General features: G+C 64.9%; 57 protein-coding genes (2 of these 57 cut by a window edge). 12 read left to right on the top strand and 45 right to left on the bottom strand.

Annotated elements, in window-relative coordinates; translation table 11 throughout:
- From AC5WEY_RS22955 to AC5WEY_RS22925, 7 genes are all read right to left on the bottom strand, one after another.
- On the bottom strand, positions 1-545 hold the 5' portion of the coding sequence (locus AC5WEY_RS22955) for a hypothetical protein (protein ID WP_495647678.1). Its footprint begins 79 nt before the window's first position; only the first 545 of its 624 coding nucleotides appear in the window; its start codon is at positions 543-545; its stop codon lies beyond the left edge, outside the window.
- A complete protein-coding gene (hemB, locus tag AC5WEY_RS22950) occupies positions 542-1,516 on the bottom strand; it encodes a porphobilinogen synthase (protein ID WP_495647677.1) in 975 nt (324 codons plus the stop codon). The genes AC5WEY_RS22955 and hemB overlap by 4 nt, the downstream gene beginning before the upstream one ends.
- A 75-nt stretch (positions 1,517-1,591) precedes the next feature.
- A complete protein-coding gene (locus AC5WEY_RS22945) occupies positions 1,592-3,154 on the bottom strand; it encodes a bifunctional uroporphyrinogen-III C-methyltransferase/uroporphyrinogen-III synthase (RefSeq protein WP_032401867.1) in 1,563 nt (520 codons plus the stop codon).
- A gap of 159 nt (positions 3,155-3,313) precedes the next feature.
- Complete coding sequence (gene hemC, locus AC5WEY_RS22940; protein ID WP_495647715.1) at positions 3,314-4,282, bottom strand: hydroxymethylbilane synthase; 969 nt, start codon at positions 4,280-4,282, stop codon at positions 3,314-3,316.
- A 5-nt stretch (positions 4,283-4,287) separates the two neighbouring features.
- On the bottom strand, positions 4,288-5,700 hold the full coding sequence (locus tag AC5WEY_RS22935) for a glutamyl-tRNA reductase (RefSeq protein ID WP_495647676.1): 1,413 nt from the start codon (positions 5,698-5,700) through the stop codon (positions 4,288-4,290).
- Complete coding sequence (locus AC5WEY_RS22930) at positions 5,697-6,527, bottom strand: redox-sensing transcriptional repressor Rex (protein ID WP_495647675.1); 831 nt, start codon at positions 6,525-6,527, stop codon at positions 5,697-5,699. The genes AC5WEY_RS22935 and AC5WEY_RS22930 overlap by 4 nt, the downstream gene beginning before the upstream one ends.
- Positions 6,528-6,682: 155 nt before the next feature.
- Positions 6,683-6,964: a glutaredoxin family protein gene (locus AC5WEY_RS22925; RefSeq protein WP_495647674.1), complete on the bottom strand. Its 282-nt coding sequence runs from the start codon at positions 6,962-6,964 to the stop codon at positions 6,683-6,685.
- 244 nt (positions 6,965-7,208) lie between these two features.
- On the opposite strand from AC5WEY_RS22925, the gene AC5WEY_RS22920 reads away from it, so the two are divergent.
- A complete protein-coding gene (locus AC5WEY_RS22920) occupies positions 7,209-8,144 on the top strand; it encodes an HAD family hydrolase (protein WP_235581499.1) in 936 nt (311 codons plus the stop codon).
- A 9-nt stretch (positions 8,145-8,153) separates the two neighbouring features.
- Here the strand turns inward: AC5WEY_RS22920 and AC5WEY_RS22915 are convergent, their stop codons facing one another.
- The 10 genes from AC5WEY_RS22915 to AC5WEY_RS22870 all read right to left on the bottom strand — a co-directional run bounded on the left by AC5WEY_RS22915 (position 8,154) and on the right by AC5WEY_RS22870 (position 16,332).
- Entirely contained in the window at positions 8,154-8,642 is a 489-nt protein-coding gene (locus AC5WEY_RS22915) for a GNAT family N-acetyltransferase (protein WP_057475483.1), read from the bottom strand.
- A gap of 22 nt (positions 8,643-8,664) precedes the next feature.
- Positions 8,665-9,705 carry a lysophospholipid acyltransferase family protein gene (locus AC5WEY_RS22910; protein ID WP_495647673.1) on the bottom strand — a complete coding sequence of 347 codons (1,041 nt, stop codon included), beginning with the start codon at positions 9,703-9,705 and terminating at the stop codon, positions 8,665-8,667.
- Entirely contained in the window at positions 9,698-10,864 is a 1,167-nt protein-coding gene (locus tag AC5WEY_RS22905; protein ID WP_495647672.1) for an NAD-dependent epimerase/dehydratase family protein, read from the bottom strand. The genes AC5WEY_RS22910 and AC5WEY_RS22905 overlap by 8 nt, the downstream gene beginning before the upstream one ends.
- Positions 10,865-11,008: 144 nt before the next feature.
- Positions 11,009-11,110, bottom strand: a complete 102-nt coding sequence (locus AC5WEY_RS22900) for a 30S ribosomal protein bS22 (protein ID WP_003402602.1) — start codon at positions 11,108-11,110, stop codon at positions 11,009-11,011.
- Positions 11,111-11,316: 206 nt separating this feature from the next.
- Positions 11,317-11,553, bottom strand: a complete 237-nt coding sequence (locus AC5WEY_RS22895) for a helix-turn-helix domain-containing protein (RefSeq protein WP_008713658.1) — start codon at positions 11,551-11,553, stop codon at positions 11,317-11,319.
- 127 nt (positions 11,554-11,680) lie between these two features.
- A complete protein-coding gene (gene proC / locus AC5WEY_RS22890) occupies positions 11,681-12,496 on the bottom strand; it encodes a pyrroline-5-carboxylate reductase (protein WP_057475153.1) in 816 nt (271 codons plus the stop codon).
- Between the two features lie 18 nt (positions 12,497-12,514).
- The gene (locus AC5WEY_RS22885) at positions 12,515-13,372 is read right to left on the bottom strand and encodes a thioesterase family protein (protein ID WP_495647671.1); all 858 of its coding nucleotides are present in this window, start codon (positions 13,370-13,372) and stop codon (positions 12,515-12,517) included.
- Between the two features lie 22 nt (positions 13,373-13,394).
- Entirely contained in the window at positions 13,395-14,237 is an 843-nt protein-coding gene (locus AC5WEY_RS22880; protein ID WP_495647670.1) for a sugar phosphate isomerase/epimerase family protein, read from the bottom strand.
- Between the two features lie 11 nt (positions 14,238-14,248).
- Positions 14,249-15,382, bottom strand: a complete 1,134-nt coding sequence (locus AC5WEY_RS22875) for an Rv0497 family membrane protein (protein ID WP_495647669.1) — start codon at positions 15,380-15,382, stop codon at positions 14,249-14,251.
- Positions 15,379-16,332, bottom strand: a complete 954-nt coding sequence (locus tag AC5WEY_RS22870; protein WP_057475149.1) for a Ppx/GppA family phosphatase — start codon at positions 16,330-16,332, stop codon at positions 15,379-15,381. The genes AC5WEY_RS22875 and AC5WEY_RS22870 overlap by 4 nt, the downstream gene beginning before the upstream one ends.
- A 78-nt stretch (positions 16,333-16,410) precedes the next feature.
- Here AC5WEY_RS22870 and AC5WEY_RS22865 point away from each other — a divergent pair, with 78 nt between their 5' ends.
- Positions 16,411-17,163 (top strand): DUF3109 family protein, encoded by a 753-nt coding sequence (locus AC5WEY_RS22865; RefSeq protein ID WP_495647714.1) that lies wholly within the window; start codon positions 16,411-16,413, stop codon positions 17,161-17,163.
- A 41-nt stretch (positions 17,164-17,204) separates the two neighbouring features.
- Here AC5WEY_RS22865 and AC5WEY_RS22860 read toward each other — a convergent pair whose 3' ends face one another.
- The 12 genes from AC5WEY_RS22860 to AC5WEY_RS22805 form a co-directional block, all read right to left on the bottom strand.
- On the bottom strand, positions 17,205-18,368 hold the full coding sequence (locus AC5WEY_RS22860) for an IS30 family transposase (protein ID WP_495647668.1): 1,164 nt from the start codon (positions 18,366-18,368) through the stop codon (positions 17,205-17,207).
- 90 nt (positions 18,369-18,458) lie between these two features.
- The gene (locus tag AC5WEY_RS22855; protein WP_057475148.1) at positions 18,459-19,148 is read right to left on the bottom strand and encodes a winged helix-turn-helix domain-containing protein; all 690 of its coding nucleotides are present in this window, start codon (positions 19,146-19,148) and stop codon (positions 18,459-18,461) included.
- Positions 19,145-20,317 (bottom strand): sensor histidine kinase, encoded by a 1,173-nt coding sequence (locus tag AC5WEY_RS22850; RefSeq protein ID WP_495647667.1) that lies wholly within the window; start codon positions 20,315-20,317, stop codon positions 19,145-19,147. The genes AC5WEY_RS22855 and AC5WEY_RS22850 overlap by 4 nt, the downstream gene beginning before the upstream one ends.
- Positions 20,318-20,454: 137 nt before the next feature.
- Positions 20,455-21,210 carry a phosphoglyceromutase gene (locus tag AC5WEY_RS22845; protein ID WP_032380367.1) on the bottom strand — a complete coding sequence of 252 codons (756 nt, stop codon included), beginning with the start codon at positions 21,208-21,210 and terminating at the stop codon, positions 20,455-20,457.
- On the bottom strand, positions 21,207-22,349 hold the full coding sequence (locus AC5WEY_RS22840; protein WP_495647713.1) for a low temperature requirement protein A: 1,143 nt from the start codon (positions 22,347-22,349) through the stop codon (positions 21,207-21,209). Before AC5WEY_RS22840 ends, AC5WEY_RS22845 begins: the two co-directional genes overlap by 4 nt.
- A gap of 155 nt (positions 22,350-22,504) precedes the next feature.
- Entirely contained in the window at positions 22,505-22,906 is a 402-nt protein-coding gene (locus AC5WEY_RS22835) for a hypothetical protein (RefSeq protein ID WP_495647666.1), read from the bottom strand.
- Positions 22,907-22,925: 19 nt separating this feature from the next.
- On the bottom strand, positions 22,926-23,459 hold the full coding sequence (locus AC5WEY_RS22830; RefSeq protein ID WP_495647665.1) for a DUF3558 domain-containing protein: 534 nt from the start codon (positions 23,457-23,459) through the stop codon (positions 22,926-22,928).
- A 167-nt stretch (positions 23,460-23,626) separates the two neighbouring features.
- Complete coding sequence (locus AC5WEY_RS22825; protein ID WP_442970895.1) at positions 23,627-24,826, bottom strand: lipase family protein; 1,200 nt, start codon at positions 24,824-24,826, stop codon at positions 23,627-23,629.
- Between the two features lie 35 nt (positions 24,827-24,861).
- Positions 24,862-26,628 carry a CocE/NonD family hydrolase gene (locus AC5WEY_RS22820; RefSeq protein ID WP_495647664.1) on the bottom strand — a complete coding sequence of 589 codons (1,767 nt, stop codon included), beginning with the start codon at positions 26,626-26,628 and terminating at the stop codon, positions 24,862-24,864.
- Entirely contained in the window at positions 26,625-27,833 is a 1,209-nt protein-coding gene (locus tag AC5WEY_RS22815) for a lipase family protein (protein WP_495647663.1), read from the bottom strand. The genes AC5WEY_RS22820 and AC5WEY_RS22815 overlap by 4 nt, the downstream gene beginning before the upstream one ends.
- Before the next feature lie 104 nt (positions 27,834-27,937).
- Positions 27,938-29,389 (bottom strand): MFS transporter, encoded by a 1,452-nt coding sequence (locus AC5WEY_RS22810; protein ID WP_495647662.1) that lies wholly within the window; start codon positions 29,387-29,389, stop codon positions 27,938-27,940.
- Positions 29,386-30,834, bottom strand: coding sequence for a condensation domain-containing protein (locus AC5WEY_RS22805; protein WP_495647661.1), 1,449 nt, complete (start codon positions 30,832-30,834; stop codon positions 29,386-29,388). Before AC5WEY_RS22805 ends, AC5WEY_RS22810 begins: the two co-directional genes overlap by 4 nt.
- Positions 30,835-31,095: 261 nt before the next feature.
- Here AC5WEY_RS22805 and AC5WEY_RS22800 point away from each other — a divergent pair, with 261 nt between their 5' ends.
- Together AC5WEY_RS22800 and AC5WEY_RS22795 are read left to right on the top strand one after the other, a co-directional pair.
- Entirely contained in the window at positions 31,096-32,118 is a 1,023-nt protein-coding gene (locus AC5WEY_RS22800) for an alpha/beta hydrolase (RefSeq protein ID WP_057475139.1), read from the top strand.
- Positions 32,119-32,151: 33 nt separating this feature from the next.
- Entirely contained in the window at positions 32,152-33,117 is a 966-nt protein-coding gene (locus tag AC5WEY_RS22795; RefSeq protein WP_495647660.1) for a glucosyl-3-phosphoglycerate synthase, read from the top strand.
- Positions 33,118-33,210: 93 nt separating this feature from the next.
- On the opposite strand, the gene AC5WEY_RS22790 is transcribed toward AC5WEY_RS22795, so the two are convergent.
- From AC5WEY_RS22790 to AC5WEY_RS22745, 10 genes are all read right to left on the bottom strand, one after another.
- Positions 33,211-34,800, bottom strand: a complete 1,590-nt coding sequence (locus AC5WEY_RS22790; protein ID WP_495647659.1) for an AMP-binding protein — start codon at positions 34,798-34,800, stop codon at positions 33,211-33,213.
- Positions 34,801-34,899: 99 nt separating this feature from the next.
- On the bottom strand, positions 34,900-36,168 hold the full coding sequence (locus tag AC5WEY_RS22785; protein WP_057475137.1) for an ABC transporter permease: 1,269 nt from the start codon (positions 36,166-36,168) through the stop codon (positions 34,900-34,902).
- Positions 36,165-37,394, bottom strand: a complete 1,230-nt coding sequence (locus AC5WEY_RS22780) for an ABC transporter permease (RefSeq protein WP_235581475.1) — start codon at positions 37,392-37,394, stop codon at positions 36,165-36,167. The genes AC5WEY_RS22785 and AC5WEY_RS22780 overlap by 4 nt, the downstream gene beginning before the upstream one ends.
- Positions 37,378-38,880 (bottom strand): ABC transporter ATP-binding protein, encoded by a 1,503-nt coding sequence (locus AC5WEY_RS22775; RefSeq protein ID WP_495647658.1) that lies wholly within the window; start codon positions 38,878-38,880, stop codon positions 37,378-37,380. The genes AC5WEY_RS22780 and AC5WEY_RS22775 overlap by 17 nt, the downstream gene beginning before the upstream one ends.
- 22 nt (positions 38,881-38,902) lie before the next feature.
- Positions 38,903-39,994, bottom strand: coding sequence for a BMP family lipoprotein (locus AC5WEY_RS22770; RefSeq protein ID WP_495647657.1), 1,092 nt, complete (start codon positions 39,992-39,994; stop codon positions 38,903-38,905).
- Positions 39,995-40,069: 75 nt separating this feature from the next.
- Entirely contained in the window at positions 40,070-41,515 is a 1,446-nt protein-coding gene (locus AC5WEY_RS22765) for a nucleobase:cation symporter-2 family protein (protein ID WP_495647656.1), read from the bottom strand.
- Positions 41,516-41,573: 58 nt separating this feature from the next.
- Positions 41,574-42,071: a type III secretion system chaperone family protein gene (locus tag AC5WEY_RS22760; protein ID WP_057475132.1), complete on the bottom strand. Its 498-nt coding sequence runs from the start codon at positions 42,069-42,071 to the stop codon at positions 41,574-41,576.
- Positions 42,068-43,396 (bottom strand): D-inositol-3-phosphate glycosyltransferase, encoded by a 1,329-nt coding sequence (gene mshA, locus AC5WEY_RS22755; RefSeq protein ID WP_495647655.1) that lies wholly within the window; start codon positions 43,394-43,396, stop codon positions 42,068-42,070. Before mshA ends, AC5WEY_RS22760 begins: the two co-directional genes overlap by 4 nt.
- Positions 43,397-43,434: 38 nt before the next feature.
- Entirely contained in the window at positions 43,435-44,316 is an 882-nt protein-coding gene (locus AC5WEY_RS22750) for an alpha/beta fold hydrolase (protein ID WP_495647654.1), read from the bottom strand.
- Positions 44,317-44,327: 11 nt separating this feature from the next.
- The gene (locus AC5WEY_RS22745) at positions 44,328-45,611 is read right to left on the bottom strand and encodes an ROK family protein (RefSeq protein ID WP_495647653.1); all 1,284 of its coding nucleotides are present in this window, start codon (positions 45,609-45,611) and stop codon (positions 44,328-44,330) included.
- A 334-nt stretch (positions 45,612-45,945) separates the two neighbouring features.
- On the opposite strand from AC5WEY_RS22745, the gene AC5WEY_RS22740 reads away from it, so the two are divergent.
- A complete protein-coding gene (locus AC5WEY_RS22740) occupies positions 45,946-46,701 on the top strand; it encodes an SDR family NAD(P)-dependent oxidoreductase (protein WP_495647652.1) in 756 nt (251 codons plus the stop codon).
- Positions 46,702-46,801: 100 nt separating this feature from the next.
- Here the strand turns inward: AC5WEY_RS22740 and AC5WEY_RS22735 are convergent, their stop codons facing one another.
- From AC5WEY_RS22735 to AC5WEY_RS22725, 3 genes are all read right to left on the bottom strand, one after another.
- A complete protein-coding gene (locus AC5WEY_RS22735) occupies positions 46,802-47,998 on the bottom strand; it encodes a L,D-transpeptidase (protein ID WP_495647651.1) in 1,197 nt (398 codons plus the stop codon).
- A 52-nt stretch (positions 47,999-48,050) separates the two neighbouring features.
- Positions 48,051-49,601: a Rieske 2Fe-2S domain-containing protein gene (locus AC5WEY_RS22730; RefSeq protein WP_495647650.1), complete on the bottom strand. Its 1,551-nt coding sequence runs from the start codon at positions 49,599-49,601 to the stop codon at positions 48,051-48,053.
- Positions 49,602-49,663: 62 nt separating this feature from the next.
- A complete protein-coding gene (locus AC5WEY_RS22725; protein ID WP_495647649.1) occupies positions 49,664-50,680 on the bottom strand; it encodes a UDP-N-acetylmuramate dehydrogenase in 1,017 nt (338 codons plus the stop codon).
- Between the two features lie 58 nt (positions 50,681-50,738).
- On the opposite strand from AC5WEY_RS22725, the gene AC5WEY_RS22720 reads away from it, so the two are divergent.
- The 4 genes from AC5WEY_RS22720 to AC5WEY_RS22705 all read left to right on the top strand — a co-directional run bounded on the left by AC5WEY_RS22720 (position 50,739) and on the right by AC5WEY_RS22705 (position 53,504).
- Positions 50,739-51,248 carry a DUF2505 domain-containing protein gene (locus tag AC5WEY_RS22720; RefSeq protein WP_495647648.1) on the top strand — a complete coding sequence of 170 codons (510 nt, stop codon included), beginning with the start codon at positions 50,739-50,741 and terminating at the stop codon, positions 51,246-51,248.
- Positions 51,249-51,259: 11 nt separating this feature from the next.
- Positions 51,260-51,763 carry a DUF2505 domain-containing protein gene (locus AC5WEY_RS22715; RefSeq protein ID WP_057475124.1) on the top strand — a complete coding sequence of 168 codons (504 nt, stop codon included), beginning with the start codon at positions 51,260-51,262 and terminating at the stop codon, positions 51,761-51,763.
- A gap of 79 nt (positions 51,764-51,842) precedes the next feature.
- Entirely contained in the window at positions 51,843-52,538 is a 696-nt protein-coding gene (locus tag AC5WEY_RS22710) for a class I SAM-dependent methyltransferase (protein ID WP_495647647.1), read from the top strand.
- 24 nt (positions 52,539-52,562) lie between these two features.
- A complete protein-coding gene (locus AC5WEY_RS22705; protein WP_495647646.1) occupies positions 52,563-53,504 on the top strand; it encodes a GNAT family N-acetyltransferase in 942 nt (313 codons plus the stop codon).
- Between the two features lie 3 nt (positions 53,505-53,507).
- On the opposite strand, the gene AC5WEY_RS22700 is transcribed toward AC5WEY_RS22705, so the two are convergent.
- Complete coding sequence (locus AC5WEY_RS22700; RefSeq protein ID WP_057475122.1) at positions 53,508-54,095, bottom strand: type IV toxin-antitoxin system AbiEi family antitoxin domain-containing protein; 588 nt, start codon at positions 54,093-54,095, stop codon at positions 53,508-53,510.
- Between the two features lie 110 nt (positions 54,096-54,205).
- Here AC5WEY_RS22700 and AC5WEY_RS22695 point away from each other — a divergent pair, with 110 nt between their 5' ends.
- Positions 54,206-54,952 (top strand): LmeA family phospholipid-binding protein, encoded by a 747-nt coding sequence (locus AC5WEY_RS22695; RefSeq protein WP_057475121.1) that lies wholly within the window; start codon positions 54,206-54,208, stop codon positions 54,950-54,952.
- Positions 54,953-54,974: 22 nt separating this feature from the next.
- On the opposite strand, the gene deoC is transcribed toward AC5WEY_RS22695, so the two are convergent.
- Positions 54,975-55,625, bottom strand: a complete 651-nt coding sequence (gene deoC, locus AC5WEY_RS22690; RefSeq protein ID WP_495647645.1) for a deoxyribose-phosphate aldolase — start codon at positions 55,623-55,625, stop codon at positions 54,975-54,977.
- Between the two features lie 59 nt (positions 55,626-55,684).
- Between deoC and AC5WEY_RS22685 the strand changes: the two genes are divergently transcribed.
- Both AC5WEY_RS22685 and purU read left to right on the top strand, forming a co-directional pair.
- Positions 55,685-56,527 (top strand): class I SAM-dependent methyltransferase, encoded by an 843-nt coding sequence (locus tag AC5WEY_RS22685; RefSeq protein ID WP_495647644.1) that lies wholly within the window; start codon positions 55,685-55,687, stop codon positions 56,525-56,527.
- A 13-nt stretch (positions 56,528-56,540) separates the two neighbouring features.
- Positions 56,541-57,425: a formyltetrahydrofolate deformylase gene (gene purU, locus AC5WEY_RS22680; RefSeq protein WP_057475118.1), complete on the top strand. Its 885-nt coding sequence runs from the start codon at positions 56,541-56,543 to the stop codon at positions 57,423-57,425.
- On the opposite strand, the gene AC5WEY_RS22675 is transcribed toward purU, so the two are convergent.
- On the bottom strand, positions 57,422-57,671 hold the 3' end of the coding sequence (locus tag AC5WEY_RS22675; protein WP_495647643.1) for an alpha/beta fold hydrolase. Its footprint extends 776 nt past the window's final position; 250 of the gene's 1,026 nt are visible here — the last part of the coding sequence; its start codon lies off the right edge, out of view; it ends in the stop codon at positions 57,422-57,424. The two genes, purU and AC5WEY_RS22675, sit on opposite strands and share 4 nt — an antisense overlap.

Below are 57,671 nucleotides of genomic sequence, written 5' to 3'. Positions count from 1 at the left end.
CCCTGGCCGATACTGAGTACGCCCATCACGATGTTCATCGCGCCCGACGTCGATGCCATGGCGAACAGATCGAGGATCGTGGTGAACACGATGAACGATCCGATGACGGTCAGCAGCATCCGGGCCCACATCTTGCCCGCACGCATCCGCTTCACCCAGAACAGGAACAACGCCCCGAACCCGATCACGACGAACATGGTGACGACCAGCATCACCGTCACCATCGACTGCGTGGATTCGACGGTCATGTCCGCTGCCGCGTCCTGCGCCGCGAGTTCGTCGAGAAGAGACTGCGCAAATTCCTCACGCGCCCCGAACAAAGTCCAAACCGAATACAGCCCCGAGAGAGCACCGATCAGCGCCACTCCCCACCACAGATGGCGAGCCGTCTCCACGTCGACCGGTGCCGGTCGCGCGATCGGCTCCAGCTCCGGGCCGGATTGCGGGAACCCGTGCTCGAGCTCCCAGCGCTGCCAATCCGGTTGCGAGGGTGGGTTGTTGGGCGTGTTGCTGTCGGGGTTGTTTCCCGGTGGAAAATCGTTCACAGCCAGCCCGCCACTTCGGTTGCCCAGTAGGTCAGTACCACGTCGGCACCCGCACGTCGTATTCCGACGAGCGATTCCAACACCGCCGCGTCGCGATCGATCCATCCGTTCTGCGCGGCGGCGGTGATCATCGAATATTCCCCGGAGATCTGATACGCCGCAACCGGAACCGGCGACATCTCGGCCACATCGCGAAGTATGTCGAGATACGACATGGCCGGCTTGACCATCACCATGTCGGCACCCTCGGCGAGATCGAGTTCCACCTCGTGAGTGGCCTCACGGCGGTTCCGCGCGTCCTGCTGATACGTGCGGCGGTCGCCCTGCAACGACGAGCCCACGGCTTCGCGGAACGGGCCGTAGAAGGCCGAGGCGTACTTCGCGGAGTACGCCAGCTGCCCCACGTCCACGTGGCCCGCCGCGTCCAGTCCGGCGCGGATCGCCCCGACCTGACCGTCCATCATTCCGCTGGGTCCGAGCAGGTGAGCACCCGCGTCCGCCTGCGCGACGGCCATGTCGACGTAGCGCAGCAGGGTGGCGTCGTTGTCGATCGAACCGTTCTCCCCCAGCACCCCGCAATGACCGTGTGACGTGAACTCGTCCAGACACGTGTCGGCCATGATGACCGTCGAATCCCCGAGGTCGGTCTTCAACCGAGCCAGTCCACGGTTCAGGATTCCGTCCGGATCGGTTGCCCCCGAGCCAATTTCGTCCTTGTCCTCGGATTTCGGCACACCGAACAGCATGACGCCGCCGACGCCTGCCGTCACGGCCTCCTCGGCTGCAACGCTCAGCGAGTCCAGCGTGTGCTGGAACACCCCGGGCATCGAGCTGATCTCCCGCGGCTCGGAGATGCCGTCGGCCACGAACATCGGCAGTATCAGATGCCGCGGCTCCAAGGACGTTTCGGCTACGAGCCGGCGCAGCGCCGGAGTACGGCGCAGGCGGCGGGGGCGGTCGGTGGGGAACACGGCGGAACCTGCCTCACTTCGTTCGTCGTGCGCGTTGTGCGTAGCCGGAGGTACGCACAACACGCACGAGGCGCGTCAGCGCCTACGTGACTTCTTGCGCGGCGGAGGCAGTGCACCCTCGGCGCGCAGGCGAGCCGCGTGCTCGGCGAGCGCCTCGACCAGCGGTCCGACCTGAGCCGACTCGGGCTGCACGTCCACGCGCAGACCGAATTCGACAGCCGTCTCGGCGGTCTTGGGACCGATGCACGCAACGAGTGTGCGGGCGTGCGGCTTTCCAGCGATGCCGACCAGGTTCCGGACGGTGGAGCTCGACGTGAAGCACACTGCGTCGAATCCGCCGGTCTTGATCATCTCGCGGGTCTCGGCGGGCGGCGGCGCTGCCCGAACGGTGCGGTACGCGGTGACGTCGTCGATCTCCCAGCCGCGTTCGCGCAAGCCTTCGGCGAGCGTTTCGGTCGCGATGTCGGCACGCGGCAACAGAACTCGATTGACCGGGTCGAACACCTCGTCGTACGGCGGGAAGTCCTCGAGCAGTCCGAGCGAGCTCTGCTCCCCCGACGGCACGAGTTCGGGATTGATGCCGAACGAGCGCACCTTCGCCGCGGTTGCCTCACCGACGCACGCGATCTTGACGCCGGAGAACGCGCGGGCGTCCAGGCCGAACTCCTCGAACTTCTCCCACACTGCCCGAACGGCATTGGTGGAGGTGAAGACGACCCACTGGTAGCGGCCGTCGACGAGGCCCTTGACGGAACGCTCCATCTGGGCCGGGCTGCGCGGGGGCTCGACGGCGATGGTCGGCACTTCGATGGGGATGGCCCCGTGCGTGACGAGGCGATCACTCATCTCACCGGCCTGGTCCTTGGTACGCGGCACCAGCACGGTCCAGCCGTACAGTGCGCGAGACTCCCACCAGGACATCTTGTTTCGGCCCGAGACGACCTTGCCGACGGTGACTACGAGGGACCCGACGAGCTCGGATCCGGCGTCGTTCAGAGTCGCCAGCGTTGCCTCGACGGTGCGCTGCTGACGGGTGGTGCCACGAACGGTGATGGCTGCAGGCGTTTGCGGTGCGAGACCGTGTTCGACGAGGGCACTGGCGGTTTCGGCCAGGTGACCCGACGTCGCGTGCAGCACCAGCGGACCGGGCGCAGCAGCGAGCGCTGCCCAGTCGACCTCGCCGCGGACGTCGGCCTCGGTGTGGCCCGAGCCCAGTGCCATGCCGGCGTAGCTGGGCACTGCGGATCCCGCGGGCAGGCCCGGGAGCACCTCGAAGGGCACGTGCGTCCGGGCGACGGCACTGACCTCAGCGATCACCGAATCGGTGGTGAGCGGATCGCCGGAGACGAGGCGAACCACGTCGTGGCCGTTCTTGGCCTCGGCGAGAAGCGTTTTGGCGACCTCGGCGGGCTCGCCGAGCGCCGGACGAACCTCGACACCGTTCTCGCCTGTTTCCGCGTCCCGTGGGACATCGGCACCGACGAGCGCGGTGACGCCCTTGTCGACGTCGGGATCGGTGAATGCGAGCTCGGCCGCTCCGAGCACTTCACGTGCCCGGACCGTGAGCAGAGCCGGGTCACCGGGCCCGGATCCCACGAACAGGATCCGTCCGTTGGTGTTCTTGCGGACTGGGCTCATCGGTTGTTCTCCAGTGCTGTCTTGTGTGGGTACTGCAGTTCTATCGGGGTTGCCGTGCCCCGTTTCGGAATGAGTCGAGCGGTGGCGATCGACTCTCTCCGTACGACCGGACGGGTCGCCGTGCGTTTGGCGCGTCCGCGGACGGGTGCGGTTATGGCCCTAGACATGAGATCCACCCTGTAACTGAGAACCGGCCTGCGCTGGTTCGGTGACTGAAACGAGTTCGCGGGCACCGAGATCGAGCAGTTCACGGGCCAATTCCCGGCCCAGCTCCTCGGCGCGGTCGGGTGATCCGACGATCGACGCGCGGATGGTGTCGCTGCCGTCGATCGCGGCTACGCAGCCACGCAACGACAGTTCGTCGAAGATGCGGCCGTCCTCGTCGATGGATTCGACGACCTCGGCGATCGCGCCGACCGGAGCGGTGCAGCCGGCTTCCAGTTCGGCCAGCAGTCCACGTTCGGCTGCCACCGCGGCACGCGCATGGGCGTCGTCGAGGGTGGCGATGGCCGCCGCGAGATCGGTGTCGCCCGTACGGCATTCGACAGCCAGGGCACCTTGAGCAGGTGCCGGTAGCAACTGCACCGGATCGAGTGCTTCGGTGACGACGTCGAGTCGGCCGATGCGGGCCAGTCCGGCGCGGGCGACGATGACGGCGTCGAGCTCGCCCGACGCCACCTTCCCGATCCTGGTGTCGAGGTTGCCTCGCAGCGGACGGACGTCCAATCCCTGTCCGAGAGCGCGCAATTGAGCAATCCGACGGGGTGCGGAGGTACCGACCTTCGCGTCCGCGGGCAGCTCACCCAGCACCAGCCCGTCGCGGGCCACCAGGGCATCCCGGGGATCCTCGCGGGCCGGGATGGCCGCGATGACGAACCGATCGTCGGCTGCCGTCGGCAGATCCTTGTACGAGTGCACGGCGATGTCCACGGTGCCGTCGGCGAGTGCCTCGCGCAGCGCTGCGGTGAAGACACCGACGCCGATGGTCTGTACGGGTGCGGCAGACAGGTCGCCTGCAGTCTTGACGATCACCAGTTCGGCCTCGACCCCTGCTGCGGCGAGAGCCACGCGCACGGTATCGGCCTGAGTGGTCGCCAAAAGGCTTCCGCGCGTGCCGATCTTGACGATGTTGCTCACTCCGACCGCTCCTGACCGGCGGACCCGCCGGGGTGAGAATCCGAGCGCAGATCGGTACGGCTGGCGGTGAAGTCGTCGACCAGCTCCAGCGCGCCGATCTCCATCGGCGTCGCCACCGCATCGACCGAACCGGGGCTGAGCTCGAACAGTTCCCGCAATGCAGCGGCGTAGGAGTCCCCGCCCGGGGTGCTGGCGAGCTGCTTGACGCGCACGGTCGGCGAGTGCAGCAACTTGTCGACTACCCGGCGCACGGTACGGGCCACCTCGTCGCGCTGCGGTGAATCGAGCCCGGGCAGCCGCGACTCGAGGCGAAGCAACTCCCCCTCGACCACTTCGGCAGCGCGCTGACGCAGTGCGGTGACAGTGGGGGTGACCTCGGCAAGTCGTTGTCCCGCAAGGTAACCCGAGAGTTCACTGGAGACGATCTCGCGTGCCGCCGACGCGTCGTTCGCCGCAGCACCCGCAGCGGGGTCACGCTGCAGCGACTCCATGTCGAAGACGGTGATGCCCGGCAGCTGGGCCACCGCGGCGTCGACGTCGCGAGGCAGTCCGAGATCGCAGATCACCAGGGGATGCTCGGCGTCGCGGCCGACGAGCGCGAGGTGAGCATCGGCAATGGAGACCACGGCCCCCACCGCACCGGTACAGGTGATGAGGATGTCGGCCGCGGCCACCGCGTCGGGCAGATTTTCGAGGGCGACCGACGTTGCCGTGATTCCGTTCGAGACGGCGTTCTCGGCCAGGTGGTCGGCCCGCTCGCGGGTGCGGTTGACGACGGTGAGGCCGCCGATTCCGGCGCGGCCGAGGTGCGCGACGGCCAGGCCGCCCATGGCTCCGGCTCCGAGCACGACGGCCTTGCGACCGGCGAGGGAACCGCCGAACATCGCGGCGGCGCGATCGAGCGCCACCGAGACCACCGAAGCTCCGGCGGCGTCGATCCCGGTTTCGCTGTGTACTCGCTTGCCGACGCGCAGCGCCTGCTGAGCCAGTTCGTGCAGCACTCGGCCGGAGGCCTGCTGCCCGTCCGAGGCCGCGTATGCCGACCGGATCTGGCCGAGGATCTGCTGCTCGCCGATGACCATCGAGTCCAGGCCGCTGGCCACTGCGAACAGATGCTCGACGGCAGCCTCGCTGTAGCGCACGTAGGCGTGCTTGGTCAGGTCCGCGACCTCGAGTCCGGAGTGCTCACCGAGTACTTCGCCGACGGCGGTCAACGCGCCGTGGAAGGCGTCGACGACGGCATAGATCTCGACCCGATTGCACGTGGACACCACCATGACCTCGGAGATGCTTCCGCTGGCCATCAGTTTGTCGGTCAGTTTCGGGCGATCGGTGTCCGTGATGGCGACACGCTCGAGGACTGCGACGGGAGCGCTACGGTGCGATATCCCGACGAGAAGGACACTCACGGTGCAATCACCGATCCGTTTCTTGTCGAACTGTTGACTGGGCTTGGATTACCGGCGATGCGCGGGCCGTGACTGCGGCCCAGACGTGCCGTGGACGTGAGTGGAGGCGGTGAGACCGGCTGTGGCCGAGGCGCAGTCACGACGGTCGGCACGGTCACGCCGCCCGGTTCAGACATGTTGCGGGAGCTGTTGAAGGAGAGGACCTGCATCTCCACGGCCAGATCCACGCGCCGCACCTCGACGTGTTCGGGAACGTCGAGCACCATCGGCGAGAAGCTCAGAATGCACTCGACGCCGCCGGCAACGAGTTTTTCGGCGACGACGTGCACGGCGTCGTCGGGGGTGGCGATGACGCCGATCGTGGCTTCGAGTTCACGGCAGGCCTTGTCGAGTTCGTCGACGTGCCGGACGATCAGTCCGTCGACGTCGGTGCCCACGCGCGCCGAGTCGCGGTCGAAGAGACCGACCATGGTGAAGCCGCGACGTGCGAATCCGCCGTATCCGGCCAGCGCCTGTCCCAGATTGCCGACTCCCACCAGTACGACGCGGTGGCCGCGATCGAGTCCGAGTGCACTCTCGATCTTGGCGCGCAAGCGCGCAACGTCGTAGCCGACACCGCGAACGCCGTTGGGGCCGAGAAAGGAAAGATCTTTGCGAAGCTTGGCCGATCCGACGCCTGCTGCGGTAGCCAATTCTTCACTGGAGACGATGAGAACGCCCTCGTCTGCGAGGATCGAGAGGACCCGCAGGTAGGTCGCGAGACGGGTGACCGTAGCCTGAGGGATGACCCGCTCTACGCCGCTGGGCGACGGGCGCTCTTCGGTCACGTCTGGGGCTCCTCGTCCGAACGGCGTCGATGCCGGTCTTCACGCTGATCCTGCGTTCGTGTCTATTTCACGAATGCTGTTCACACCACGGTAACCGCTTGTGAACGAATGAACAAAGTTGCGCAGACCGGCCCTCACCTGCACACGGAGACGAATCACACGTTCTTAGGGTGCCCTGCCCGGGCCAGATCGGCCCGCAATCGGGGCACGTCCACCTCCCAGTAGCTGTGCTCGATGCCGTCGAGCAGTACCACCGGCACTCGGTCCCCGTACTCCGCACGCAGGTCAGGCGATTCCGTTGCCGCCTCGTCGACGTCGACGACCGTCACGGCCACGTCGAACTCGCCGCACACCTCGGTCAACACCTCCAGTGCGTGGGCGCACGAATGGCAGCCTGCACGGGTGAGAAGAGCCACGCCGGGGGGAGTCGTCTGCATCCGTCCACTGTGACACGTCCGCAATGGAGACGAACGTCACAGGCCGCCACTCCGCCGGACCACGCTCTCACCCGGCTTCGCTTGTCCCCCGCCGGTCCTGTCGGACCCGCGACTAGGCTGCATGGGTAACCGAGTGGGAAGCTTCGGTAACCGACTGGGCTGCATCGAGTACTCGAGTAGGAAGAGGACCGAAGTGAGTGACGGGGGAACCGACCTGCCGATCGAGGCCACGCCCGACATCGACATGGTCGACACCGAGAATCCGCGCGAGGACAAGCAGCTCAAGCGGCGCATTCGCAGGATTCGCAACCCCTTCGGTCCGTCCGATGCCGAAGTCCGTGCCAATGTGGCCGGCCAGGCCAGTGCCGACGCCGCCCTCGCGCTGCAGATCGAGTCCGAGGGTGCGATTCCGCGGGACCTCACCGCTGCGGCCTTCTTCGACGTGGACAACACCATGGTCCAGGGCGCGTCTATCATCCACTTCGCTCGCGGGCTGGCCGCTCGCAAGTACTTCACCAGCGGCGACCTGGCTCAATTCGCTTGGCAGCAAGTCAAATTCAGGGTCAGCGGCAAGGAGAACAGCGAGGACGTGGCGAGCGGCCGAGAAAAGGCGCTCTCGTTCATCAAGGGCCGTCCCACCTCCGAACTGACCACGCTCGGCGAAGAGATCTACGACGAGGTCATCGCCGACAAGATCTGGGCCGGTACTCGTGCTCTCGCGCAGATGCACCTCGACGCCGGCCAGCAGGTGTGGCTGGTCACGGCCACTCCCCTGGAGCTGGCTCAGATCATCGCCAAGCGGCTCGGCCTCACCGGGGCACTGGGAACCGTCGCCGAGAGCACGGACGGGGTGTTCACCGGCCGCCTCGTCGGAGACATCCTCCACGGCATCGGCAAGGCACACGCAGTGCGCTCGCTCGCGGTCCGTGAAGGCCTCAACCTCAAGCGGTGCACCGCGTACTCGGACAGCCACAACGACGTTCCGATGCTCTCGCTCGTCGGCACCGCCGTGGCGATCAATCCCGATCCGGACCTGCGCGAGCTGGCCAAGAACCGGGGCTGGGAAATTCGCGACTACCGCACCGGACGCAAGGCCGCCAAGATCGGCGTTCCGACGGCGTTGGCCCTGGGCGCAGTGGGCGGCGGACTCGCTGCCGTGGTCGGCCGTCGCAAGGCTTGACCCATCCGGTCAGAGCGTCAGCTGCATCAGGGTCAGGTCGAGCCATCGGCCGAACTTGACGCCTACTTCCGGCATCTGCCCGACGGTGGCGAAGCCGAATTTCTCGTGCAGCGCGATCGATGTGGTGTTCTCGGACTCGATGAACCCCACCAGCACGTGCACGTCGCTTGCCCTGGCCCGCTCGATCAATTCGCTCAGCAGCGCACTGGCCAGGCCCCGCCGATAGAAGTCCCGGTGGATGTACACCGAGTGCTCCACCGAGTGCCGGTAACCGCTCTTGACCCGCCACTGCCCGTACGACGCGTATCCGGCCACCCGGCCGTCGACCTCGGCGGTGAGGACGGGGTATCCCGCGGCGATGCGGCCGTCGAACCACGCCGTGCGATCGGCGAGGTCCACCTGTTCCTCGTCCCAGATGGCAGTCGTGTTGGCGACAGCATCGTTGTGGATGTCGAGAATCTCGGGCAGATCGTCGGTGGTGGTGTCGCGAATGTGCACTGGCACAGGATAACCCGTGCGTTCACCCCAGGAAGACGTTGCGCCTCTTGGCCAGCAGTCGATACAGCGTGTGCTGGATGGTTTCGCGGACTTGGTCGGTCAGCTCGAAGAGAACCATCGGATCCTCGAACGCGGTCGCGTCGTACGAGTCGGTACGAATCGGCTTGCCGAACTCGATGTACCACTTGGACGGCAACGGAATAAGTCCCAGCGGACCGAAGTGCGGGAAGAACGGCGTGACCGGAAAGTACGGCATACCCATCAGTCGAGCCAGTGGCGCGATGTCGCCGATCTTCGGGTAGATCTCCTCCGAGCCGACGATGGAGCACGGGATGATCGGTGCCCCCGTTCGCAGAGCCGCCGAGACGAACCCGCCACGGCCGAATCGCTGCAGTTTGTAGCGCTCACTGAACGGCTTGCCGATGCCCTTGAAGCCCTCGGGGAACACCGCTGCCAGTTCGCCTGTACGCAGCAGTCGCTCGGCATCGGGGTTGCACGCCAACGTGTGCCCGGCCTTGCGGGCGATGGTACCGACGCCGGGCATCTCGAAAGCCATGTCGGCGGCCAACATTCGCAGCGGACGATGCGCCGGATGGTGATCCCGCACCGCGACCGACGCCATCAACGCGTCGACGGGCACTACACCTGCGTGATTGGCGACGACGAGCGCGCCGCCGTCCGACGGGATGTTCTCGAGGCCCTTGACTTCGACGCGGAACCACTTCTCGAACAGCGGCCGCAGCAGTGGAAGCCAGATGGCGTCGGCGAAGTGTGGGTCGTAACCGAACTCGTCGACGCTGTAGTCGCCGGCCAGACGCCTGCGCACGAACTCGGCAACGGACGAGATCTGGTCCACCACAGCGGTCTTGGTGTCGTCGATCATCGAGAGCAACGGAGTCGGGATCGCCGTCGCCGGAACGGGCGCGACTGCGGGGGCGGGGTCGAGCAACGGCGTCGGCTCACGCGGCTCGGTGTAGGCGGAGGGGTGCCGTTCGCGCGAACCCTGAGACGCACGGACCGAGCGGCCACCGTGCAGCGGAATCACTTTGGCCACTTCACTCACCCGTCCCTCCCGAGCTGTGCACTGTGTGCGGCGTAGGCATTGTGTCCGAAGTAAGCACTGTGTTCGAGCTCCGCAGCGATGCCAGCGCGCGCGCCGTGGATGCACCGGTATCGACGGCCGAGAGCAGTCGATTCTCGATGCCGTCCACCCACTCGGTTCTGATGACCGGGCGCAGTGCAGCGCCGCGGACGAAGTCGTCGAATGCTTGAACCGTTGTCCACCGCGGCTCGAAGCCCAGGACCGAACGCATCCGAGTGGTGTCGAGGCCACAGCCGAAGTGGAAGTAGTCGAGTTGTTCGGTGGTGAATTCGCGCATCATGCCGCCCATGAGAGCGCGGCCGACACTCTTGAACAGTGGAAACGGAACCGGCACCTGCACGCGTCCGGCCCGGCGGATCGCCTGCGAGAGCATGATCGTGCCATCGGCCCCGATGTTGAACGTGCCCGCCGGACCACCGATGGTGGCGCGCTCGAGCGCGGCGAGGGCGTCTTCTTCGTGCAGCAACTGCATACGTGCATCGCGTCCGATGATGCTCGGGATCAGCGGCGAGGTCAGGTACCGCGAGATGGTGCCGTTCAATCGTGGGCCGATCAGCGGTGCCATCCGGAGGATCGACACGGCGATGTCCGGTCGTCGACGGCCCAGTCCGCGAACGTAGCCCTCGATGTCGATGGTGTCCCGCGCGTACGCACCGCTCGGTGGGCGTCGGGCGCTCATCTCCTCGGTGAACTTCACCGGATCCTTCGCGCTGCAGCCGTACACCGAGGACGACGACCGCAGTACCACCTTCTCCACCGTCGGGGATTTCTGGCACACCGCGAACAGCTGCATCGCGCCGATCACGTTGAGGTCTTTCATCGTGGCGCGGCCGCCGGATTTCGGGGGCTTGGCCACGGTGGAAGCATGTACGACGGTATCCACCCCGGCATTTCGAATCACTTTGCCGATCAACGGGTTTCGGATATCTGCACGAACGAACTCGGCACGCCCCATGCGTCGGAGCAGATCCTTGCTCGGCGACAGCGCATCGACGGCGATCACCCGCTCGATCTGGGGGTTCTGGGCCAGTCTGGTGACGAGGTATCCACCGAGAAAACGACTGGCTCCGGTCACCAGAACTACTCGGGGCGCGGCAACACCACGATCGCTCGGACTCACTGCGCACCCCCAACATCGGCTCCGGCCCAAAGCCTACTGGATCGATGGGCAGACGCGAGGGTAAGAAGCGAAGCCCACGTTCGAACGCCAGGAGGCCCGCCACCGATGGTGACGGGCCTCCTGGTGAAAGCTATGCCGGCAGAATTACTTGCCGAGTTTCCTGCGCTGCACGCGGGTACGACGAAGCAGCTTGCGGTGCTTCTTCTTCGACATGCGCTTGCGACGCTTCTTGATCACTGAACCCATGCGGGTGTCCTCACGTTCTTCTCTAGCGTTTTCGCGCACGCCGTTTGCGTACGCCTACCTGACAACCAAGCCCAACAGAGCTGCGGTTACCGAGCTGGCGCTGGGGCCACGTACTCGCCCACGGCTGCACACCGGCTGGCTGGCACGACGAGCGCCAATCCTACCGGTCCGAACCGGCACTTACGAAACCGGCCCCGCGTGCACTACTAGCCTGCGTCGAAGTACGAGGTCTCGAGATAGTCGTGCACCGCCTTGGCGTGCACACGAAAAGACCGACCCACTCGTACAGCGGGCAATTCTCCGCCGTGTACCAGCCGGTACACGGTCATTTTCGAAACCCTCATCAACGTCGCCACTTCAGCGACAGTGAGGAACTGCGTTCCGGCCAGAGCCGGTTGACCGTCCGGGGACGAACCCTTGGACGGCTTGTTTATAGACGCCATCAATCCACATACCTCCGGCACGTCTCATGCGGCAGGCTTCCCCTCCTGCCGAACAGACACGCACGTGCTGCCCCCGAGCCTATAGGGACAGATGGGGTTACTGCGACGGGAGTGGGGAAAAGATTTTTCAATCCGCTGTGATGCCCATCTCAATCGATCGGGCGTTGGCAGCACCGAGAGCATCGAAAAACGCTGCTCGGAGGCCATTTCGTTCCAATTCTCGCACTGCTGCGGCCGTCGTACCGCCCGGCGAGGTCACGGCGTATCTGAGTTCGTTCGCGCTCTCGTCGGACCGATCCAGCATCGCCCCGGCCCCCACCATCGTCTGAATCACGAGCGCCGACGCCACGTCGCGCGGCAATCCCAGGCCCACTCCCGCGTCGATCATGGACTCGGCGACCAGGAAGAAATAGGCCGGACCCGATCCGGATACGGCCGTCACGGCGTCGAGCTGATGTTCCTTGACCACGACGACCTTGCCGACGGCCGAGAGGATGGACCGGACCAGTTCGAGGTGCTCGGCGCGGGCGTACTTGCCCGGCGCCAACACGCTGACGCCCTCCCCCACGAGCATCGGGGTGTTGGGCATGACTCGGACGACAGGAAAGCCTGCGGGGAGCTTGGGCTCGAATTTGGTGGTGGGGACGCCTGCGGCCAGCGAGACGATCAGTTGTTCGCGATCGCCGTCGAGCTCGATCTTCGTGATTTCGGTCAGCGCGGTATCGACGTCGGCCGGCTTGACCGCCAGCACGATCACGTCGGCACCCTCGGACGCATCGGCGACGGTGGTGGTCAGTACGCCGAATTCCTTCGCGATTTCCTTGGCGCGGGACTCGGATTTCTCGGCGACCACCAGATCGCGCACTGCGTGGCCGGACTCGAGGAGTCCCGCAATCAACGCCTCGCCGATCCGTCCGCCGCCGATCACTGCAATTCTCGTCATGCGGCCAAGCCTGCCATGTCAGTTCGAGCGCGGCACCATCGCCAACTGTCGGCTCTGCACCACGACTGCACCGGTCGAGTCGAGGATCACGTGGTCCTCCTCGAACCAGGTACTGCCGATGACGGTGCTGGTCGCAGCCACGCGCAGCCACCCCGGTGCGGGACGGCGCCGCAGGTAGGTCGTCAACTGCACGGTCGGAGCCCAACCGAACATTCCGCGGTTCATGGTCACCGGAGCGGAGATGTCCCCGGCCATCAGTGCGAACAGCACGGCCGTGTCGACGTCGGCCTCGTCGCCCGCGAAGGGACGCACCCACAACCTGATCTCCGCCTCGCCCTGCTGACCGGTCAGGAAGGACGCCGACGACGCGTCGATGCGCATCTCACAGCCCTTCGCGACATGCACGATGGACGCCATCGGGTGACCGCCCGCCACCGCGAGGGTCTCTGCGGGAGGCTCCACGGCCATCTGCGCCAGCGACGTCGGCGTCTCGTGGTGCGGGTTCTCGGAATCCGGTCGACCGAGAGTGACCACCGCTCGCACGGCAACGCGTCCGGCCTGGGTGAGCTCGACGTCGACGTGCGAGACCTGGCGACCCCGTTTGCGCACGATCGTCGTGAGCGCGACCTCGCCGGGATCGGGAGCGGCAAGGTAGCTGACGCTCACCGCCAGCGGCTGGATCTCGGCCTGCTCCGGGTCGGTCAGGACGATCTGCTGACGCGCTGCCGCGGCGCACACCGCGAGCATGGCCCCACCGTGCACCTTCGGGCCGATGGTCCAGGTGGAGTCGATCGCACCGGCGAACGACGCAGTGTCGGCAGCGACGTCGAGCGCGGTCAGGGTGGTGGCGGCCTTGAAAGGGCTGGCAGAACTCATTCCCGACAACTTACCGGCGGCCTCAGGACAGGTGTGCGCGGGCGAACTGCAGTGCTTGTCCGAGCATCGAGGAACGCTCGGGGACCGTCCGCGCGTTCTGCGTGTTGATCTCGATCACTGCCTGACCGTCGAAGCCGCGGCGCACGAGTTCGGTGCACACCTCCGCGCACGGCTGACTGCCGTGCCCGGGAATCAGATGCTCGTCGACGGACGCGCCTCGGCCGTCGGCCAGATGCAGGTGCGCGAGGCCTTCGCCCATCCGATCGAGCATCTCGAGGGCGTCGGAGCCTGCGGTGGCCGTGTGCGACAGGTCGAGGGTGTAGTGACCGTGGCCGACATCCGTCGGGTCGTACGACGGGGAGAACGCCGACAGGGCTGCTCCCGGGCCACCCCGTCGTTCCAGTCGCTGCGCAGATTTCTCCTTGCGTCCGAAGAATCTGTCGGCACGCATCGGAAACATGTTCTCGACGGCGACCACCACGTGCGAGTTCGCCTCCAGTTCCGCTACCTGATCGGCGAAGCCCTCGCTGTACTTACGTTGCCAGCGGAACGGCGGATGCACGACGACGGTAGCCGAACCCAGTTTCTCGGCCACCTCGACCGATCGCGCCAATTTGGCGATCGGATCCGAGCCCCACACCCGCTGCGAGATCAACAGGCAGGGCGCGTGAATGGCCTGCACCGGGATCGAATACTCCCGCGAGAGTGCGGCCACCGCGTCGACGTCCTGGCTGACCGACTCGGCCCACACCATCAGCTCCACGCCGTCGTAGCCGAGTTCGGCTGCGTAACGAAACGCCGCCTCGGTGTTCTGCGGGTACACCGATGCCGTGGACAGTCCTACGTGTATTCGCTGCGGTGCCATTCGGTGTCAGCTCAGCCGGTACTGAGCTGGAAGGCGAGCGGACCGAGCGTCACGAACACACCCACGGCGATCGCAATCACGATCGATATCAGGTCGTCGGTGCGTCGCAGAATTCTCACCACAGCGACGAGACCGACGATCACCAACACCGACAGCACCAGGGCGACCCATGGCAGCACGTCCCACAGTTGCTCGAAGCCCTTGAACAGCAGTGCGCCGACAACAACGGCCACTACGGCCTGGCCGATGAGCACGAGCCACTGTCGAACGGCACCGCCCTTGCCCTTGGCGGCCGAAGTACGGCGGCCGGATCGGGTCCCCGGGCTCGCGTCGGCCTCCGGTTCCGCAGCAGTGTCGTCCTCTTTGTCGCGCCCTGTACTCGTCTTGACGAGATCGACGGCCTCGGTGGCAGCGGATGTCGCAGGTGCGTCGGTGGACACGACCTTGTCGGTCGCGTCGGATTCCGTATCGTCGGTGCGCGCAATACGCGGAGACACCACCGTCTTGGCGACGTCCTCGGCGTCGAGGACCGCTGCTCGCGGGGTGACGTCGGTATCGGTCTCGGCCACCTCGACCTGGCGCGGCGCTGCGAAGCCAGTGGGCTTGCGGTTCCGTCCCTGTTCGGCTGCGGTCGATCCATACGGCTGCCGGTTCGGCGTGGTGGATGCAGCCGGGCGTTGACCCCGCTCGGTGTCGTCGTGCGACCGGTTCAGCAGGTCACCGGCGACCGTGGTGGAGCCGGACAGCAGTTCGGGCTCGGGCTGCTGCTTCTCGCGTTTGCCGGCCGGTTGAAACGCGGTCGGGCGAGCGCTCTGCGGCCTGGCCGGCTGGGGCCGCGAGGACGGTGATGCGGGCGCGTCCGGTGTCACACGGTCGTCGGGGGTCACACGGTCGTCGTCCGTCACACGGTCGTCGACGGCCTCGACGCGAGCGGCCGGGGGCGGCGCGTCTACAACCGGGGCAATACGGCTGCCCGGCTCGTCACGGACGACCGGGATTTCACCGGTGAGCTCGGCGACGGAAATGCCGCCCTTGACTCCTCGACGACGGCGTCCGCCCGAACTCAGATTCGTCTGCTGGCCGTTTCGGGCCAACAGTTCGGCAACCGAGATCTGCCCGGTGTCTTCTGGATTGTTCTCGCTCATCTCGAACTCCCCACCAGATCGCCGTCGGTTTCGGTGTCCAGCTTCCTCAAAATCAAACCTTCCCTCAGCGCCCACGGGCAGATCTCGAGTGACTCCACCGACAATGCCCGCATGCTCGCCTCCGCTACCAATGCCCCGGCCACCAGTTGTGGCGACCTGTCGGCGCTGACGCCTTCCAATTCTGCACGGTCGGCGGCCGTCATCCGCGATATGAAGGCTATGAGTTGCCTCAAGCCGCTCGCGGTGAGCGTCCGCGTCACCCTCGGACCGGCCGCGGAGGGCGCGGCACCGGTCAAGCGAGCCAACGAACGGAATGTCTTCGACGTTCCCACGGCCCGGTCGGCGTCGCCGGCTGCGAGCAGCTCCTTCGCTGGGGTCGCCAATTCCGCGTCCAGCCAGTCACGGAGAACCGCGATACGACGCTTGCCCGGTGGATCCTCGTCGAGCCAATCGCGGGTGAGGCGACCGGCACCGAGCTGCAGAGAGAACGCGACGTCCGGATTCTCGTCGCTTCCGCTGGCCAGTTCGAGCGATCCGCCGCCGATGTCGAGTCCGAGGATGCGGCCGGCGCTCCAGCCGTACCAGCGTCGAACCGCGAGAAATGTCAGCCGCGCTTCGTCGACGCCGGAGAGGGTCTGCAAGGTCACGCCGGTTTCGGCGAGTACTCGCGCCAGTACGTCGTCCGAGTTGTAGGCATCGCGCACTGCGGAGGTGGCGAATGCCATCAGTTCACTGCAACCCGACCGTTCGGCGATGGCGGCGAACTCACGAACCTCGTTCACGAGGCGATCCGCGCCCACAGGGGTGATATTTCCGTGCGCATCGGTGTTCTCGGAGAGGCGCAGCGTCGCCTTGCTCGAACTCATCGGGGTGGGGTGAGCGCCGCGGTGGGCGTCCACGACAAGCAGATGCACCGTGTTGCTACCGACGTCGAGCACCCCTAATCGCACAGGTCCACGGTACTGGGTCTAGCGTCGTCGTTTGTGACAGCAGGTCGTGAGCAGCCACCGTTCGCTGCAGAGGTCGAGATGGATTTCCCGCGAGAGTGGGTCGAATTCCCCGATCCAGATAATTCGGAACACCTCATCGCCGCCGACCTGACGTGGCTCCTGTCCAACTGGACCTGCGTCTTCGGCACTCCGGCATGCCAGGGAACCGTCGAGGGCAGGCCGGACGACGGATGCTGCTCGCACGGGGCATTCCTGTCCGACGAGGACGACAAGCGCAAACTCGACGAGTCGGTGAAGTTGCTCACCCCGCAGGACTGGCAGCTCATGGACAAGGGTCTGGGCAAGAAGGGATACGTCGAATACGACGATCTCGACGACGAGCAGTCACTGCGAACGCGCCGGTACAAGGGTGCCTGCATCTTCCAGAACCGTCCCGGATTCGAGGGCGGTATCGGGTGCGCGCTGCACACGATGGCGCTGCGCAAGGGCATCGAACCGCTGGAGGTCAAGCCGGACGTCTGCTGGCAGCTGCCGATCCGGCGCACTCAGGACTGGGTGACGCGGCCGGACGGCTCGGAGATTCTCAAGACCACGATCGGCGAGTACGACCGACGCGGCTGGGGCGAAGGCGGCCTCGATCTGCACTGGTACTGCTCCGGCTCCCCCGACGCTCACGTCGGCGCGAAGCAGGTGTTCGAGTCCTACAAGCCGGAATTGACCGAGCTGCTCGGCAAAGCGGCCTACGACGAATTGGCGTCACTGTGCAAGCGTCGCCGTGGCCTGGGTCTGATCGCGATCCATCCGGCCACGCGTGAGGCGCAGCGCCGGTAGAGAGCGGCTTCGCCGCACGTGAGCGGAAATTCGTGACGGGTTCACGTGGTCGTCGCAACGAGCAGTCGTTTGTTGTACTCCTCCAGGGGAGTATCCCACCCCAGGGTTTTTCTGGGGCGGTTGTTCAGTAAAGCGGCGACCTCGTCGAGCCGTTCGGGACCGTGCACCGACAGATCGGTGCCCTTCTTGAAGTACTGACGGAGCAGACCGTTGGTGTTCTCGTTGGTGCCCCGCTGCCACGGGGAGTGCGGATCACAGAAATAGATCTGCACCCCTGTGGCGATGGTGATCTCGGCATGCTTGGCCATCTCCCGGCCCTGATCCCAGGTGATCGAACGCATCAGTGCCGCAGGCAGTTCCGCGATCTTCGCCGTCATCGCCTCGGCCACCGACGCCGCGGAATGATCGGTGGGCAGATGCAGCAACATCACCAACCTCGACGTCCGCTCGACCAACGTCCCGATCGCCGACCCGCCCTTGGTACCGATGATCAGATCACCCTCCCAATGGCCGGGAACGTTGCGGTCGGCGACCTCGGCGGGCCGCTCGGAAATGTTGACCATCCCCGGGATGCGTGATCGCCGTTCGGTGGTACGGCGATGCGCGAGACGCACCGGCCGACCCGTCCGAAGGTGCCTGGTCAGCTCCTTGGTCAGGCCACCTTTGCTCTGAACGTACAAGCTTTGGTAGATCGTTTCGTGCGACACATGCATCTCCGGCGAGTGAGGAAATTCCTTCCTCAGTGTCGCCGAGATCTGTTCGGGCGAGTAGTCCAACTCGAGCAGCGCCTGCACCCGATCCCGCAGTAACGGTGTGAGCTCGAGCTTGCCCTTCTTCGGGCGTTTGGCTGCCTTTCGGGCATCACGTTCGGCCTGATGCGGCTTGTATCGACCTCGAGAATAAGTGTGCCGCTTGAGTTCTCGACTGATCGTCGACACCGCTCGGCTAAGGCATGTCGCGATCGCGGTCATCGTCCACCCGTCCCGGACACCGTCGGCGATGAACTCCCGTTCCTCCAGTGAGAGGAAACGGCCCGTCGGTGGTGGCGTCGAGCGTGGTCGCACACCACCGCGTTCGTACACCCAATTCCAGCCGCTGCCCTCGCTGATCCCGACCGCGAGGGCAGCGTCCTTGACCGTCACGCCACTGCTACGCAGTGACCAGAACGTCATCCGAACCTGATGAGAGAAACCCGGGTGAACCATCGCAAACATCCCTAATGATCAGGCACGTTGCAACCACCGCTCGAATCCGCCCGTAGCCCACTACGAAGTTCCGTTCACATGCCGCAGGCTCTACCCCTCGAGCTTGTAGCCCAGCCCGCGCACGGTGACGAGGTGTTCCGGCTTGGCCGGGTCGGCCTCGATCTTCGAGCGCAGACGCTTGACGTGCACGTCCAGTGTCTTGGTGTCGCCCACGTAGTCGGCTCCCCACACCCGGTCGATCAACTGTCCGCGGGTGAGCACTCGACCGGAGTTACGCAGTAGGTACTCGAGCAGATCGAATTCCTTGAGCGGCAACGTGATCTGCTCGGATCCCACCATCACCACGTGGCGTTCGACGTCCATCCGCACCGGCCCGGCTTCGAGCACCCCGGTGTCGACTCCGCCGTCGACCTCGGCGTCACTGCCGCGGCGGAGAACGGCGCGAATACGCGCGATGAGCTCGCGTGCCGAGTACGGCTTGGTGACATAGTCGTCCGCTCCCAGTTCGAGCCCGACCACCTTGTCGATCTCGCTGTCGCGCGCGGTCACCATGATGACGGGAACGCCTGAGCGCGAACGCAATTGCTTGCACACATCGGTGCCGCTCATCCCGGGGAGCATGAGATCGAGCAGCACGATGTCCGCTCCGGCGCGGTCGAATTCGGCCAGGGCCGACGGTCCGTCGCCGACGACTGTGGCGTCGAACCCTTCTTTGCGGAGCAGGAAGGCCAGTGGATCGGCCAACGACTCTTCGTCTTCCACGATCAGAACGTTGGTCACTGATTCTCTCTTTCTGTAACCGCAGCGTCGTCTTCTTCTTCGAAGTACGCGGGGATCTGGAGGGTGAAGGTGGATCCGGTGCCCAGCTTGCTCCACAACGAGATGCTGCCGTTGTGGTTGGCTGCGACGTGTTTGGCGATGGCCAGGCCGAGGCCCGTGCCGCCGGTGGCCCGCGACCGAGCTTTGTCGACGCGGAAGAATCTCTCGAAGACGCGTTCCTGGTCCGCTTTGGCGATACCGATTCCGCGGTCGGTGACGGCGAACGCGACGTTCGAACCGCGCAGTGCCCGACTGACCGAGACTGGTGAGCCGTTGGAGGAGTAGGCGATCGCGTTCTGGATGAGGTTGGCGAGCGCGGTCACCAGTAGCGCTTGGTCGCCGAGCACTTCGAGTCCGCTCGGGTGATCGGTGGTGACGGAGATACCGGCGTTCTCGGCGGCGAGTTTGGAGCGGTCCATCGCCTCGTTGACGACGGTGTCGACGTCGACGACCTCGAGGTCGGGCAGCTTCTCGGCACCTTGCAATCGCGACAGCGCGATCAGCTCGGTCACCATGTTGCCCAAACGTTTGGATTCGGCGACTACCTTGCCACCGAAGTGCCTGACGGAATCCGGATCGTCGGCGGATTCGAGCAGCGCCTCGGCGAGCAGGCTCATCGCACCGACGGGTGTCTTCAGTTCGTGGCTGACGTTGGCCACGAAGTCGCGACGCGTGGCTTCCATCCGCACCTGCTCGGAATCGTCGTCGGCGAAGAGCACCACAAAACGTCGGTCTTCCTTGCTGAGCAGGCGCGCGACGCAACGGACGGCGATCTTGTCGCGTCCCGGTCGCGGGGCTTTGGAGCTGAGGTCGACTTCGACGGCATTGCCGTCGGACAGCACTTTCGTCGCGGCAGCCCAGGCGCGTTCGTCGATGGAACGGTTACGCACCAAACCGAGCTCCTCGGCCCGCGGATTCGACAGCACGACGTCGTGAAACTGATCGACGACGGCGATGCCGCTCTCCGACGCGAGCACGATCAGATCCAGTACCTGCGACATCGTCAAGCCGGACGTGGCGCGGCGACGCTCCGAGTGCCGAGTGTTGAGGTACGGAATAAGAACACCGCCGACGAGGTATCCCACGAAGGCCGCGGCAATTGCCAGTAGTACGGCCGATGCGACACTCACACCGGAATCGTACGTTCGATGGACAGCTCACATACGCAGGGTGCAGGCATTTCCCTGGTCGTCATAGTCCTCGTCGGCAGTGTTCTTCGTTCGTTCACCTGCAGTTTCGACAAACTGCCGGTTTGTGCGCGGTGGAGTTACTTACCACCCTGGTTTGCCACGGCAGCAGCACCTGCGGCCGCTGCTTCCGGATCGAGGTAGGTGCCGCCCGGGTTGGTGGGCTTCAACTTCCCGTCGACCTCGGTGAGGTCGTACTGCAGTGGGATTCCGGTGGGAATGTTCAGTTCGGCGATGTCCGCGTCGGAGATCTCGTCGAGGTACTTCACGAGCGCGCGCAGCGAGTTGCCGTGCGCGGCGACGAGCACGGTCTTGCCTGCCTTCAGGTCGGCGACGATCGTCTCCTCGAAGTACGGGATCAGCCGCTCGACGACGTCGGCGAGGCATTCGGTCAGCGGAACGCTGTCCAGATCGGCGTATCGGGGATCTGCATCCTGGCTGAACTCGCTGCCGACCTCGATGGCGGGCGGCGGGGTGTCGTAGCTACGACGCCACAGCATGAACTGCTCGTTGCCGTACTTGTCCTTGGTCTCGGCCTTGTTCAAGCCCTGCAGCGCGCCGTAGTGCCGTTCGTTCAGACGCCAGTCGCGTACGACGGGAATCCAGTGGCGGTCGGCCGCGTCGAGCGCGAGGTTCGCGGTGCTGATCGCGCGACGCAGCAGCGAGGTGTACAGCAGGTCGGGCAGTACACCCGCCTCGGCGAGGAGCTGGCCGGCGCGCTTGCCCTCGGCCTCCCCCTTCTCGGTCAGTCGCACGTCGACCCAGCCGGTGAACTGGTTGGACGCGTTCCATTCGCTCTCGCCGTGACGGAGCAGAATCAGGGTTCCGATACTCATGTGGTCAGTTTCTCATGTTCTGACTCCGCCGGCCTGCGTGCGACGAGCACGCCGACGACCACGATCATGACGACGGCGGTGAGAGTGATCGGAATGGGAATGACGGGGTCGAACAGCACGAGTAGTGCGCCTGCCGGAACTGCGATGTTGACGACGCGGTCCGCGTGGGCTCGGATGGCGATCAGCCAGACTCCGAGGACGAATATCGCGATCGGAACCGTGACGGTGAACGAGGCGGCGACGTCGCCCAGCTTGCTGTGTTCGGTGAGCACATCGATCTCCACCTCGATGCCGGCCGAGAACGCGCCTGCGGCCGCGAAGATGAAGTAGTGCGCGTAGCCGTAGATCAGCGAGTTGCCGAACTTTCCGATAGCCCGGTGATGCGGCGGCCAGAAGTAGATCCACCACAGGCTCGCGGTGACGACGAGGGTGAGGACGGAAATCGAGATCAACGGTGCCAGGGCCGTCTCGTCGTGTAGCGCTTCGATGATGGCGTTGGCCGATGCGAGCAGACTTTCGCCGAGCAGAATCAGCGTGAATAGCCCGTAGCGCTCGGTGATGTGGTGCGGATGCCATGGCGTCGAGCGACTGCGTTCGGCGATCAATGGAACCGACATCTCCGCAGCTGCCAAGACAAAGAACAACACGACGGCCACCGTGCCGTCGAACAGCAGCAGCCAGAGAATCCACAGAACCTGTACTCCCGCAATGCCTATCGCGTACGACAGTGCAGTCTTCCTGTATTCACTCGACCGAGACGCTCGAACCCACTGCGTCACCATGGCCACGCGCATCACGACGTAGCCGAGCACCACGATCGCAAAGTTCTTGTCCACGAACGCCGATTCGACTCCGGCGGCGAGCACCAGGACACCAGCCATCTGTACGACGGTCAACGTCCGATACAGCCAGTCGTCGGTATCGAAGGACGTGGCGAACCACGTGAAGTTCATCCACGCCCACCAGATGGCGAAGAACACGAGCGCGTAGCTGAGCAGACCGTCGGCAACGTGGTTCTCGGTGAGCGCGTGATGGAGCTCCACCGCAGCGATACTCACGGCCACGACGAACACGAGGTCGAAGAACAATTCGAGCGGACTAGCAGCACGATGTGGTTCGTTCGGATCACGCGGCCGCATCGGCACCAGACGCCCAGTGGAGAGATTCACGAACGCAGACTAAGTCATGCAGCGCATTTAGTTGCGGGACCTCACACCCTTTTTGCCGACCGCGCGCCGGGATTCAGGGCGTAGCGGGGGTGCGCGGTCGAGAAAAGGGGTGTGAGGTTGCGGGCCTACTCCCCCGGAGCTGATCCGATACCGCCGATCCGAGCTCCGACACTCTGGTCGACCGCCTCGGTCTCGACAAAATAGCGACGAAAAACCGAACGCATCAATTCGATGACCTCGATGTGCTGACGGATGACAACAGCGGCCGAGCCTTGTTCGCCATCGGCCAGTCGCTTGAACTTCGCACCCAACATCTGGGCTGACGGAAGAGTGCCGAATGCATCGACGTCGACCAGAAATTTCGTTTTCCCCAGCATTCCTGCCAAGTGGTCGATGTATTCGGCGCAGACCTGGTCGCACCGAGCAGCAACGTCCGCAGGAATTTCCATCAACCCTTCTTCGGCGCGCTCCGAAAGGTCTCGCCAATACTGCATCGACTCGAACAGATCGCCGTCTCCAGAAGCCATCGAACCGCAGCCTTTCTGTCTATCGTGCCCGCGCGGGCAGGTTGGTCTGCAACGATTTCGTGACCCGACCGACTTCCGAACACGGATCCCCCATCGGCTCGCGCCCAGCCCTCCCGTCGAGAATGAAGTACACGATTCCCCCGGCAACTTCATACGCGGAGCCGCAGCTGACTTCGTCGTAATTCGCGGTACGTCTGAATTGCACGAAACCGTCTTCGTCAGCGGCAGTGAAGCTGTCGAACTGGTCGTTCGCTTCGACATACCTGAGGTCATGAGTCGAGGAGAACACTCCCAGGAAGTACCACGAACCAGGGTCGGGATCTGTCCAGATGCACGTCTTCCAGTCGTTGGACAGCGGGGCGTCTCCGAACAGATTCGTGCTCTTGCTCCCCACATCCAATCCCGCCGCCTCGACGGCACTGTCCGGGATGGTGCACGGATCCCAGGGCTCAGCCGCGATCGGCGCAGCAATCGCCGACGTCGGCGGCTCAGCCGCCCGCGCATCCGTCGTCGATTCACCACATCCGGCGACCAGCACCATCACGCCGGCCACACCCGTCACCCAGCACCGCGTTGCACTCACACCTGGTTGGACGCGGCGTACATCGCCTCGGTTCCACATAGACCTCACACCCCTACTACCGACTGCGCGCCCCCGCTCACTTCGGAGCGAGGGCGCGCAGTCGACAAAAAGGGTGTGAGGTCACCACCGACAGGTGATCAACCGCAATTCGACGGTGCCGGCTCACCTCGGAATCGTGCGTCGACGTAGGCGTAGGCCTCGGGCAATCCGACCAGCGATCCACTGAAGTGCTCCGCCAACGGGTAAGCCCGGAACTGAACGGTGGCACCCGCTGCGCAGTAGCGATCGACCGTCTCCTTCACCGGCGCGAACGGGGTGATGAAGTCGTTGATGCCGTGCCAGATGTACACCGGCGCCGTGGGGACGCCTTCGTAGTCGACGAGACTGTTCTTCTTCAACACCGCCTGCGCAGAGGGCAGCGATGCGATGTCGACTTTGGACAGATCTCTCGCGCTCTTGAACGCTCCGCCGATGATGATGGGGCGCCGGCATTCGTTGCTGACACGATCTCGTAGTGCCAGTCCCGCCGCATTCAAGTTCTCCGAGACGGGGAACTCGGTCGGGTATTCGCGCTCGAGTCCCAGCGATGCCGCGAGTGCCATACCGAAAGCGGGGTGCGGAATCGCACTGTAGCCCAGGTTCTTTGCGATCAATCCCAGGTCGGCGGGCGTTCCACCGTGCACGCTGGCCACGATGTTCAGCTCGGGGGCGTAAGTGGGTGCCATGGCACCGGCCCATGATGTTGCCAGCGCACCGCCGGAGTAGCCCAGCAGTGCGACCGGGCTGTCCTTCAGCGGCAGCTGCTCGAAGTTCTGCACAGCGCGTACACCGTCGAGAGTCAACCGACCTTCGTACTCGGCAGCGCCGTAGGCTCCGGTCGGTCCGAGGTAATCGGGCACCGCAACCGCCCATCCGCGCGCGACCATGCCGACGTACAGGCTCGGAGACTCACCGATCTCGTACGTGAAAAGACCGTGCGACGGTGCGCATTTGACGCCCAGAGCATTGATGACAGCCTGATACGACACGAGCGGCGTTCCCGCACCTCTACCTCGCGGCATCAGCACGGTGGTCACCGCAGCAACGGGAGCACCGGCGGAGTTGGTCGACCGGTACTTGAGCTGCCAGATGTCGGTGTTGGGGTACATCCAGGCGTCGGCGCGACGGCTGGCGAGGATGTCACCCGGTGCGTGATCGGCAATGTCGGCCGGTGCCGCATAGAAGACGTCCGGATCGGGGGCAGTCGGCGCAGGAGCAGCCGAAGCTGTTGCACCCGTTGCGAACAGGGACGCGCAGAGCGCCACCAGAATAGAAGCCAGGGCAAAAAGTTTTCGGATCACGGCGAGCCTTTCGGAGTAAGCAGATCGAAGTGTCACGGCACTGAGTTCATGGGCACTGTGGGCAAGGAGAACTGGTTGATCGGATCCGTCGAGGAGAAGGTGACGTCCGCCGGGCCGGGTCCACCGGCGAAGGACGGATCGGACGCGGTGATGTCGACGCCGATGCGATGGCCGCGGTCGAATCGATGGACGATGCTGGGGAGCGAGATCGTCACCGGTTCTGCGGATCCGGTGAGGACGGCGGGTGCAACGAGCCCGTGAATGGGACTCCGTGCACCGTTGGGTGCGACGTCCAGCACGGTGACGAAGACCGTCGCAGGCCCGGACGTCGTGGGGCTGATGGACAGCTCGGGAGCGCCAACGACGTCGACCGGTTCGGCCAGTGGCGCGGTTGTCCAGGTCGCTGCGGAACCTGGTAGCGAGACCCGAGGAACGGGAACCTCTGCGGCGATGTTCGGTAGCCCCACTGTGGTGTGCATCGGCGAACCCGCATCCCGAATCGTCTGCGCCCAAGCATTGTTCGAGGCAACACCCTCGGACAACGTGCCGTCTGCCACTGTGAATGTGCGTCTGGTGCCGACAGGAAATGTGTCCGATTCCTCGTAGGCCGGCGACGCGACACCGCTGTAGGGCACCCAGTCCCGGAAGTAGGTGAATGCCGGCCCCGGGTCGACGTCACGATCCTTGAGGTGTCGGTCGAGCCAATTGCCCACCAGTGCCGCTTCGTGCTGATTGAACGGGTCGGGGGCCTTGATGTCGAATTCTCCCGGATAACCTTTCCGATCGTTGTGCCCCCACGAATGCCAGACCATCGACGTCTCCACTCCGCGCGCCCGCAGAGTCTCGAACGTTGCGGCTGCTTCGTCGAGGCTGAACAGTGAATCCTTCTGGCCCTGCGTGAGCAGAACCGGAACGTCCACTCGATCGAGATAGTCCACGGGTGAGACGTGACGCATCGCCGCCAGCGTTCCCGGGTCCGGTTCGCGATTGGCAGCGAAGGCGGATGCGGCGTCGCACACCCACTGGGCGTAGTTCGGGCACCCCTGTGCCCGCGCCGGATCGGCTGCGTACCCGCCCGGGCCGGTGAGGATGGCACCGGCCGCCAGGAAAGCCGAACCGAACACGCTCTTGACCGGGCCGACCGACCTACGCCCGGCTCCGTCCGGGGCGAGCGAACGAGCCAGGTCGTTCCACGTGATCATCGATGCGACGGTATCGAGTCGAGAATCCACCGACGCTGCCGCCAATCCCGTTGCACCGGCGTAGGAACCACCGAGATAGCCGACGCGGGGGTCCTGCGGAGCATCGAGGCGAACCACATCCAGAACAGGGGCTTCGACGGAGAGCGCGGCATCGGTGAACACGCCTTCGCTGTCACCGGCAAGGTACCCGATGAGGTCCGACGCCGCCATGCCGTCGTAATCGGGATCGGCGAAAAATATCTTGCACGTCGAGCCGCCGAAACCCAAGGCCGAGTAGGACAGAACTACGTAACCGTGGGTCGCGAATCTCGCCGCGGCACCCGCTTGGTCGTCCTTGGATCCGCCGAACCCGTTGCTGGTCAGGATGGCCGGGGCCCGGTTGTTCGGTCCCAGAGCGGTCGGGACGTAGATGTCGCCCACCACGGTGCAGTGTTGATCCCGATCCGGACCCACCGCGACGTCGAAATATCGAGTCTGCACCGAGAAGTCGCCGAACGATTGCGGAGCCAACACCGGAAGGTCCGCAGCATGAGCAGGCGCGGCGGCCACGACCAGAGCGGTCGCGGTGACACCGACAACCGTCGAGAACAACTTCATCGGACGCAGTTCGTCGGCGGTGCGACACCCCGAAACCTGTTGTCCAGGAATGTAAGCGCGGCAGGAAGACCCTCGAACGCCGCCTGAATGTGCTGCGGGGCATGTACGACGTCGAACTGCAGCGTCGCGCCACTCGCGCAGTATCGCGCGGCGGTGTCACGCAGGGCCCCGATCGGAATCAAGGGATCGTTGTCGCTTCCCCACAGAAACGTGGGTGCAGTCGGCACACCGGAGTACTTGACCAGGCTGTTCTCGTCGATGATCTGCTGCGCCTCCGGACTGTCCACCAACGACGTGGTGGTCGAGACCGCCAGTGCACTCTTGAAGGCTCCGGTAGCGAGGATCACCGGTGTGCACGCATTCGAGACCTGATCCTTCAACGCCAGACCGGTGGGATTGAGCTGAGCCGTGATCGGTAGACGGTCGGGGTACTCGCGTTCGAGTCCGAGAGCCGCGGCAAACGCGAGCCCGAATGCCTGGTGCGGTTGGAAGCCCAGCGCGCGGGCGATGTTGTCCAGATCGGCCGGCACTCCTCCGGCAGCGGCACCGACGATATTCAGCTCGGGTGCGTAGCTCGGAGCGAGCGCTGCGGCCCACGCCGTCGCCATTCCGCCGCCCGAATATCCGACCATTCCGACCGGGCCGGCCGACAGCCCGAGCTCGGGGACACGCTGCGCGGCACGAATGCCGTCGAGGGTGATCTGACCACCGAGCTTGGCTGCGCCATAAGCACTTTTGGGACCGAGGTGGTCCGGAATTGCGACCGACCAGCCACGCATCAGGGCCAGGTTGAGGAATTCACGCTCCTGAACACCGGTCGTCGGATCGGCCCCGAACAACGATTCCGACGGCGCGCACTGCAACCCGAGCGCGTTGACGAACGGCTGATAGGACAGCAGAGGCCCACCGGGTGTGCGGTTCGCCGGCGCGAGAACGGTGGTCACAGCGGCGATCGCGTCGCCCCTGGAGTCGGAGGATCGGTACTGGAGCTGCCAGATGTCGGCCCCGGGGTAAAGGGGACTCGAAAACCGCCTGTTCGCAACGACATCACCGTTCGCGAAACCGGACAGATCCGGTACCGACGCGTAGAGCGTCCCGGGGACCGGTGCCGGGTCGGTCGGCGCGGCAGATGCGTGTGGCGCGGCGACGAACAGCATCGACATCAGCCCGACGACGGTCGTCAGGGTCAAGAGGGTGCGGCGCATGATGAAAGCTCTTCTCGATTTCCATTGGGCCCGGGCCAGTCTTCGGACCGGGGAAGTCTCACGTCGATGTTCGGATCGGCACTTGTCGTTCGGGGGCCTGGCAGTCACGGTGACCTCCGGGTTGCTGTCAACGGCTTGTCGACGCTCTCGGCGGTGACTCGGATGCCGGGCGGCAGTGCCATAGCGACAGCGGTGGCCACGGCCATCGTCGCTGCGAGCCCGAACAGCACCGTTTGCTGCGCGGCCAGATGATCCGGTGCCGCGGCCTGCACGGGAAGCAACGCGAAATACACGGCACCGGTGACCGCAGTACCCACGGCCGACCCGACCTGCTGGACCGTCGGCATGATCCCCGACGCGGAACCGATGGCGTCCGGTGTCACCCGGGCGACGATGGTGCTCTGCAGCGGAGCGATCACCGATCCGAGGCCGGCGCCGACCAGAATCAGCGGGACGGTCATCGACCACGGAAAGCCGGGGCGATCGAGGTAGTCGACGGCGCTACCGAGGACGAACAGAGATGCGCCCATCGTCGCTGCACCTACTGCCACCACGCGAGAGTCCCAGCGGCGGAACGCTATCGGCGCGGCCAAGGACGCCACGATGGCTCCGAGAGCAAAAGGAATCGTGATGGCTCCCACCGTCGTCGCACTGTCTCCCAGTCCGGTCTGCAACGTCACCGACATCGTCAGCACGAATCCGGTGAAGGTGCCGTACACCAGCGCCGAGACGACGCATCCGTACGCGAACCCCCGCTCGGCGAAGACTCGGGTATCGACCATGACGTGTGCACCCGCTGCGGTCCTGTGCCGTTCCCACATCGCGAACAGGGCCAACAGAACCAGGCCGATGCCGAGAGCGGGTACCGCGTCCATCGGGCGCGAGCTCGTCATGATGGGGTACACGATCGACACGGCACCGATCGACCACAGGGCAACCCCGATCGGATCGAAGAGGCCGGCCGACAGCGCGTGCCCGGAACCAGCGGAGACATATCGCCGAGCGAGGACGATTGCGGCAACCGAAATCGGAACGTTGACCAAAAATATTGCGCGCCATCCTGTTCCGAGGATGTCGAGGTGAATCAGGACCGCGCCGATTGCCGGTCCGGCCAGACCTGCGAGCCCTGCCGTGCCGCCGTACAAGGCGAATGCAGTGGTACGCCGTGAACCGGAGTAGGTTGCGGTCACGATGGCCACGGTCTGGGCCGACATGGCCGCGCCCGCAATCCCTTGCAGGACACGACCGAAGATCAGCAGCTCGATGCTGGGCGCGTACGCGCACAACACCGACGTCGACGCGAACAGTGCCGTGCCGACGACGAACGTGTTTCTGCGCCCGAACACCTCACCTGCTCTCGCCATCGTGAGGAGCGCGCACGCAAACGCCAGAAGGTACGCCGCTGGTACCCAGACCTGCTGTGCACCAGTCGCGTCGAGGTCTCGGGCGATCGTGGGCAGCGCAACGGTGACGGCCGTGACGTCGATCATCTGCATCGACACGGCCAGCAAACAGGCGCACAGCGTCAGCCACGAGCCGCTGTGTCGTTTTGTCATACCCTGCTGACGTCCGGAAGCTCGAGCGTGCTCGCATCGGGCAGCTGCGGTGCGTAGTCGCCCGATTCGACCACGGCAGTGAAGATCTCGAAGATCTTGGCGAAGTAGAGATCGATCGACCGATCGGCCTCGTCCGTTCCCGGGTACAGAAATTCGACGCCGGTGTGATCTTCGAATCGATTGATCCACATGAAGACTTCTTCCGAGCTACCTCGGTTTCCGTACAAGCCGGCCCCGGCCGCGTCGAGTTCGGCTTCACCGGGCAGCTTTCGGACGTCGACGTACGAGATCATCGGAGCGCTCCAGCCCGGTTGCGTGGTGATTCCGTGTTCCGGGCCGACCAGTTCGAGAACTCGATGGTAGGAGGTGTTCGCCAGCAGTTTGCCGGAATCGAAGGCCTGCTGAGCCCGGACTGCCAGGGTCAGAAATGTCGGCTGCGAGCCCACTTCGAACTGCACGGGAACGAGGCTCGAAAACCAACCGACCGAGACGAATTCGCCCGGCAATGACCGGGTGCTCTTCGGCGTCAGACCCAGGTAGGTGTCTCGGCCGGCCAACTCGTATTCCGCCAACGCCGCCGCAGCGAAGATGCCTCCGATGAATTTGGCTCCCACTCCCGCGCATGCCGCGTCGACGGCCTGGGCCTTCGCGCCGTCGAACAGCGGGAACGAATTGTGCGACGTCCTGGTGTAGTCGACACTGTTGCGCCCCAACGGAAGTGGGAACGTCGGAAGATCGCCACCGTTGTCGGTCACCAGATCGATCCAGGTCTGAACGGCCGGAGAGTCCAGGGTCGTGGTGTCGCTCTCGGTGCGCTCTCGCCGGCAGTACTCGATGTAGCTGCCCGGGGTGAACAGTCCGTTCGCCTCTCCGGTCACCGCGTTGCGATAGAGCTGTCCCAGCTCGTAGTACGTCAGCGCCTGCGAAATACCGTCGGTGTCCAGGTGATCGACGGCTGCGTACACCACGAAATGGTCGTCGTGCTCGATCGTTCCGAAGGAGAAACAGTCCCAACTCTCCGGACCCGGAGTGGTGTCCTGCACGTGCCGGCGGATATCGTCCGCACTCGCGGGCACACCGAAGTCGGTCGGCTCGAGCACGATGTCGTCGACGTCGACGACGTGGCGCACCGATCCGGCCGCCGTGGTCTCGAACCAGCTCGAGAACGAATCATGGCGCTTGACAAACGTATTGAACGCTTGCCCCATGGCCGCACTGTCCAATTTCCCTTCGATGCGGAACGTGACGAGGCACAGCCTGGAGAAGCGAAACGACGATCCTCGATTGCGGAACGCGGCCTCGAGGTACGCCTGCTGTATGTGGGACGGACGTGCCGGATGAACGGGTGCTGCAGCGGCAGCGCCCCGCGAGGCGTCGGTAGGTGACCACGTGGTGAGTGGTCCCGGAGCGGGCGTCCACTCGTCGATGAGTCCGAATGCAACCACGACACAACCTTTCGAGAGGGAGAGATACGACGCAACGCAGTGGGGTGCGTCGGAGGGGCCAGTGCATCATTCGAGCGAGACGGACAACACCCCACAGCGCGGCATTTTGGAGAAACGACAAAAATGCCCGGGATATCTGTGTCAGAACTGAAGGATCGTCAAGATTGTGGTGGAGGCCAGACAATCGCTCTAACGTCGGACACTCATCGCGCAGACCGAGAACCAGGCTCCGCGCTGCCCCAACGATGTCAGGAACGGTAGATGATCGACCGATACCGCCTGCGTGATGCGACCGTTTCGGCCCTGAGTGTGCTTGCGACCGTCGTTGTTCTCACGTCGGGCACAGCACCAGTGGCAAGTGCCGAGACAGCGTCGTCGGTCGTCGGAATCGAAGGAAACGGGGAACGCCGCGACATCGTGCACGTGCATTCGGCGGCGATGGACCGCGATATCGTCGTCGACATCTTTCGAGCCGTGGAACCCGGTGCACCGACCCTCTACCTGCTCAACGGCGCAGCCGGCGGCGACGGCGGCAGCAGCTGGTTCGATCAGACCGACATCGCGGGCTTCTTCGGTGACAAGAACGTCAACGTGGTGGTACCACGGGGTGGCGCCGCGAGCTACTACACCGACTGGTTGCACGACGACCCGGTGCTGGGCCGAAACAAGTGGTCCACGTTTCTCGGTCTCGAACTGCCGCCGTTGATGAACGCAGTGCTCGAGAGCAACGGCGTCAATTCGGTCGCAGGTATCTCGATGGCCGGGACGTCGGTTCTGCAGTTGGCCATCGCCCACCCGTCCGTGTACCGCTCCGTGGCCTCGTACAGCGGATGTGCACGAACCAGTGACCCGGTCGGCGAGATGTACGTCAGGTCCGTGGTCGAGGCGCGCGGCGGTGGATCCACCGCGAACATGTGGGGTCCCCCCGGTTCTGCCGCCTGGATGGACAACGACCCGTACGTCCACGCCGAAGGCCTGCGCGGAGTCGCGGTGTACATCTCGAGCGGAACGGGAGCACCCGGCGCGTTCGATGTCCCCGGCGCGCCCGGCATCGGTAGTGACTACGGCAAGCTCGCCCAGCAGGTTGCCGTCGGTGCCGTCATCGAGGCGACCACCGATTCGTGTTCGCATCAGATGAAGCAGCGCTTGCAGGAGCTGAACATCCCTGCCACCTACAACTTCCGCCCCAACGGAACCCATTCGTGGGCCTATTGGCAACAAGACCTGCACGACTCGTGGTCGGTGATCGCGCCGTCGATGGGATTGCCGACCGGTACCTCCTGAGCCGTGACTTCCAGCGATGACGAAGGAAACTCGATGAGCCGAACCGACACCGTGGGCACTCCTGCTCTTGCCGCAACCTGGGCCCGTTCGCCGTGGCCGCTCGCCGACATCATCGCGGCAAAACGCGGGCGAACTATCTCGGTCGTCCTTCCTGCCCTCGACGAGGAGGACACCGTCGCGGACGTCATTGCCTCCATGACTCCCCATCTGGGAAGTCTCATCGACGAAGTGGTCGTCCTCGATTCTGGATCGACCGACCGTACGGCTGTTCGGGCGCGCGCGGCCGGAGCCACGGTCGTCTCCAGGGAAGAGGTGCTCCCAGGCCAACCCGTCGTCGGCGGAAAGGGAGAAGTCCTGTGGCGCGGAGTAGCGGCCACCTCGGGCGACATCGTGGTGTTCGTCGACTCGGATCTGGTCGAGCCGGGCTCGCACTTCGTGCCGTCGCTCGTCGGCCCGCTGCTCATGCACGAGGGCGTCGAACTGGTCAAAGGCTTCTACCGTCGGCCGCTCACGATCGGCGACAGCACCGACGAGGACGGCGGCGGACGCGTCACCCAGTTGACGGTGCGGCCCCTGCTGACGGCACTTCGCCCGGAGCTGGCCGGCGTCTTCCAGCCGCTGGGCGGCGAGTACGCCGCCACCCGCCGATTGCTGGAATCTCTGCCCTTCGCCCCCGGCTACGGCGTCGAGATCGGACTGCTGCTCGATACGTATCACCGTTCGGGTGCGGGCACTATCGGTCAGGTCGGACTCGGTACGCGCCGCCATCGCAATCGGCCGACCTCCGAGCTGGCCGTCATGAGTCGCCAGATCATCGCCACCATGTTCTCGCGGTTGGGACTGAGCGACTCCGGTGCCGGTTTCACCACCTTCTCGACAACGGGATCTCAGCTCTCGATGAGTGTGGCACCGCTGTCCTCGGTCGACCGCCCACCGCTGATCACCGTCGAAGACTACAACCGCCTCACGCGACGCCCAGCCATGAGTGCACCCGCCTGACCCGGCACGGCACACCTGGTAAAACGTTGCGCCACAACGACAAACACCCCGCCCCACAGCGTGTGGGACAGGGTGTTGTCGTGGAACAGAAACCTATTTACCCGCCTCCGCCGCGCGCAGATCCTTACGGAGAATTTTGCCCGCCGCCGACTTCGGCACCGTGTCGATGAATTCGACGCGTCGCACCTTCTTGTGCGGGGAGACGCGCTCGGCGACGAAGGCGATCACGCCCTCCTCGTCGATCGTGGCACCCTGCTGGCGGACGACGAACGCCTTGGGGATTTCTTCGCCCTCGTCGTCGAGAACACCGATGACAGCAGCGTCGGCGATTTCCTCGTGCGTCAGCAGCAGAGCCTCGAGCTCGGCCGGCGGTACCTGGTAGCCCTTGTACTTGATCAGTTCCTTGAGGCGGTCGACGATGTAGACGACGCCCTCGTGGTCCGCGACGGCGATGTCGCCGGTATGCAGGTAGCCGTCGGAGTCGAGGGTCTCGGCGGTGGCGGTGGGGTTGTTGAGGTATCCCGCCATCACGTTCGGTCCCTTGACCCACAGCTCGCCGGGCTTGCTCAATCCCTCTGTGGGCAGGTCGATCTCCTCGAGCGTGCCCGGGTCGACGAGCTTGTTCTCGGTGTTGGCCAGTGGCTGGCCCACCGAGCTCAGCGGCATGTCGTCGCGATCGAACGGGATCGCGTGGCTGACCGGGCTGAGCTCACTCATGCCGTAGCCCTGACGCACGCGCGTGTTCAGGCGGCGGGCGACGGCCTTGCCTAGTTCTTCGTCCAGCGGGGCCGCGCCCGAGAAGATGGTGTGCACGCTGGAGAGGTCGTACTGATCGATCATCGGATGCTTGGCGAGCGCGACGGCCACCGGTGGTGCGATGAACAGGTACGTCAGCTTTTGGTCCTGAATGATGCGAAGGAACTCGACGAGGTCGAACTTCGGCATCGTCACCAGATGCGCACGCAACTTCAGCGCGATGTTGAGCAGCACCGTCAGGCCGTAGATGTGGAAGAACGGCAGCAGCGCCAGGATCGCGTCGTCGCTGTCGATGCCCACCCGCGGTTCCATCTGTGCGACGTTCGCGACGAGATTGCGGTGAGTGAGGATGACGCCCTTCGGCACACCCGTCGTACCGGAGGAGTACGGCAGTACGGCGACGTGTGTGGCCGGATCGAACGAGACCTCGGGGGCAGGCGCGCCCTGGGTCAGAAGATCGCGCAGATTCGGGTGGCCCTCGGCACCGTCGAGCACGATGACGTGATCGGCAGCGATGCCTACCTTGTCCGCAGCCGCTTTCGCCTGCGGGTACAACGGCGAGACGGTGAACAGGAACTTCGCGCCCGACCCGGTGAGCTGCTTGGCGATGTCCTCGGCCGTGTACAGGGCGTTGATCGTCGTCGCGGTTCCGCCTGCGCGCAGGATGCCGTGCAGCACCGACGCGAACGCGGGGACGTTGGGCGAATGCAGTCCGACGACGTCACCGACCTCGAGCCCGCGCGCGGCGAGCGCACCTGCAATGGCGTCGACCTGGCCGATCAGCGTCTTGTAGGTGGTGACGTCACCCGACGTGCCGTCGATGAGCGCCGGCTTGTCGAGATCGGACTCGGCGATGGAGCCGAACAGGAAGTCGTAGACGCTGAGATTCGGGATCTCGACGTCGGGAAAGGGACTGCGGAAGCTCATGGCTCTCCTTCGAAAAACTGCGGCAACAATGACCGAACCCTACAGTGAAAGCGGTCACATCGGACAGCGACCCTACCGCTGAGTCAGGTAGGGCGGGCGCTAACTTCGGGACGCATACGGTTTGCCCGCCGCGGCCGGTCCTCGAACATGACCCACCAGACCCGCGACGGCGAAGATGGTCACCACGTAGGGCAGCATCAACATGAATTCGCTCGGCACCGGAGACCCGATGATGCCCAGCACATTCTGCAGATTCGACGCGAATCCGAAGAGGAGTGCGGCCAATGTGGCGCGCACCGGATCCCACCGTCCGAAGATGACCGCTGCGAGTGCGATGTAGCCGGCACCGGCAGTCATTTCCTTGCCGAATGCTCCGACGGACCCGAGCGTGAAGTACGCACCGCCGAGCCCGGCGATGGCACCGGCGAGACAGACGTTCCAGAAACGCGTTCGGGCCACGTTGATTCCGACGGTGTCGGCGGCTTGCGGATGCTCACCGACGGCACGTAGTCGCAGACCCCACTTGGTACGGAACAGACCGAAGAACACCAGGGCCACGGCGATGTACATCAGATAGACGATCAGTGTCTGTCGAAACAGCACCGGACCGAGGATCGGAATCTGCGAGAGCACCGGAATGTCGATGCGCGCGAAGCGCGGTGGCGAATTCAGCGTCTCGGCGTTCTTGGTGAGCACCACCGAGTACAGGAAGCTGGTCAGTCCGACGACCAGCACGTTGAGCACCACACCGACGATGACCTGATTGACGAAGTAGCGAATCGAGAACACCGCCAGCAGGGATGCGGTCAGTGCGCCGGCGACCAGAGCCGCGAGCAACGCGACATAGGTCGAACCGGTGATCGACGCGACGACGGCGCTGACGAACGCACCGGCCAGCAGCTGCCCTTCGATGGCGATGTTGATGACACCGACGCGCTCGGAGATCACTCCGCCCATGGCACCGAAGATGAGCGGTGTGCTCAAAGCGACTGCGCCGATAAGCAATCCGGGCACCGGGATGGTCTCGCCGTCGGCGGCCCACGCAAGGAATCCGAACACGAACAGCACCGCGAACACGGCGAGCAACCACAGCGGCGTCGAGCGGTACCGCGTCGCCAGCAGCGCCGCGTAGCCGGTGATGACGGCCAGCAGTACGACCACGACGAGGCCGGTGCCGTACGACGGCACACCGACGGCGGGCAGTGCGAAGAAGTCACCCTCTGAGGCCAGCGCGAATGTACTGGTACCCGAGCCCTTTCGGACCACGAACAGCACCAGAGCGAGCAGCGTCACGACCCCGAGGATCGACGGCACTTTCCAGCTGCGGCCGAGTACTACCCCGGCGGGGGCGTCGACGGAGGTGGTCACAGTGCACCCACCTTCGCGGTCTCGGCTTTCGCGAGCTTCTCTTCGCCTGGTTTCGGTAATCGGAACACCGCTCGCACCAGTGGCGGCGCAGCGATGAACAGCACGATCACCGACTGCACGACGAGCACGATGTCGATGGGTACGCCCTCGGCCGCCTGCATGGCGAACCCGCCGGCCTTGAACGCACCGAACAGGATTCCCGCGAAGAACACGCCCCACGGTTTCGATCGGCCGAGCAGAGCGACGGTGATGGCGTCGAATCCGATGCCGGCATCGATGTCGGCGCTGAAGCCGGTAGTGACGGTGCCCAGCACCTGAGCCACACCGGCCAGGCCGACGAGGGCTCCGGACAGGATCATCGCGTACAGGTAGATGCGGTTGACGTTCATCCCGGCGACGCGTGAGGCATGCGGGTTCTCGCCCACGGCGCGGAAACGAAATCCGAGGCTCGATCGCTCGAGCAGCCACCACACCGCGACGGTCACGAGGATCACCAGTACGAACCCGAGGTGCAGGTTGTACTTGTCGCCGAAGAGTTTCGGGAACACGGCGGTGGATTCGATGGGGGCCGTCTTGGGATTGTTCGATCCCGGTGCCTGCAGCGCGCCGGGGGTCCGCAAGAGGTACGAAATGAAGTAGAACGCAATGTAATTGAGCATGATCGTGACGATCACCTCGTGGGCACCGGTGCGGGCCTTGAGGAATCCCGCGATGCCACCCCAGACCGCGCCGCCGACAACGCCTGCGACGACGGCCACCAGCAGATGGATGCCGGCGGGCAGACTGACTCCGAAACCGACCCAGCCTGCGCACGCCGCGGCGATGAGCATCTGGCCACGACCACCGATGTTGAACATGCCGACGCGGAAGGCAAGGGCCACACCGAGTCCCGCGACGATCAAGGGAGTGGCGAACGTCAGAGTCTCGGTCAGCGGGCGGATGCCGTTCTCGAACCCGGGTCGACGGAAGTTGTACACCGAGCCCTGGAACAACGACGAGTACGCCCCGGCGACGGAATCCCAGATGGCCTTCAGCATGTCCGAAGGACGCGAGAAGAAGTAGCCTGCCGACTCCTGAACACCGGTATTGGTGGCGGCGATGAGTACTGCACCGACGATCAGTGCGAGCAGTACTGCGAGAACCGAGATGATGGCACTGCCGGTGAAGATCTGCCGAAGCACCACATGCGACTTCGAGGGTTGCTCGGCGCTATTCACCACGCTCACCGCCCATCATCAAGCCGAGTGTTTCGCGGGACGTATCCCCGGGGACGATTCCCACGATTGCTCCTCGATACATGACGGCGATGCGGTCGGCCAGTGCGGAGACCTCATCCAGTTCGCTCGACACCACGATGACCGGGATCCCCGAATCCCGAGTGGCGACGATGCGCTTGTGCACGAATTCGATCGACCCGACGTCGATTCCGCGAGTCGGCTGGGCCGCGACGAACAGCCGCAGATCGCGGCTCAATTCGCGTGCGAGCACCACCTTCTGCTGGTTACCACCGGACAGGCGTCCGACGGCGGTCCCGATTCCCGGTGCCCGCACATCGAATTCGGTCAGCTTCTCCGATGCGAACTTCTCCAGATAGTCGCGCTGGACTGCTCCTCGCCGCACGAACGGCATGCTGTTCGAGCGATCGAGCATCAGGTTCTCGGCGATCGAGAACTCCCCCACCAATCCGTCGACGGTACGGTCCTCCGGCACGAAGCCGACTCCGGCGTCGAGCACGTCCTGCACCGTCGATCCGACCAGCGAACGACCGTCGAGGCTGATCTTTCCGGATACGTTGTCCTGCAACCCGAGCAGAGCCTCGACGAATTCGGTCTGACCGTTGCCCTGCACTCCGGCGACGGCGAGAATCTCCCCTGCCGCGACCTCGAGGCTGACGTCGTCGACGGTCTTGTTGCCCTGGGCGTCGAACACCGACAAGTTCTCGACGACCAGCGCTGCTGCTCCAGGAGCGGCGGGATCCTTCGAGACGGTCAGCTGCACATCGCGTCCCACCATCATGGCCGCGAGTTCGGTGTTGCTGGCGGTCGGCTGCGCTTCGCCGACGACCTTGCCGAGCCGGATGACGGTGATCTTGTCGGCCACTTCGCGTACTTCGCGCAGCTTGTGGGTGATGAAGACGATGGTGGTGCCCGACGCCGCGAGCTCGCGCATGATCCTCATCAGATCATCGGTTTCCTGTGGCGTCAGGACTGCCGTCGGCTCGTCGAACACGAGCACCTTGGCCTCACGAGACAGTGCTTTGACGATCTCCACCCGCTGCTGCACGCCGACGGGTAGGTCGTCGACGAGAGCATCGGGATCGAGATCGAAGCCGAACCTCGCGGAGATCTCTCGTACCAGCTTTCGTGCTGCCACGAGATCGAGTCGTCCACCGAGCGAGGTGGTTTCGTTACCGAGCACGATGTTCTCGGCCACGGTGAACACCGGAATCAGCATGAAGTGCTGATGCACCATGCCGATGCCGGCGGTCATCGCCTCGCCCGGTCCGGCGAAATTCTGCTCGACGTCGTCGAGCAGAATCTGGCCCTCCTCGGCGCGATACAGGCCACTGAGCACGTTCATCAACGTGGACTTGCCTGCACCGTTCTCGCCGAGGAGGCAGTGGATCTCGCCGGATTCGACACTCAGATCGATATGGTCGTTGGCGATCAACGAGCCGAATCGTTTGGTGATACCGCGAAGTTCGAGCTTCATATCCCTTTACGACCGCTTGGTGCTACTTGGGTGCCGACGGCGACTCGACGGTGATGGACCCGTCGATGATGCCGGCCTTGATCGTATCCAGCTCGCCCTGCAGTGCGGGGTCGACCTTGGACTCGAAGTCGTGGAACGGTGCGATGCCGACGCCGTCGTTCTCCAGGGTGCCCACGTAAGGAGCGTTGTCGAACTTGTCTGCACCGGAGTTGGCCACCACCTCGTCGACGCTGGTCTTGAGGCCCTTGGTCACCGAGGTGAGCAACAGGTCGCCGACCGACGGGTCGGATTCGAAGACGTCTGCGTCGGCACCGATGAGGGCGACGGGACGCGAGGAGTCCCGAATGGCCTGCGCCGCACTCTGATAGATGGGTCCACCGACCGGGAAGATGACGTCGGCATTCTGGTCGATCAGACCCTGAGCGGTGTTCTTGGCAACTTCGTTGGCGGTGAATCCACCGGTGAACGAGCCGTTCTGCGAGGGCACGTCCCAGCCGATGACGCGGACTGCCTTGCCCTTCTGCTCGTTGAAGTAGTTCACACCGTCGGCGAAGCCGTCCATGAAGATGGTGACGGTCGGCAGCTGGGAACCGCCGAAGGTGCCGACCACTCCGGTCTTGCTGTAGCTCGCGGCGGCGTAACCGGCGAGGAATGCCGACTGCGACGCGTCGTACGTCAGCGGCTTGACGTTCGGCAGATCGATGGTCGAGTCGTCGATGATCGCGAAATCGATGTCGCTGTTCGCCTCGGCCGCGACCTTGGTCGCGTCGGCCAGGTCGAATCCGACGGTGACGATGAGGTTGCAGCCCTGATCGACGAGGTTGTTGATGTTGGGCGCGTAGTCGGTGGGCGACGCGGACTCGACGGTGCGGGGCTCGACGCCGAGCTCCTGGGAGGCCTCGGTCAAACCCTCGAACCCGAGCTGGTTGAACGACTTGTCGTCGAATCCGCCACTGTCGGAGACCATGCAGGGCAGGAAGTCACTGGATTCGCCTCCGCCCGATCCTTCGTTCTCGGGTGCGGATCCACAGCCTGCGATCAGGGCGATGGCACCGAGCGACGCGACGCCGCCGAGTGCTGCCTTCCGCGTACTCGTGCGGGTAACGAATGACAAGATGTCCTCCAATTTAGATGTGTTTCGTCTGGTTCGGGACGCTACTCGCGCGGGCGAGGGTGCGCAGGATTTCACTCAGGTGTCCTTATCGGATGCAGCCTTGTTGGGCTCGGCCTTTTCGGGCAAGCTGCCGCCTTCACGGAGTATTCGTGCTTCGTCCTCACGCACCATCACTGCCGGTCCCGCTGCCACCACCGATGGGTTCGGCGGCGTACCGGGTCTGAATACGTTGAAGAATACGTTGAGGACCACCGCCACGATGCTGGCGGCACTGATTCCGGAATGGAAGATGGTGACGAACCAGTCCGGGAATTCGTCCCAGAAGTCGCTCGCGACAACGGGAATGAGGCCGAACGCCAAGGTCACCGCCACGATGACCACGTTGGAGTTGTTGTCGTAGTTCACCTTGCCGAGAGTGCGGATGCCGCTGGCCGCGACGGTTCCGAACAGGGCGATGCCTGCCCCGCCGAGTACCGGCAGCGGGACGACACCGACGACTGCAGCGAGGACCGGCGAAAGGCCCAGCAGCGCAAGCACGCCGCCGCCCACCGCGACGACGAAGCGGCTCTTGATGCCGGTCATCGCCACCAGGCCGACGTTCTGCGCGAAGGCCGTCGCCGGAAAGGTGTTGAAGATCGGGGCGACGGCCGAGGACACCATGTCGGCGCGCAGTCCGTCTCCGACGCGCTTGGAGTCGACGTCGGTTCCGACGACCTCACCGACGGCGAGGATGTCTGCCGTGGTCTCGACCATGATCACCAGAATCACGATGGTCATCGACACGATCGCACCGATGGCGAAGATCGGAGACCCGAATGCGAACGGCGTCGGTACGGCCACCACGGACGCGTCGCCGACACCGTCGAAGTCGGTTTTACCGACGATCAGCGCGGCGATGGTGCCGACAACGAGTCCGAGCAGAATCGACAGCCTCGACAGACCCGGAATCTTGGTCATCACCAGCACGGCGAGGAGGGTGAACATCGCCAGCCCGATATTGGCGGGATCGAGATAGTTCGGGTTCGGGGCACCGCCCACCATTTCCTGGCCGGTGATCCACCGCGCTGCGACCGGCATCAGGGACAGACCGATGACGGTGATGATGCTGCCGGTCACCAGCGGCGGGAAGAAGCGAATGACCTTCGAGAAGAACGGCGCGATGGCCAAACCGATGAGCGCGGCCACCAGAACTGCGCCGAGGACCGTGCGCAATCCGGTTCGGCCGTCCTCGGCACTACCGATGATCGTCAGTACCGTCGAGACGGAGGCGAACGAAATGCCCTGCACCAGCGGCAGTTGCGACCCGAAGAACGGAATACCGACGGTCTGCAGCACGGTGGCGACGCCGCTGACGAACAGCGCGCACGAAATCAGCAGGGCTTGATCGGAACCGGACAGCCCGGCCGCTCCACCGACGATGATCGGTACGGCGATGACGCCACCGAACATCGAGAGAATGTGTTGCAGACCGTAACCGAACATCTGCAGCACCGGCGGGCGGGCATCCTCAGGCCTGGTCATGACCATCAGGCTATGAACCGGACGTTACGGGCAGCGACACCGACCCATTTCGAGCGAGTTACGGTTGCTCGGCCTTGTCTGCTCCCACCAGGTGCTCGAACGCCTTCAGGTTCGCCAACGATTCGCCGCGCGAGACCCGCCATGCCCATTCACGTTTGATGGACTCCGCGAAACCCAGTTCGAGCAGCACGTTGAAGTCGCCGTCGGCGGCCTCGAGGGTCTGACCGAAGATCCGATCGAGTTCGTCACCGTCGACGGCCCGCAACGACATTCGGCCCACGAGATAGATATCGCCGACCTTGTCGATGGTGTAGTGCACTCCGTACAGCCGACGGTTGCGACGCAGCAGGTACTTGTAGACGCCCTCGAAGTTCTCGTCGGGCTTGCGGCAGACGAACGCCTCGATACGCACCCCGTGATGTCCGACGGTCAACATCGTCGTCGTCTTCAGTTTGCGTTCCCCGGGCAGTTCGACGGTGAACACCTCGCCGCGCCGCGTGTAGTCCAGTTCGCGATCCTTCAGGACCCGGTCGATCAGTTCGGCGGTCTCGCTCATGCAGTAACTGCTCCTGATCTGCGTAGTTTCGACAATCCTCGGACGCGTCGCGGTGAGAACTCACTCGGTGCCTCGCCACGGTCGAAATGGAATTTGGCCTGCCGGTAGCTCTCTATGAGACCGTCCGCGGTGTGCTCCCACGAGAAGTTTCGGGCGTGCCGGGGTGCCGCAGTTGCCATGTCCGCCAATGCAGTTCGATCCGCCAGCATCGACGCGAGCGCATCGGCCCAATCCTCGGTGCGGTGTCCCTGCACCAGCCGTCCGGTCTCGCCCGATCGCACGGCCACACCGAGACCGCCGACGTCGGCTGCCAACACCGGCGTTCCGCAGGCCTGGGCTTCGATCGCGACCAGGCCGAACGATTCGTTGTAACTCGGTACCGCAACAACATCCGCGGCGCGGTAGATCTGCGCCAGACGCGACGATGGTTGCGGCGGCATGAACGTCACCCGCGGGGTGATTCCGAGATTCTCGGCCAGCTCGATGAGACTGTCGGGCCGATCCAACCCGCTGCCCGACGGCCCACCGACGATGAGGACCCGTAGCGGCGAGGACGGATCTCGCTGCAGCACTTCGGCGGCCGCGGCGATGAGCACGTCCGGGGCCTTGAGCGGTTGGATGCGGCCGACGAAGGCGACGATCGACTCGTCCGGGTTCAGACCCAGTTCGGCGCGGGCCGCGAGCTTGTCCCCCGGATTGTATTGCGCCAGATCGGCTCCCGGCGCAACCACGTCTATCGCGTCCTGCGAAGCCCCGTAGATCTCCACGAGGGACTTCGCTTCCTCGGTCGTGTTGGCGATCAGCCGGTCTGCTTCGGCCACCACTTGCTGCTCGCCGATCTGGCGCGCCGCGGGTTCCGGTGAGTCGCCCTGCGCCATCGACGCGTTCTTGACGGCAGCGAGCGTGTGCGCGGTGTGTACCAGAGGCACTCCCCAGCGATCGCGTGCGAGCCAACCCACCTGCCCCGAGAGCCAGTAGTGCGAGTGCACCAAGTCGTAGTAGCCGGGTTCGTGCCGAGCTTCCTCACGCAACACCCCGGCCGCGAACGCGCACAGCTGAGTGGGCAGGTCGTGTTTGTCCAGGCCCTCGAACGGGCCTGCGACGATGTTGCGGACCAGCACTCCGGGCGCCGCTTCGACGACGGGCGCATCGGTCGACGACGTCGCCCGAGTGAAGATCTCGACTTCCACACCCCGCTTGGCCAGCTCTTTGGCGCTCTGCAACACGTAGACGTTCATGCCACCCGCGTCACCCGTTCCGGGTTGCGCCAGGGGGGAGGTATGCAAGGACAACACAGCGACCCTGCTCAGCTGGTGTCCAGTCACTCCCTCAGTGTGCACGCCTCCACATTACGTCTCGAGAACTACCCCTTCAGACGACCGGGCAGACTCAGACCGTCCACGAACTCGCTGACCTCGACGAAGAACCGCTCGGGATCGGCGACGAACGGTCCGTGGTCGACGCCCTCCCAGTACGACTCCACGGCCGCGGGAATCAATTCCGCGGCGTGCCGTCCGGCAGAGACGTCGACGACGGTGTCCTCGGTTCCGTGCAGCACGAAGGCCGGGATGTCGAGGCTGCGCAGCAGGTCGTCGTGGCCGACCGCTCGATCGAACAGGGCGGCCCGAACCCGTGGCCTCGTGGACAGCGTCAACCCGAACAACGCCTGCGCCTCGGTGCCCTTGCCTTCTGTCGGCCCGGTCAACGCGTGCCCGAAGCTACCGAGCGCCTTGATGGCAACGCGGGGCTCCTCGGCCATCGCACCGGGGATCGCCGCCCGCATGGCCGTCCCCACGCGTCCGCCCGCTTCTCCCCTTCCGATGCTGGTGATCGCGCCGACGAGCACGATGCCCGCCACCGCGTCCGATCCGTGTTCGGCGAGATAGTCACAGATCACCAGGCCGCCGTAGGACCAGCCCAGGAGCACCGCGTCGGCGGTGATGCTCTCTGCAGCGAGCACTGCCTCGACGTCCCCGGCCCAGATCTTCGAGTCGTCGTACCCCGTCGTAGGGGCATCGGAGTAGCCGTGACCACGCAGGTCGACGGCGACCACGCGGTACCGCTCGGCCAAGTCCGCCAGCAATCCCTCGCCCCAGCACGCCGAGCTCTGCGCCCATCCGTGCAGCAGAACCAGTGGCCTCGCATCAGGGTCACCGCTGACGCGGTAGACGATGTTGGCTCCGTCGATCCCGGTGGCCTGGCGAACCGGTCCTACTGCAGGGGTGCTCGTATCGGGCTTGTTCATGACAGGTGAACCTACGCGGCGGCCCTGCGCATCGACGCGAGCGGATCGGAGTACAGAGAGCTCAGCGAGACCACCGTCGCGGCGTATTCCTGCACCCGGTCGCCGAATCCGGTGACGCGGATATCCCGGCGTGCCAACGTGGAATTTGCGGCGAAGGCCTCGCCCACGTGCGGGATTCCGGCCGGGTACGTGGTGAACGCCTGACCCCCGAGGACAACGCGATCCGGATTGAACATGTCCCGCAGCAGCGCCACCGTCCGTCCCAGTATCCGAGCGCGCTCGACCAACAGTTCTCGCGCCGCCTCCGAACCGCCCTGTGCTGCCTGGTACACCGCAGCGATACTCGGACGTGGTTGCGGCTGAAGGATTTTGCGGTCGACAGCGGCAGCGACCACCGCTCGATCACTGACGGAGGCCTCGAGGCAGCCTCGATTACCGCAGCCGCACAGCGCCGACGACCCGGTGGGCAGGTGGGCGATGGACCCGGGTCCGCTCGCCGGGGTGTGGACCCGGCCGTCGATGGTCAGAGCCATGCCTGCGGTCTCGCGAGCGTAGAAGTACAGGGAGGTTCCGGTTGTGCTCTGTGCGGCCGCGGCATCCGACAGTCGAGGCGCGAGCAACAACTCCGAGGCCGCCATCGCCTCGACGTGCCCGGAGACCGAGATGGGAAGGCCGAGTCCGCCGCCGATGATGCCGGCGACGCGGCCGTTCTCCCACCCAAGGCGCGGGTGGTCGACGGTGCCGTTCGCGGTGTCGACACGGCCGCCGATGGCTACCCCGACCCACAGCGGTGTACGGCGATGCCAGCGTCCGGCCAAGGCACCGGCACTGCGAGTGACGGAAGCCAGGGCCGCGTCGGAGGATCCAGCCGGCGTCGGGATTTCGACAGCGCCGAGGATGCGGCCGCGCAGGTCACTGACCGTGATGCCGGTGACGACGGCACCGATGTGGATGCCGATCGTGGAGAAGGGTTCGTGGTTGACCTCGAACGGCACCCGGGGCCGTCCGACTGCGCCCGACGCCGTCAGGTCCGCGCGCTCCCGCAGCAGCCCGACACCGAGCAGAGCCGATACCTGACGGTTGACCGTGGCAATGCTCAATCCTGTTGTGCGAGCGGCACTATCGCGGGAGATGGGGCCTTCGACGCACGCCACCCGGAGCACCGACGCCACGGGGCTGTCGACGATGCGTAGATCGGGTGCGACGAGTTGGACGCGCGATGCGGGAGCGGTGGTCCGTCCGGGCGAGCGCAGAGCGGAGCGAGCGTGATGGTGGTGCAGCGTGGTTACGGACATCCGTCGTTGATCCTCAGCAGTGGAGACCGTCGTCGCGAATGATCAGCGACGACGGCGCGAAGTGATGCAGGTCAAGGGGCGAGCACGGTGGTCACGAAAGACCACGTCACGCGGATCGACTGTCCGTAGCGCAGAAGGCTAGAGACAGGTTCCTTGGCCGAGACAACACAGTTCCCGAGGAAGCGGCAGGCGAGAACCGAGGGACGCGGTCACATAGGTGACCCGCATCGCGGTGGTCTCGCTGGCGGACATGAATCCCAAATTAGCACTCGAAGCCGGATCGGCCAATCGGGCCCGTCCAGAAACGCTGTGCCTCTCGAACTAGAATTTCTCCATGACCTCGCCCGAACAGATCGCACCCGATACCCGAATTGCCGTCGTCACCGGAGCGAGTTCCGGCATCGGCGCGGCCACCGCCCGCCAACTCGCCGCCGACGGATTCCACGTGGTGATCGGTGCCCGCAGACTCGACCGGCTCGAGGAGTTGGCGTCGGACATCGGCGGCACGGCCTTGGAACTCGATGTCACGGACGAGGACTCGGTAGCAGCCTTCGCTGCGGTGATCCCGCGCGTCGACGTCCTGGTCAACAATGCGGGCGGCGCAAAGGGGCTGGCACCGGTGATCGACGCCGACCTCGACGACTGGCGCTGGATGTGGGAGACCAACGTCCTCGGCACGCTACGGGTCACGAAGTCGTTGCTGCCCAAGCTGATCGACTCCGGCGACGGCCTCATCGTCACCATCACCTCGGTGGCGGCGTTCGAGGCGTACGACAACGGCTCGGGGTACACCTCCGCCAAACATGCTCAGGCGGTGCTGCATCGGACGCTACGCGGCGAACTGCTGGGTAAGCCGGTGCGGTTGACCGAGGTCGCACCCGGTGCCGTCGAGACCGAATTCTCGCTCGTCCGCTTCGACGGCGACGCAGCCAAGGCCGACGCCGTCTACGAGGGCATCACGCCACTGGTGGCGAGCGACATCGCCGAGGTCATCGGCTTCGTGGCCTCGCGACCGTCGCACGTCAACCTCGATCAGATCATCATCAAGCCGCGCGATCAGGCCGGTCCGGGGCGCTTCTCCCGGAAGTAGCGGCTTCGCCGCATGTGCACGGGAGTGGAGCCTGCGGAACGACCCATGTGACTGGAAATTCGTAGTGGACTACGAATTTCCGTGCACATGCGCGCAGCGCTCACACCGCACTCATCGACTCCCAGGTCGGCCAGTCGATGGCCCAGTCGTACAGGTCACCGTCCGCCGCAGAGAGGTCGATGCGGGTGCCGGTGACCTCCACCGGGTCGCCGTACATCGCCGTACCGAAGTACTCCTGGGCATCCTCGGTGGAGAGGTTGATACACCCGTTGGTGACGTTGGACGCGCCCTGCACGCCGGTGGTCAGCGGGTTGGCGTGAATGAACTCACCGTTGTTGGAGATGCGCACGGCCCAGCGTTCGCGCACGTTCTCGTAGAACGGCGGGTTGGACATCAGAAAGTCCTCGTGCTTCTCGGTGACGACGTGGATGCCGCTGCGGGTGACGTTGCGGTCCTCGTTGCCCTCGCCGTAGCTGACGGGGATGTCCATGATCGTCGCGCCGTCGCGGACCACCTGCATGCGGTGGCTGGTGGCGTCGGCGACGACCACCTGGCTGCGTCCGATACCGAAATTCAACGTGACGTCGTCGGCGCCGTACGCGCCGCCGCCGTAGTTCACGCCGTAAAGCTTTGCGACCACCGACACCGTCGTACCGGGCGTCCAGTAGTTGGTGGGACGCCAGTGCACGCGTGAGCCGTTGTCGTCGGGGAACCATGCCCACGCGCCGGGAGTCGGCGGGTTGGTGGTCACCGTCAACGCTTTCTCGACGGCCGCCTTGTCCTCGATCGCCGAGTCGAACTGCAGGATGATCGGCGCGGCGATGCCGACTTCCTGGCCGTCGCCGATGTTGGTGCTCACCGAGGTTCGGCTGTCCGGTTCGACGGTGGTGAAAGCACCGTCGATGGGCACGGTCTTGTTGTCTTTGCCGACAGCCGAGCCGGACCACGTGTACTCGACGCCGTAACCCAGGGGCTCGGTGATTGCGTACGAGGTCTTGTCCGGTGACAGTGCACCCTGGACGACCTTGCCCTCGGGGTTCGTCAACGCGACGTCGGTGAGTGTTCCCTCGGTCACGGACACCGAGATGGGCGCGACGGGGCTGACGTCGACGGCACCGGCAGCGGGGTTCGCGGTGATCTGTGCGACGGGCGCGGCCTCGGTCGTGGGGGCGGCGGATCCCGAGCCTCCGTCGCCGGATCCGACGGTGCAACCTGCCACCAGCGCCACCAAGGCGACGAGCACGGCGATCAACCACACCGCGTGCGTCCGTTTTGTCTGTTCTACCTGCTCATGCACGTTATCCAACGTACCTGTGTCTGCAAACTACCCCGAATTTTTGGGGGCAGTCTCACAACTTCTGCGTGCGCAGCTCATGACCCTTCGACGTCAGACAGCGGCCGGTTTCGAGGTTCCAGTCCCAACCGTGCAGGTTGCAGGTGAGCTTCTTGCCCTCGACGATGCCGAACTTCGTCAGGTCCGCTTTGAGGTGAGGGCAGCGGCGTTGGATTTCGTAACCGCCCATCGTGATCGTGGCGGTGTCGTCGTGAGCCTCGGAGAACCAGCCGTCTGCGTAGGCGATGCGTTCGTCGGTGAGGCATTTGAAGAATGTGTACAGAAATTCGTTGTAGCCGCCGACGCGTCGGGCCCGGAAACGTGTGGACAGGAAGATCGAGTTCACCCAATCCGGCTCCCGGTCACGCACTGCGGTGCGTACCAGTTCCGGCGGGATGGTGAAGCTGTAGCGAAACTTCTCATCCGAAATCGGTTCGCGCACAATTCTTTTCGGGAAGTCGAGCACAACCGTCTCGTCGCCCATCGTGATCCCGACGGGATAGCCGATGCCGTCGCAGATCAGATCCGTCTGCGCCATGATCGGCTCGAACAGCCCCCGCAGGGGCTCGAGCAGCGGCTCTCCCTCGGCGGGAGCCCACCCGGCTTTCTCGGCCGCGATGACCGATGCCTGACGCTGGGCGTAGGCCTCGATGTACTCGGCCTTGCCGGTGGTGAAGATGGCCTCCGCTTCGGCGGTCGGAATGGGGTGCTCGTGCGAGAGCAGCTCGGAACCGTCGAACGTTGCCGCGGTGCCCGGCATCATCAGCAGGCCCTTGTCGTGTCCGTGCAGGCGCATCTGCTCGAGAAACACCATCTGGTCCGGGAACACGTTGGCCGGGTCGCCGTAGACGTCGTTGAGGAAGCGCAGCTCGTCGTCGAGGAAACACGGCGGGCCGGCCGACGGAATCACCCAGGTGGAGCCGACCTGTTCGATGTACTGGCGCGCTCGATCCATCTGCCGCTGACGCTTCTGGATGCCGAAGTTCTTCTTGGCCCGCGAGACCATGTCGTAGACCATCGGGTACCAGATCGCGCCCGAGTACTGCAGCATGTGCACGTCCACGGGGCCGAAGTTATCGGTCATCACGTCCAGGTCCACCGGACGTGCGTCGTTCATGTTGAACGCCACGGTCTTTCCGTCGGAGACGACCAAGCCCGAGTCGCCGATGGGACCGTCTGCAGGCGCACGCAGCGCGATGATCATGATGTCGAGATCGCCCTTGGGCCCGGAGATCGTGTGCTTGACCGAGTCCGTCGTCTCGTAGAACTTGTGGAAGCCGAGCTTCTCGAGCTCGTGCTTGAGGTCGAGTACCGGGTAGTCCGGCAACAGCACCGTCGCGTCCTTGTTGACGTGTTCGGCCAGGTTGCGTGGGTCGAAGTGATCCTTGTGCAGGTGCGAGACGTACAGGTAATCGCAATCACCGAGTTCGTCCCAGTCCAGGCCCGAGTTGTCGGGGAACGGGAACCACGATGCGTAGAACGACGGGTTCACCCACGGATCGCACAGGATGCTCCCGGCGTCGGTCCGAATATGGAATCCTGCATGTCCCACGCTGGTGACCTGCACTGATTTACCTCCTACGAGCCGGACTTTTCAAAGCTCCATCGTATGCGCCGTTTCGGGCGGCTCTAACCCAGCGCGCAGTTGACGAGGTCACACTCGGGGGTCAGCGTGACACCGAACTTCTCCCGCACACCGTCTCGGACGTGCGCGGCGAGCGCCATGATGTCCGACGCCGTGGCCCCGCCCCTGTTGGTGATGGCGAGTACGTGTTTGGACGACAGGGCCGCGGTCCCGCGGCCGAATTCGGTGCCGTACCCGCGGGGAAAGCCCGAGTTCTGAATCAGCCAGGCCGCGGGAATCTTGGTGCCTGCGGGGTCGGGGAAGTTCGGCGCGTGGGCAGCCTGCTCGGGCACCTCCGGCAGTACGGGGTTGAGAAAGAACGATCCGACGCTCCACGTGTCGTGATCGCTCGCGTCGAGCACCATGCCCCGCTCGCCGCGCAGCGCCAGTACTGCGGCACGTACGTCCGGCACCGGCACGACGTCGCCGATCTGCACATCGAGCCGCTCCGACAGTGCCGCGTAGCGCACCGGTAGCGACTCGGTCGTCTTCTTCAGCGCGAACGTCACGTCCAGAATCACGTATCGCGAGGACCGCTTGAACACCGACGACCGGTGCGTCCCGAAACCGCACTGCTCGGGCGTCCACACCGCCGTCTCCTGCGTCTGCCGGTCGTAGACGGTGAGACTGTGCAGCAACTCCGACGTCGACGCACCGTAGGCCCCGACATTCTGAATAGGCGTCGCGCCGGTGGTGCCCGGGATCCCCGAGAGCGCTTCCATCCCGGACAGACCCGCATCGATCGTCGCCTGCACGACGGCATCCCATTCGACGCCCGCGTCGACCGTCACGATCTCGCCGTCGATGTCCAGCCGCGAGCCGGTCACCTGGATCACCCGGCCGTCGAACCCGTCGTCGCCGACGACCAGGTTGGATCCACCGCCGACGACCAACACGTCCGTTCCGGCCCGATCTGCGTCGCGTACCAGCGAAACCAACTCGTCACCCGTCGCCGAGACACAGAATTCACGGGCCGGGCCGCCCACTCGAATAGTGGTGAGCTCCGAAATTGCAGTAGGCACGGACTCTGACGCTACCGGTCGTGCACGTGTGTGAAGGGTCACCCGGTAATCTCCGGGGATGCCTCGCCCCATTGAGCACAGCTCGACTGTGCCCGCCTCCGCCGACAAGGTCCACGCCGCACTCACTTCCGAGCAGTACTGGAAGGACCGCATCGAGCAGATCGGCGGCCCCGGTGCGAGCGTGAAAAGCATCACCGTCGGCGACGGCACCATCGATGTCGTCCTGACCCAGTCGGTTCCCGAAGAAGAGCTGCCATCCGCGGTCACCGCCTTCAAGAAGGGCGACCTCATCATCGAGCGCACCGAGAGTTGGGGACCGTTCGACGGTAAGCACGCCGCGGGCACCTTCGGTGCCACCGTCGAAGGGGCACCGGCACGCATCACCGGCACCACCACCCTCGACGCCAAGGGCGACAACACGACCGTCGCGCTGGCCGGAACCACCGAGGTCAAGGTCCCCATCTTCGGCGGGAAAATCGAATCGATGATCAGCGAGCAGGTACTGGCGTTGATCGACAACGAGCAGGACTTCACCGGTAACTGGATTGCCGCGAACACGAACGGCTAATCTGGCGCACTATGGCTCGCCGAATGAACTACTCCGCCCGGTTCACCCACTCGACGCAGCAGGTCTATGCAGCGCTGTCCAGTCGTGATCACTGGGACGCGCGCATCGAGGAGATGCGTAAGTACTCGGAGAACGAGCTGAAGAGCTTCGAGGTGTCCGACGCCGGAATCGACATCGTGATGCACCACGTCATCCCACGCACCGAACTGCCCGACATCGCGCAGACGGTGATGAAGAAAGACATGGTCATCACCCGCAACGTGCATTTCGACGCGTACGGGGAAACCACGGCGGGGCACTACGACGCGTCGATTCCGGCCGGACCCGGCTCACTGAAGGGCACCACCTCGCTCTTCCCCACCAACGGCGGTTCGACCCTGCGCACCTCCTCGGAGGCCAAGGTGTTCCTGCCGTTCATCGGCGGCAAGCTCGAGCAGCTCATGCTCGTCAACCTCATCGACCTGTGGCGCGGTGAGGGCGAAGTGACCGCCGACTGGCTCGAGAAGAACGCCTAGCCCACTGAAGGGGCCTGAAGGCGTCATCACTCGCGGCACCACCGGCATCAATCGGTTGCGTCGCAGTGACCGGTGGCTGATGCACAACCCCGATGTTCGACGCGTTCTGCTCGAGTCGCCGAATCCACTCGTCGTCGACCTCGGCTACGGGGCGATGCCGAACACGACGCTCGAGCTGGCCGGTCGACTGCGCACCATCAGACCCGATATCCGCGTGACGGGCCTCGAGATCGACCCCGCTCGCGTCGTTCCGGGGAGTGACGGCGTGGAGTTCGCTCGCGGTGGCTTCGAGTTGGCCGGTCTGAGCCCGAACCTGGTACGCGCGTTCAACGTGCTGCGGCAATATCCGGAAGACGCGGTTCCTGCTGCGTGGCAACGCATTCAGTCCCGCCTGGCACCCGGCGGCCTGCTGGTGGACGGCACCTGCGACGAGTTGGGTCGACGCTGCGCGTGGGTATTGCTCGACGCCGACGGCCCGCGGTCTCTAACTCTGGCCTGGGATCCTTTCGACGTCGAGATGCCGTCGGACATCGCGGAGCGGCTTCCGAAGGTGTTGATACACCGCAACATCGAGGGCGAGCTGATCCACGAACTACTGCAGCGCGCTGATCGAGCATGGTCGGTCTCGGCACCACTGGCCCCGTTCGGACCCCGCCTACGTTGGCGTGCGGCCCTAAAAATACTTGCCGAACAGGGGCTTCCGATCGCACTCCCCCGCCGACGGATGCGAGACAACGTGCTCACGGTGCCCTGGGCGACGGTTGCACCGAGATGATCGAGGATCACGAAGGAGGCCGGAATGGACGGATCTGATTCGCTGACGGTCCGACCCAGCACGCCCGCCGACCTCCCTGCACTCGATCAGTGGTCCTGCGAGGAACCGGTCGACTGGGTCGATCGAGCTCGTCTCCGCGAGGAAATGGCGTCGGGCAATTACCGCTACGAGTGGACCTGGCTTGCCGAGCGCGCGGGCCGTCCGGTCGGGCGCGCTGTGTGGTGGGGCCGACCGGGCGCAACCAGCCCCGTCACCCTCGACTGCTTGTCGGTCCTGCCTGCCGAGAAGCAACCGTCCGACGTCGGTGCCGCCCTCATCAGCACTTCTCGGACAGCCTTCGAGCACACCGCCGCTCTCGAATTCAATGTCGATGTGGCGGTGAGTAATTCACGAGACGCCTCATTACCGTCGGCATTGGCGTGGCGTGAATCGGCCGCACGCCGAGGCGGTTTCACCCGCACGACCGAACGTGTTTCCTTCGCCCGATCCGCTGACGATCCGGTGCCCGCGGCCTCGACTCGTCTGCACTTCTCGGCGGGCACCGACGCCCAGTTCCTCGAGGTGTTCGAGGCCGTCGCAGCCGGGAGTCTCGATTCCCATACCCGCGCCATGGTCGCCGAACACGGGGTAGCCGCACTCGCGGCAGACGACCTCGCCTTCTACAGCTCCCTACCGGGGCATCGGGAAGCCTGGCAGATCGCGAGCCGGACGGACGGCACCACGGTCGGCTTCATCGTGCCGACCCGAAACGCATACGACGCCGCCATCAGCTATCTCGGCGTGCTACCCGAACACCGCGGCAACGGCTACGTTCATGATTTGCTTTCGCAGATGGTCCGCATCCATCACGACGCCGGGGAACAGAAGATAGTGGGGACCACCGACGCGCCGAATCTACCCATGAGAGCAGCCTTCGAGCGCGCAGGTTTCACCGTCACTCGCACCCGGATCGTGCACGCGGGCTAGCGATCACGTACAGGCAGACAATGCCAGCTCGACGCGTTCGGCCACTCGGTCGGTGCTGCTGGCGGCCTCGGAGTACAGCGCCTGCGGGTCGACGCGACCGATCGCCACGGCGTCGCACACCACCTCGTCGAGGGTCAGCTGCGAGATTCCCCCGGCGGCGAGATCGAGCACCGTCCGTACCGGCGTGGTGATGTTGAACGTGCCGGCCGATTCGACGTCTCGAGGCTCGAGCCGCAGACGGTGAACCGCCAGTCGGGTATCGCTCAGGCGTAGGTCTCCGAACGCGCACAAGTGCACAAATTGTGGGTGCAGGTGACCGAATCCGTGCAGCTCGGCGGCGCTCTGGTGCGAGATCACTGCCTCGCCGCCGAACCAGGCGCACCACATCGCGAACACCTCGAGCTCGCTGTGGGGCCACTGACCCAGCCGGAACAGGTTGCGCTCGACGCGGGTCCAGGTGTTCGTGGCCAGGTTGACGCGCACCATAGCCGGATCGAAGCCCAGCTCCCCGGCCTGCTCGGCGGTGAAATAGCCGTCCTGGCGAGTGGCGAGCGAGTGCAGTTCCTGCACACTCGGTCCTGTCGTACCCATGCCGCAAGCCTACGTCAAAATGTGTTACAGATCACAAACTTTGGTATCGGAGACATCTGTTCGGCGAGTTTCACAGAGCTTGCTCAGAATCATCGGGAAGACTGCCGGGAATGTCCTCCACAGCCAAGCGCAGCAGCGTGCCGTTGATTGCGGTCTCCGTCGTTGTAGTCCTCCTCGTCGCCGTCATCGGTGGCGAGCTGTTCGTGCGTCAGCAGATCAAATCGTGCCTCGCCGGCCAACTCGAATCCGAGCTCGGCAGCCAGGTCGAGGTCGGTCTCGGCCTCAAGCCGGTTCTGCTCTCCTTGGTGGACAAGAAGGTCTCGTCGGTCACCGTCGACAGCGACGACGCGCGATTCGGGCCGGCGGAGGGCATGGTCGTGCACGCCGAGGCACGGGATCTGAACCTCACCCAGTCCGCAGACTCCGGCGGCACCATCGGCAGCTCGAGTGCCGACATCGCGTGGTCCACCGACGGCATCACCCGCACCCTGCAGAGCCAAGGAATCGGTGCCATCGTCTCGGGCGTCACCTCGGACGCATCGGCGGGCACCCTCCAATTCGCCGTCGGCGCTCTCGCGAACCTGACCGTCAAGCCGCAGGTCGCCGACGGCCGCGTCGACTTCCAGACCGTCGACGCGTCGATCCTGGGTCTCGGTATCCCCACCGACCTGGTCGACTCCGTCGTCGGAGTGCTGACCGACAGCCTGCAGGCGTACCCGTTGGACATGACGCCGACGTCGTTGACCGTCACCGACTCCGGCATCGAGCTCACACTCGAGGGCGGGCAGTACACGATCCCCGCGACTCAACAGAACCAGAATCAGCAGACCCCCGAGGGCTGCTCGCTCGTCGCCTAGCCCCCATGTGCACGCAGTCGCTCTAGTTCAACCCGTCCAGCACCGCACGGGTACCCGACAGCCCCAATCGTGTTGCGCCCGCGTCGATCATCGCCAGGGCGGCCTCCGTCGTACGGATGCCGCCGCTGGCCTTGACGCCCAGCCGACCGCCGACGGTTTCCGCCATCAGACGCACGGCCTCGACGCTTGCGCCGCCTGCCGGATGGAATCCGGTGGATGTCTTGACGAAGTTCGCGCCCGCAGTTTCTGCTGCGCGGCACACCTCGACGATCGCTTCGTCTGACAGCGCTGCCGATTCGATGATCACCTTCAGTACTGCGTTGCCGATGCCTTCACGGACGGTCACGATGTCGGCCAGAACGGCGTTGTAGTCGCCCGCAATGGCCGCTCCGACATCGATCACCATGTCGACCTCGTCGGCACCCTGCTGCACCGCGAGGCGCGCCTCGGATCCCTTGATCAACGAATGATGCTTACCCGACGGGAATCCGGCGACAACGGCGGTGAGCATTCCCTCGGCGCGAATCGGCAGCATCGACGGCGAGACGCACACTGCGAGCACTCCGAGCGCACGGCCCTCCTCGATGAGAGCGTTCACGTCGGCGGTCGTGGCCTCGGGCTTGAGCAGGGTGTGGTCGACCATTCCGGCGAGGGCGGCGCGGGTGAGTGTCATACGGTCCAGCTTTTCACAGCTCTGCCGATCGCAGCCCTGTCGGTCTACGATTTTCGGTCATGACCGCAGAGTCGCTCGCCGCCACGTTCAATGCCACCAGCAGGGAATTCGACGCGGTGACGCCGCAGGTCTGGGGGCCGGCCGGGCAATCGCTCGCTTTCGCCCTCGAGTTGGCTACCGGCGACGCCGTTCTGGACGTGTGCTCCGGCACCGGGGCGTCGGCAATTCCCGCAGCGGCCGCCGTCGGACCCGACGGCGTCGTGCATGCCATCGACCTCGCCGACGATCTGTTGGAGGTGGGCCGCAGGAAGGCCACCGATCGGGCGTTGCGCAACATCGACTTCGTCGTCGCCGACGCCACCGAGTGGGAGCCGCCGTCGACGGTTCCGGATGCCGGATACGACGCGCTGGCCTGCTCGTACGGCATCTTCTTCCTTCCCGATCCCGAGCAGGATTTTGCGCGACTCGTCTCGTTGGTTCGCCCGGGCGGGCGTGTCGGAGTGACGGTGTGGCGCGAGGGCTCGGTCCGGGATTACTCGGCCGCATTCTTCGACGTGGTCGGCAGACACTGGCCGTCGAGCGCGGGCAGCGCACCCGATCCGGCGGCGGGATTCGACGATCACCCGATCCGCAGGATGGAGACACCGGATCTCCTCGGTGCCTGGCTCACCGCAGCCGGCGCATCCGACGTCCGGATCGTCGAGCTGTCGAACCACGTACCGGCGACCCCGTCGTTCGTGTGGGATTTCGTGCTGGGCACCGCCCTGCGCGGTGCGCTCACTCCGTTCGACGACGGAACGCGCACGCAGATAAGGGCCGAGTTCTCGGCGCTACTGACCGAGCGCGGGATCGATTCGATCGATCTCGGGACACTGGTGGCAACCGGAGTCCGCACGCCCTGAGAGAATCGTCGGCATGAGTTCTTCCGTGTCCGAGGACCGCCGCTACGTTCTGTCTCTCGGTTGCCCCGACAAGACGGGCATCGTCGCCCGCATCTCGACCTTCCTCGCCGACGTCGGCGGTTGGATCGTCGAGGCCGCGTATCACGCCGATCCAGACACCGGTTGGTTCTTCACCCGGCAGGCCGTGCGGGCGTCGTCGGTGGATATGAGCATCGAGGATCTACGCGCACGGTTCGCCGAGGTAGCCGCCGAGCTCGGGCCGGAAACCGAATGGACACTGCATGATTCGGGCGAACCGAAGCGCGTGGTACTGCTCGTCAGCAAGGAAGCGCACTGCCTGCACGATCTGCTCGGACGAGCGGCGGGCGGCGAACTGCCTGCGCAGATCTCCGCGGTGATCGGCAACCACCAGTCGCTCGAGCCGATCGCTGCCGCGCACGGCACACCGTTCCATCACGTCGAGTTCGCCAAGGATCCGGCCGAGCGCGGGCCTGCCTTCGAGAAGGTGCGCTCGCTGGTCGACTCCTACGACCCCCACGCAGTGGTGCTGGCGCGCTTCATGCAGGTGCTGCCGGAATCACTGTGCGAACACTGGGCGGGGCGGGCGATCAACATCCACCACAGCTTCCTGCCGTCGTTCGTCGGTGCTCGGCCCTACCACCAAGCCTTTGCCCGGGGCGTCAAACTGATCGGTGCGACGTGCCATTACGTCACCGCCGAACTCGACGCGGGCCCGATCATCGAGCAGGACGTCATCCGGGTCGACCATTCCGACGAGACCACCGACATGGTGCGTCAGGGCCGCGACATCGAGAAGCTGGTGCTCTCCCGTGGTCTGCGTTGGCACCTGGAGGATCGGGTGCTGGTCCACGGCCGCAAGACCGTGGTGTTCAGCTAGAGATTTCTCAGCCGCACCACTTCGGTGTTGAATTCGTCTATCGCTTCCACCGAGCTCATGTGACCGATGCCGGGGATCACGATCAATCGGCTCAGGTGGTCGTGATCGTCCAGCGCGCGGGCCAGTTTGCGGGCGTGCACCGGCGGGGTGAGCCGGTCGGCAGATCCGACGAGGACGCTGGTGGGTACGGACATGTTCGCCAGCGCCTCGCGGATGTCGAGGTCGCTGATCGCCGCGCCCCAGATG

Source organism: Rhodococcoides sp. S146-33, assembly GCF_059489205.1.
Note: the sequence above shows the minus strand (reverse complement) of the source record. Positions and strands in the feature narration are given on the sequence as shown.

Bases quoted from the DNA above. Each gene is read 5' to 3' on its own strand.
- AC5WEY_RS22710 (WP_495647647.1), top strand. From the start codon at position 51,843: ATGCACAACCCCGATGTTCGACGCGTTCTGCTCGAGTCGCCGAATCCA.
- proC (WP_057475153.1), bottom strand. From the start codon at position 12,496: ATGACGAGAATTGCAGTGATCGGCGGCGGACGGATCGGCGAGGCGTTG.
- AC5WEY_RS22835 (WP_495647666.1), bottom strand. From the start codon at position 22,906: ATGGCTTCTGGAGACGGCGATCTGTTCGAGTCGATGCAGTATTGGCGA.
- AC5WEY_RS22895 (WP_008713658.1), bottom strand. From the start codon at position 11,553: ATGGCGTCTATAAACAAGCCGTCCAAGGGTTCGTCCCCGGACGGTCAA.
- AC5WEY_RS22900 (WP_003402602.1), bottom strand. From the start codon at position 11,110: ATGGGTTCAGTGATCAAGAAGCGTCGCAAGCGCATGTCGAAGAAGAAG.
- AC5WEY_RS22765 (WP_495647656.1), bottom strand. From the start codon at position 41,515: ATGACCAGGCCTGAGGATGCCCGCCCGCCGGTGCTGCAGATGTTCGGT.
- AC5WEY_RS22875 (WP_495647669.1), bottom strand. From the start codon at position 15,382: ATGAGCGAGAACAATCCAGAAGACACCGGGCAGATCTCGGTTGCCGAA.
- AC5WEY_RS22740 (WP_495647652.1), top strand. From the start codon at position 45,946: ATGACCTCGCCCGAACAGATCGCACCCGATACCCGAATTGCCGTCGTC.
- AC5WEY_RS22925 (WP_495647674.1), bottom strand. From the start codon at position 6,964: ATGCAGACGACTCCCCCCGGCGTGGCTCTTCTCACCCGTGCAGGCTGC.
- AC5WEY_RS22790 (WP_495647659.1), bottom strand. From the start codon at position 34,800: ATGAGCTTCCGCAGTCCCTTTCCCGACGTCGAGATCCCGAATCTCAGC.
- AC5WEY_RS22945 (WP_032401867.1), bottom strand. From the start codon at position 3,154: ATGAGCCCAGTCCGCAAGAACACCAACGGACGGATCCTGTTCGTGGGA.
- AC5WEY_RS22885 (WP_495647671.1), bottom strand. From the start codon at position 13,372: ATGAGTTCTGCCAGCCCTTTCAAGGCCGCCACCACCCTGACCGCGCTC.
- AC5WEY_RS22860 (WP_495647668.1), bottom strand. From the start codon at position 18,368: ATGGTTCACCCGGGTTTCTCTCATCAGGTTCGGATGACGTTCTGGTCA.
- AC5WEY_RS22685 (WP_495647644.1), top strand. From the start codon at position 55,685: ATGACCGCAGAGTCGCTCGCCGCCACGTTCAATGCCACCAGCAGGGAA.
- AC5WEY_RS22750 (WP_495647654.1), bottom strand. From the start codon at position 44,316: ATGAACAAGCCCGATACGAGCACCCCTGCAGTAGGACCGGTTCGCCAG.
- AC5WEY_RS22845 (WP_032380367.1), bottom strand. From the start codon at position 21,210: ATGAGTATCGGAACCCTGATTCTGCTCCGTCACGGCGAGAGCGAATGG.
- AC5WEY_RS22700 (WP_057475122.1), bottom strand. From the start codon at position 54,095: ATGGGTACGACAGGACCGAGTGTGCAGGAACTGCACTCGCTCGCCACT.
- AC5WEY_RS22800 (WP_057475139.1), top strand. From the start codon at position 31,096: ATGATCGACCGATACCGCCTGCGTGATGCGACCGTTTCGGCCCTGAGT.
- AC5WEY_RS22810 (WP_495647662.1), bottom strand. From the start codon at position 29,389: ATGACAAAACGACACAGCGGCTCGTGGCTGACGCTGTGCGCCTGTTTG.
- AC5WEY_RS22920 (WP_235581499.1), top strand. From the start codon at position 7,209: ATGGTCGACACCGAGAATCCGCGCGAGGACAAGCAGCTCAAGCGGCGC.
- AC5WEY_RS22775 (WP_495647658.1), bottom strand. From the start codon at position 38,880: ATGAAGCTCGAACTTCGCGGTATCACCAAACGATTCGGCTCGTTGATC.
- AC5WEY_RS22795 (WP_495647660.1), top strand. From the start codon at position 32,152: ATGAGCCGAACCGACACCGTGGGCACTCCTGCTCTTGCCGCAACCTGG.
- AC5WEY_RS22720 (WP_495647648.1), top strand. From the start codon at position 50,739: ATGCCTCGCCCCATTGAGCACAGCTCGACTGTGCCCGCCTCCGCCGAC.
- purU (WP_057475118.1), top strand. From the start codon at position 56,541: ATGAGTTCTTCCGTGTCCGAGGACCGCCGCTACGTTCTGTCTCTCGGT.
- AC5WEY_RS22865 (WP_495647714.1), top strand. From the start codon at position 16,411: ATGGATTTCCCGCGAGAGTGGGTCGAATTCCCCGATCCAGATAATTCG.
- deoC (WP_495647645.1), bottom strand. From the start codon at position 55,625: ATGACACTCACCCGCGCCGCCCTCGCCGGAATGGTCGACCACACCCTG.
- AC5WEY_RS22745 (WP_495647653.1), bottom strand. From the start codon at position 45,611: ATGTCCGTAACCACGCTGCACCACCATCACGCTCGCTCCGCTCTGCGC.
- AC5WEY_RS22820 (WP_495647664.1), bottom strand. From the start codon at position 26,628: ATGAAGTTGTTCTCGACGGTTGTCGGTGTCACCGCGACCGCTCTGGTC.
- AC5WEY_RS22840 (WP_495647713.1), bottom strand. From the start codon at position 22,349: ATGCGGCCGCGTGATCCGAACGAACCACATCGTGCTGCTAGTCCGCTC.
- AC5WEY_RS22715 (WP_057475124.1), top strand. From the start codon at position 51,260: ATGGCTCGCCGAATGAACTACTCCGCCCGGTTCACCCACTCGACGCAG.
- AC5WEY_RS22815 (WP_495647663.1), bottom strand. From the start codon at position 27,833: ATGCGCCGCACCCTCTTGACCCTGACGACCGTCGTCGGGCTGATGTCG.
- AC5WEY_RS22760 (WP_057475132.1), bottom strand. From the start codon at position 42,071: ATGAGCGAGACCGCCGAACTGATCGACCGGGTCCTGAAGGATCGCGAA.
- AC5WEY_RS22880 (WP_495647670.1), bottom strand. From the start codon at position 14,237: ATGGCACCGCAGCGAATACACGTAGGACTGTCCACGGCATCGGTGTAC.
- AC5WEY_RS22705 (WP_495647646.1), top strand. From the start codon at position 52,563: ATGGACGGATCTGATTCGCTGACGGTCCGACCCAGCACGCCCGCCGAC.
- AC5WEY_RS22695 (WP_057475121.1), top strand. From the start codon at position 54,206: ATGTCCTCCACAGCCAAGCGCAGCAGCGTGCCGTTGATTGCGGTCTCC.